Annotated in this window: 56 protein-coding genes (2 of these 56 running past the window's edge); 20 read left to right on the top strand and 36 right to left on the bottom strand. The window is 63.3% G+C overall.

Annotated features, from left to right (window positions below):
- Positions 1 to 378, top strand: partial view of a TadE/TadG family type IV pilus assembly protein gene (locus AC04SG_RS04865; protein WP_488550123.1) — the 3' portion only. Its footprint begins 246 nt before the window's first position; 378 of the gene's 624 nt are visible here — the last part of the coding sequence; the start codon falls outside the window, past its left edge; the stop codon is at positions 376 to 378.
- A 9-nt stretch (positions 379 to 387) separates the two neighbouring features.
- On the opposite strand, the gene AC04SG_RS04860 is transcribed toward AC04SG_RS04865, so the two are convergent.
- Complete coding sequence (locus AC04SG_RS04860; RefSeq protein WP_488550122.1) at positions 388 to 1,344, bottom strand: phosphate/phosphite/phosphonate ABC transporter substrate-binding protein; 957 nt, start codon at positions 1,342 to 1,344, stop codon at positions 388 to 390.
- Positions 1,345 to 1,521: 177 nt separating this feature from the next.
- Here AC04SG_RS04860 and AC04SG_RS04855 point away from each other — a divergent pair, with 177 nt between their 5' ends.
- From AC04SG_RS04855 to AC04SG_RS04805, 11 genes are all read left to right on the top strand, one after another.
- Positions 1,522 to 2,763, top strand: coding sequence for a phosphopentomutase (locus tag AC04SG_RS04855; protein ID WP_488550121.1), 1,242 nt, complete (start codon positions 1,522 to 1,524; stop codon positions 2,761 to 2,763).
- On the top strand, positions 2,756 to 3,646 hold the full coding sequence (gene mutM / locus AC04SG_RS04850) for a bifunctional DNA-formamidopyrimidine glycosylase/DNA-(apurinic or apyrimidinic site) lyase (RefSeq protein ID WP_488550120.1): 891 nt from the start codon (positions 2,756 to 2,758) through the stop codon (positions 3,644 to 3,646). Before AC04SG_RS04855 ends, mutM begins: the two co-directional genes overlap by 8 nt.
- A 148-nt stretch (positions 3,647 to 3,794) precedes the next feature.
- Positions 3,795 to 4,568: an enoyl-CoA hydratase gene (locus AC04SG_RS04845; RefSeq protein ID WP_192250016.1), complete on the top strand. Its 774-nt coding sequence runs from the start codon at positions 3,795 to 3,797 to the stop codon at positions 4,566 to 4,568.
- 239 nt (positions 4,569 to 4,807) lie between these two features.
- Positions 4,808 to 5,074 carry a 30S ribosomal protein S20 gene (rpsT, locus tag AC04SG_RS04840; RefSeq protein ID WP_023681995.1) on the top strand — a complete coding sequence of 89 codons (267 nt, stop codon included), beginning with the start codon at positions 4,808 to 4,810 and terminating at the stop codon, positions 5,072 to 5,074.
- Positions 5,075 to 5,923: 849 nt separating this feature from the next.
- The gene (gene dnaA, locus AC04SG_RS04835; protein WP_352555276.1) at positions 5,924 to 7,468 is read left to right on the top strand and encodes a chromosomal replication initiator protein DnaA; all 1,545 of its coding nucleotides are present in this window, start codon (positions 5,924 to 5,926) and stop codon (positions 7,466 to 7,468) included.
- Between the two features lie 357 nt (positions 7,469 to 7,825).
- Positions 7,826 to 8,944, top strand: a complete 1,119-nt coding sequence (gene dnaN, locus AC04SG_RS04830) for a DNA polymerase III subunit beta (RefSeq protein WP_023669575.1) — start codon at positions 7,826 to 7,828, stop codon at positions 8,942 to 8,944.
- Positions 8,945 to 9,003: 59 nt separating this feature from the next.
- Positions 9,004 to 10,149, top strand: coding sequence for a DNA replication/repair protein RecF (gene recF / locus AC04SG_RS04825; RefSeq protein ID WP_488550119.1), 1,146 nt, complete (start codon positions 9,004 to 9,006; stop codon positions 10,147 to 10,149).
- Positions 10,150 to 10,180: 31 nt separating this feature from the next.
- Complete coding sequence (locus AC04SG_RS04820) at positions 10,181 to 10,936, top strand: molybdopterin-synthase adenylyltransferase MoeB (RefSeq protein WP_203277819.1); 756 nt, start codon at positions 10,181 to 10,183, stop codon at positions 10,934 to 10,936.
- A gap of 4 nt (positions 10,937 to 10,940) precedes the next feature.
- On the top strand, positions 10,941 to 11,429 hold the full coding sequence (locus AC04SG_RS04815) for a GNAT family N-acetyltransferase (RefSeq protein ID WP_488550118.1): 489 nt from the start codon (positions 10,941 to 10,943) through the stop codon (positions 11,427 to 11,429).
- Positions 11,426 to 12,679 carry an aconitase X gene (locus tag AC04SG_RS04810; protein WP_488550117.1) on the top strand — a complete coding sequence of 418 codons (1,254 nt, stop codon included), beginning with the start codon at positions 11,426 to 11,428 and terminating at the stop codon, positions 12,677 to 12,679. The genes AC04SG_RS04815 and AC04SG_RS04810 overlap by 4 nt, the downstream gene beginning before the upstream one ends.
- Positions 12,676 to 13,089, top strand: a complete 414-nt coding sequence (locus tag AC04SG_RS04805) for an aconitase X swivel domain-containing protein (RefSeq protein ID WP_488550116.1) — start codon at positions 12,676 to 12,678, stop codon at positions 13,087 to 13,089. The genes AC04SG_RS04810 and AC04SG_RS04805 overlap by 4 nt, the downstream gene beginning before the upstream one ends.
- A gap of 12 nt (positions 13,090 to 13,101) precedes the next feature.
- On the opposite strand, the gene AC04SG_RS04800 is transcribed toward AC04SG_RS04805, so the two are convergent.
- Positions 13,102 to 14,103, bottom strand: a complete 1,002-nt coding sequence (locus AC04SG_RS04800; RefSeq protein WP_488550115.1) for a 2-hydroxyacid dehydrogenase — start codon at positions 14,101 to 14,103, stop codon at positions 13,102 to 13,104.
- A 156-nt stretch (positions 14,104 to 14,259) separates the two neighbouring features.
- Between AC04SG_RS04800 and AC04SG_RS04795 the strand changes: the two genes are divergently transcribed.
- Positions 14,260 to 14,817, top strand: a complete 558-nt coding sequence (locus tag AC04SG_RS04795) for an SH3 domain-containing protein (RefSeq protein ID WP_112560553.1) — start codon at positions 14,260 to 14,262, stop codon at positions 14,815 to 14,817.
- Positions 14,818 to 14,835: 18 nt separating this feature from the next.
- Here the strand turns inward: AC04SG_RS04795 and AC04SG_RS04790 are convergent, their stop codons facing one another.
- Together AC04SG_RS04790 and irrA are read right to left on the bottom strand one after the other, a co-directional pair.
- Positions 14,836 to 15,195, bottom strand: coding sequence for a DUF4260 domain-containing protein (locus tag AC04SG_RS04790; RefSeq protein WP_488550114.1), 360 nt, complete (start codon positions 15,193 to 15,195; stop codon positions 14,836 to 14,838).
- Between the two features lie 68 nt (positions 15,196 to 15,263).
- Positions 15,264 to 15,695, bottom strand: coding sequence for an iron response transcriptional regulator IrrA (irrA, locus tag AC04SG_RS04785; RefSeq protein ID WP_488550113.1), 432 nt, complete (start codon positions 15,693 to 15,695; stop codon positions 15,264 to 15,266).
- 346 nt (positions 15,696 to 16,041) lie between these two features.
- On the opposite strand from irrA, the gene fabA reads away from it, so the two are divergent.
- The 4 genes from fabA (at position 16,042) to AC04SG_RS04765 (ending at position 20,586) form a co-directional block, all read left to right on the top strand.
- Complete coding sequence (gene fabA, locus AC04SG_RS04780; RefSeq protein ID WP_023669566.1) at positions 16,042 to 16,557, top strand: 3-hydroxyacyl-[acyl-carrier-protein] dehydratase FabA; 516 nt, start codon at positions 16,042 to 16,044, stop codon at positions 16,555 to 16,557.
- Between the two features lie 124 nt (positions 16,558 to 16,681).
- On the top strand, positions 16,682 to 17,902 hold the full coding sequence (fabB, locus tag AC04SG_RS04775) for a beta-ketoacyl-ACP synthase I (RefSeq protein WP_112566376.1): 1,221 nt from the start codon (positions 16,682 to 16,684) through the stop codon (positions 17,900 to 17,902).
- A 31-nt stretch (positions 17,903 to 17,933) separates the two neighbouring features.
- Positions 17,934 to 18,746, top strand: coding sequence for an enoyl-ACP reductase FabI (gene fabI / locus AC04SG_RS04770; RefSeq protein WP_488550112.1), 813 nt, complete (start codon positions 17,934 to 17,936; stop codon positions 18,744 to 18,746).
- A 286-nt stretch (positions 18,747 to 19,032) separates the two neighbouring features.
- The gene (locus tag AC04SG_RS04765; RefSeq protein ID WP_488550111.1) at positions 19,033 to 20,586 is read left to right on the top strand and encodes a putative bifunctional diguanylate cyclase/phosphodiesterase; all 1,554 of its coding nucleotides are present in this window, start codon (positions 19,033 to 19,035) and stop codon (positions 20,584 to 20,586) included.
- Between the two features lie 31 nt (positions 20,587 to 20,617).
- Here the strand turns inward: AC04SG_RS04765 and AC04SG_RS04760 are convergent, their stop codons facing one another.
- The 13 genes from AC04SG_RS04760 to AC04SG_RS04700 form a co-directional block, all read right to left on the bottom strand.
- Entirely contained in the window at positions 20,618 to 21,631 is a 1,014-nt protein-coding gene (locus tag AC04SG_RS04760; protein WP_488550110.1) for a class I SAM-dependent methyltransferase, read from the bottom strand.
- Between the two features lie 90 nt (positions 21,632 to 21,721).
- Positions 21,722 to 23,869: a polyribonucleotide nucleotidyltransferase gene (gene pnp, locus AC04SG_RS04755; RefSeq protein WP_112566388.1), complete on the bottom strand. Its 2,148-nt coding sequence runs from the start codon at positions 23,867 to 23,869 to the stop codon at positions 21,722 to 21,724.
- Between the two features lie 279 nt (positions 23,870 to 24,148).
- Complete coding sequence (gene rpsO / locus AC04SG_RS04750; protein WP_407660271.1) at positions 24,149 to 24,433, bottom strand: 30S ribosomal protein S15; 285 nt, start codon at positions 24,431 to 24,433, stop codon at positions 24,149 to 24,151.
- Positions 24,378 to 24,587, bottom strand: a complete 210-nt coding sequence (locus AC04SG_RS04745) for a hypothetical protein (RefSeq protein ID WP_488550240.1) — start codon at positions 24,585 to 24,587, stop codon at positions 24,378 to 24,380. Before AC04SG_RS04745 ends, rpsO begins: the two co-directional genes overlap by 56 nt.
- A gap of 115 nt (positions 24,588 to 24,702) precedes the next feature.
- The gene (gene corA / locus AC04SG_RS04740; RefSeq protein WP_488550109.1) at positions 24,703 to 25,797 is read right to left on the bottom strand and encodes a magnesium/cobalt transporter CorA; all 1,095 of its coding nucleotides are present in this window, start codon (positions 25,795 to 25,797) and stop codon (positions 24,703 to 24,705) included.
- 44 nt (positions 25,798 to 25,841) lie between these two features.
- Positions 25,842 to 26,807: a tRNA pseudouridine(55) synthase TruB gene (gene truB / locus AC04SG_RS04735; protein WP_203277809.1), complete on the bottom strand. Its 966-nt coding sequence runs from the start codon at positions 26,805 to 26,807 to the stop codon at positions 25,842 to 25,844.
- Positions 26,807 to 27,226, bottom strand: coding sequence for a 30S ribosome-binding factor RbfA (rbfA, locus tag AC04SG_RS04730; RefSeq protein WP_112623870.1), 420 nt, complete (start codon positions 27,224 to 27,226; stop codon positions 26,807 to 26,809). Before rbfA ends, truB begins: the two co-directional genes overlap by 1 nt.
- A gap of 166 nt (positions 27,227 to 27,392) precedes the next feature.
- Positions 27,393 to 29,957 (bottom strand): translation initiation factor IF-2, encoded by a 2,565-nt coding sequence (infB, locus tag AC04SG_RS04725; RefSeq protein ID WP_488550108.1) that lies wholly within the window; start codon positions 29,955 to 29,957, stop codon positions 27,393 to 27,395.
- Positions 29,954 to 30,604, bottom strand: coding sequence for an RNA-binding protein (locus AC04SG_RS04720; protein WP_488550107.1), 651 nt, complete (start codon positions 30,602 to 30,604; stop codon positions 29,954 to 29,956). Before AC04SG_RS04720 ends, infB begins: the two co-directional genes overlap by 4 nt.
- 38 nt (positions 30,605 to 30,642) lie before the next feature.
- Positions 30,643 to 32,238, bottom strand: coding sequence for a transcription termination factor NusA (gene nusA / locus AC04SG_RS04715; protein WP_112566406.1), 1,596 nt, complete (start codon positions 32,236 to 32,238; stop codon positions 30,643 to 30,645).
- A gap of 51 nt (positions 32,239 to 32,289) precedes the next feature.
- The gene (gene rimP / locus AC04SG_RS04710) at positions 32,290 to 32,922 is read right to left on the bottom strand and encodes a ribosome maturation factor RimP (protein WP_112566409.1); all 633 of its coding nucleotides are present in this window, start codon (positions 32,920 to 32,922) and stop codon (positions 32,290 to 32,292) included.
- Between the two features lie 163 nt (positions 32,923 to 33,085).
- Complete coding sequence (locus tag AC04SG_RS04705; protein WP_488550106.1) at positions 33,086 to 33,373, bottom strand: type II toxin-antitoxin system RelE/ParE family toxin; 288 nt, start codon at positions 33,371 to 33,373, stop codon at positions 33,086 to 33,088.
- Positions 33,370 to 33,612 (bottom strand): CopG family ribbon-helix-helix protein, encoded by a 243-nt coding sequence (locus AC04SG_RS04700; protein WP_488550105.1) that lies wholly within the window; start codon positions 33,610 to 33,612, stop codon positions 33,370 to 33,372. Before AC04SG_RS04700 ends, AC04SG_RS04705 begins: the two co-directional genes overlap by 4 nt.
- A gap of 215 nt (positions 33,613 to 33,827) precedes the next feature.
- On the opposite strand from AC04SG_RS04700, the gene AC04SG_RS04695 reads away from it, so the two are divergent.
- Positions 33,828 to 33,992, top strand: coding sequence for a hypothetical protein (locus AC04SG_RS04695; protein WP_488550104.1), 165 nt, complete (start codon positions 33,828 to 33,830; stop codon positions 33,990 to 33,992).
- Between the two features lie 45 nt (positions 33,993 to 34,037).
- Here the strand turns inward: AC04SG_RS04695 and trmB are convergent, their stop codons facing one another.
- From trmB to AC04SG_RS04605, 18 genes are all read right to left on the bottom strand, one after another.
- Positions 34,038 to 34,739 (bottom strand): tRNA (guanine(46)-N(7))-methyltransferase TrmB, encoded by a 702-nt coding sequence (gene trmB, locus AC04SG_RS04690; protein ID WP_488550103.1) that lies wholly within the window; start codon positions 34,737 to 34,739, stop codon positions 34,038 to 34,040.
- A 20-nt stretch (positions 34,740 to 34,759) separates the two neighbouring features.
- Entirely contained in the window at positions 34,760 to 36,025 is a 1,266-nt protein-coding gene (metK, locus tag AC04SG_RS04685) for a methionine adenosyltransferase (RefSeq protein ID WP_112566418.1), read from the bottom strand.
- Positions 36,026 to 36,229: 204 nt separating this feature from the next.
- Entirely contained in the window at positions 36,230 to 36,649 is a 420-nt protein-coding gene (locus AC04SG_RS04680) for a helix-turn-helix domain-containing protein (protein ID WP_112566421.1), read from the bottom strand.
- Between the two features lie 137 nt (positions 36,650 to 36,786).
- Positions 36,787 to 38,379 (bottom strand): apolipoprotein N-acyltransferase, encoded by a 1,593-nt coding sequence (gene lnt / locus AC04SG_RS04675; RefSeq protein WP_488550102.1) that lies wholly within the window; start codon positions 38,377 to 38,379, stop codon positions 36,787 to 36,789.
- Positions 38,380 to 38,466: 87 nt separating this feature from the next.
- Entirely contained in the window at positions 38,467 to 38,937 is a 471-nt protein-coding gene (locus tag AC04SG_RS04670; RefSeq protein ID WP_488550101.1) for a VOC family protein, read from the bottom strand.
- A gap of 10 nt (positions 38,938 to 38,947) precedes the next feature.
- Positions 38,948 to 40,039 carry a hemolysin family protein gene (locus AC04SG_RS04665; RefSeq protein ID WP_488550100.1) on the bottom strand — a complete coding sequence of 364 codons (1,092 nt, stop codon included), beginning with the start codon at positions 40,037 to 40,039 and terminating at the stop codon, positions 38,948 to 38,950.
- Between the two features lie 28 nt (positions 40,040 to 40,067).
- Positions 40,068 to 40,574 carry an rRNA maturation RNase YbeY gene (gene ybeY / locus AC04SG_RS04660; RefSeq protein WP_488550099.1) on the bottom strand — a complete coding sequence of 169 codons (507 nt, stop codon included), beginning with the start codon at positions 40,572 to 40,574 and terminating at the stop codon, positions 40,068 to 40,070.
- 17 nt (positions 40,575 to 40,591) lie between these two features.
- Positions 40,592 to 41,584: a PhoH family protein gene (locus AC04SG_RS04655; RefSeq protein WP_376740374.1), complete on the bottom strand. Its 993-nt coding sequence runs from the start codon at positions 41,582 to 41,584 to the stop codon at positions 40,592 to 40,594.
- Between the two features lie 83 nt (positions 41,585 to 41,667).
- Positions 41,668 to 43,077, bottom strand: coding sequence for a tRNA (N6-isopentenyl adenosine(37)-C2)-methylthiotransferase MiaB (gene miaB / locus AC04SG_RS04650; RefSeq protein ID WP_488550098.1), 1,410 nt, complete (start codon positions 43,075 to 43,077; stop codon positions 41,668 to 41,670).
- Between the two features lie 75 nt (positions 43,078 to 43,152).
- On the bottom strand, positions 43,153 to 43,953 hold the full coding sequence (olsA, locus tag AC04SG_RS04645; RefSeq protein ID WP_488550097.1) for a lyso-ornithine lipid O-acyltransferase: 801 nt from the start codon (positions 43,951 to 43,953) through the stop codon (positions 43,153 to 43,155).
- Between the two features lie 27 nt (positions 43,954 to 43,980).
- The gene (rimI, locus tag AC04SG_RS04640) at positions 43,981 to 44,475 is read right to left on the bottom strand and encodes a ribosomal protein S18-alanine N-acetyltransferase (protein WP_192249924.1); all 495 of its coding nucleotides are present in this window, start codon (positions 44,473 to 44,475) and stop codon (positions 43,981 to 43,983) included.
- Positions 44,475 to 45,152, bottom strand: coding sequence for a tRNA (adenosine(37)-N6)-threonylcarbamoyltransferase complex dimerization subunit type 1 TsaB (gene tsaB / locus AC04SG_RS04635; protein WP_488550096.1), 678 nt, complete (start codon positions 45,150 to 45,152; stop codon positions 44,475 to 44,477). The genes rimI and tsaB overlap by 1 nt, the downstream gene beginning before the upstream one ends.
- Before the next feature lie 107 nt (positions 45,153 to 45,259).
- Entirely contained in the window at positions 45,260 to 46,366 is a 1,107-nt protein-coding gene (locus AC04SG_RS04630) for a DUF1513 domain-containing protein (protein ID WP_488550095.1), read from the bottom strand.
- Positions 46,367 to 46,368: 2 nt separating this feature from the next.
- The gene (locus tag AC04SG_RS04625; RefSeq protein WP_488550094.1) at positions 46,369 to 47,442 is read right to left on the bottom strand and encodes an imelysin family protein; all 1,074 of its coding nucleotides are present in this window, start codon (positions 47,440 to 47,442) and stop codon (positions 46,369 to 46,371) included.
- Positions 47,442 to 49,040 carry a di-heme oxidoreductase family protein gene (locus AC04SG_RS04620; protein WP_488550093.1) on the bottom strand — a complete coding sequence of 533 codons (1,599 nt, stop codon included), beginning with the start codon at positions 49,038 to 49,040 and terminating at the stop codon, positions 47,442 to 47,444. Before AC04SG_RS04620 ends, AC04SG_RS04625 begins: the two co-directional genes overlap by 1 nt.
- A 12-nt stretch (positions 49,041 to 49,052) precedes the next feature.
- On the bottom strand, positions 49,053 to 49,538 hold the full coding sequence (gene bfr, locus AC04SG_RS04615; RefSeq protein ID WP_142868533.1) for a bacterioferritin: 486 nt from the start codon (positions 49,536 to 49,538) through the stop codon (positions 49,053 to 49,055).
- Positions 49,504 to 49,812, bottom strand: a complete 309-nt coding sequence (locus AC04SG_RS04610; protein WP_112566456.1) for a (2Fe-2S)-binding protein — start codon at positions 49,810 to 49,812, stop codon at positions 49,504 to 49,506. Before AC04SG_RS04610 ends, bfr begins: the two co-directional genes overlap by 35 nt.
- A gap of 60 nt (positions 49,813 to 49,872) precedes the next feature.
- The gene (locus AC04SG_RS04605; RefSeq protein ID WP_488550092.1) at positions 49,873 to 51,165 is read right to left on the bottom strand and encodes an imelysin family protein; all 1,293 of its coding nucleotides are present in this window, start codon (positions 51,163 to 51,165) and stop codon (positions 49,873 to 49,875) included.
- Between the two features lie 486 nt (positions 51,166 to 51,651).
- On the opposite strand from AC04SG_RS04605, the gene AC04SG_RS04600 reads away from it, so the two are divergent.
- A complete protein-coding gene (locus tag AC04SG_RS04600; protein WP_488550091.1) occupies positions 51,652 to 52,905 on the top strand; it encodes an NAD(P)/FAD-dependent oxidoreductase in 1,254 nt (417 codons plus the stop codon).
- A 116-nt stretch (positions 52,906 to 53,021) separates the two neighbouring features.
- On the opposite strand, the gene AC04SG_RS04595 is transcribed toward AC04SG_RS04600, so the two are convergent.
- Positions 53,022 to 54,299 carry a 4-aminobutyrate--2-oxoglutarate transaminase gene (locus AC04SG_RS04595; RefSeq protein ID WP_488550090.1) on the bottom strand — a complete coding sequence of 426 codons (1,278 nt, stop codon included), beginning with the start codon at positions 54,297 to 54,299 and terminating at the stop codon, positions 53,022 to 53,024.
- A gap of 258 nt (positions 54,300 to 54,557) precedes the next feature.
- Between AC04SG_RS04595 and AC04SG_RS04590 the strand changes: the two genes are divergently transcribed.
- On the top strand, positions 54,558 to 55,168 hold the 5' portion of the coding sequence (locus tag AC04SG_RS04590) for an efflux RND transporter periplasmic adaptor subunit (RefSeq protein WP_488550089.1). Its footprint extends 520 nt past the window's final position; 611 of the gene's 1,131 nt are visible here — the first part of the coding sequence; the start codon lies at positions 54,558 to 54,560; its stop codon lies off the right edge, out of view.

Genomic DNA, 55,168 nt, shown 5'->3' with positions numbered 1-55,168 from the left:
GCGATCATGAAGATCGGCACCTCGACCCTGCAGCCCTACAACCGCTCAACGCCGAACATCATCGTCACGGCGATACAGATGACGGACGAGGCCTCGCCCACGGCAAGAGTAGTGTGGTCGCGCAAGGTGGTGAACGGCGCCTATTCCGCCGACGCTAAGAAGGACGAACCAACCACCGTGCCCACTACGCTTAACATCAGGAACACTTTCCTTATCCGTGTCGAAAGCCAGCTCGGCTACCAGCCCATCATCGCATGGGACGTCGACAATGCGAAACGGATTGGCTTGACCAGCTCCTTCTTCAGCATCATCAACATGGGCGAGACCTACTATCTCAGGCCGCGCCGGGTTCTGACGCTGCCCTGCAGCGACTGCTGAGCCCCGGATCTATTGGCCGCTGCTGTCCGACAGCAGGCGCACGATGGCTGTTGCCATCGCATAGTCGCCAGCGGCGGCTGATATGAAGCCGCCGGAATGTTTCGCTTCCACGAAATCGTAGACTTCCGGCGACTGCGATCGGAGATTGGTGAGGAAGACGGTCAGCCGGCGCTTGGCTTCGGGATCGAGATCGCTGCGGACGGCGTGGGGGCCGTATCGCAGCACATCGGAGGTCCAGATGATCTGGAGCGCGGCTTTTGGAACTCCCGCCGCCTCCAGCCGCGCCGCCGTGCCGTCCGGATCAGCCGGCTGATCGCCAGTGATCGCCGTCCGGTTTTCCGCCGTGGCCCGCTCCCAGCCGAACACGGCATCGGCCTGGCCATCGACCAGCATCGCTTCGGCAGCGGCGGCCGAGCCGGCATGGGTGAGGAATGGCCCATCTTGGCTGATCTTGATGCCATCGGCGGCCAGCCCGGCGAGCGGCAGAAGAGAACCGCCGACATTATCGGAAGGCGCCATGGCGATGCGGTGCGTTTGCATGGCTGCAAGATCGGGAAGCTTGCTGTCGCGCGTCAAAAGCACGGAGCGGATGCCGGTGGCGCCGTCGGCATCGACCGGCGCCACCAGAGGTTCGACGCAGCCGCAGCGCTCCAAGGCGGTGGCGTAGGCGGTCGCCGAATAGACCGCGTACTGAATCCGGGCAGTGGCCTGTGCCTCGATCAGCGCCGCATAGTCATGCGCGACGACAAATTCCACCTTCATGCCGAGCGCCTTGCCGTAGGCGTCTGTCAGCAGGGCCAGACCCGGAACCGTGTTGCCTGCGCCCGGCTCGGCAACGATGCCGATCCGAAACGTCCCGATCTGGTCGCGCCAGTCGGCGTGCGCGGCGTGCGGCAAGGCCAGCAACGCCACGCTGGTCGCCAATGCCCTCCAACCCGGCCCTATGGCGAGATCCGCCCGTGTCATCGTTTCATGCCTCGTACCGCCGTTCCTCGAAGCGCGCCGCATGTCGCAAGGATGCGTACACCCGCGCCTGCCCGCCGTTGCGACTATTGCGCCAAGCCGTTGCGGTCTGGTTTCCGATTTGCCAATGCCGCGACGGGACCTTATGTCTGGTCACCCAGACTGGCAATGACGGCACCGATGGCGCGCGCTTTCCTCTTCGTTCTCGATTCTTTCGGTATTGGCGGCGCGGCCGATGCCGAACGCTATGGCGACGCCGGGTCGAACACATTCGGACATATCGCCCAGGCCTGCGCGGAAGGCCGCGCCGATCGCGAAGGCCTGCGCAAGGGACCGCTTTTGGTGCCCAACATGGTTTCACTCGGTCTAGCCCGCGCCGCGCACACTGCGACCGGCTTCCGGTTCGACAGCACGGCCGACGCTGTTTCGGCCTCCGCCTTCCACGGCGCCGCGCAGGAGATCTCGAGCGGCAAGGATACGCCATCGGGCCACTGGGAAATCGCCGGCCTGCCTGTGCGCTTCGACTGGGGCTATTTCCCCGATACGGTGCCCGCCTTCCCTGCCGAACTGACCGAAGCGATGATCCGCGAAGGCAACGTGCCGGGCATTCTCGGCAATTGCCATGCGCCGGGCACGGAGATCATCGAACGCTTCGGCGAGGAGCATATCCGCACCGGCAAGCCGATCTGCTACACCTCGGTCGATTCCGTCCTGCAGATAGCAGCGCACGAGGTGCATTTCGGCCTGGAGCGTCTCTACGAGTTCTGCAAGACGGTGCGCCGGCTGGTCGACCCGCTGAAAATCGGACGGGTGATCGCACGGCCCTTCCTTGGCGATACATCCGCCACCTTCGAGCGCACCTACAACCGCCATGACTACGCCGTGCCGCCGCCCGAGCCGACGCTGCTCGACCGCTTGACCGGGCGCGGCAGCCGGGTGATCGCGGTCGGCAAGATCGGCGACATCTTCGCCCACCGCGGCATCTCGGAAGTGCGCAAGGCGCCCGGCAACATGGCAATGTTCGACAAGGCGCTGGGCGCGATCGACGATGCCGGCGACGGCGACCTGGTGTTCGCCAATTTCGTCGACTTCGACACCGAATTCGGCCACCGTCGCGACGTCGCCGGCTATGCGGCGGCGCTCGAAGCCTTCGATCGCCGGCTGCCCGAGGCGCTGGTGAAACTGAGGCCGGGCGATCTGCTGATCCTCACCGCCGACCACGGCAACGATCCGACATGGCGCGGCACCGACCACACGCGTGAACGCATTCCGGTCATCGGCACCGCACCGGGTCTCACGGGCGGCGACATTGGGCTCAGGACGACCTTCGCCGATATCGGTGAAACCGTGGCCGAACACCTCGCGCTGGGGCAAGGCCGACACGGTACCTCCTTCCATGCGACGATAGGCGGCCATGCCTGAGCTGCCCGAAGTCGAAACGGTCCGGCGTGGCCTGCAGCCGGTTCTGGAAGGTGCGCGCATCGTGCGCGTCGAGGCACGCCGGCCCGATCTCAGATTTCCGTTTCCGGCGAAATTTGCGCAGCGGCTGACCGGCAAGACCATCACCGCGCTTGGCCGCCGCGCCAAATATCTGACCATGCATCTGGACGGCGGCCCGGTTCTGATCTGCCATCTCGGCATGTCGGGCTCGTTCCGTATCGAAACCGCTGATGACAGCGAGACGCCAGGCAAGTTCCATCACGAGCGCTCGAAGGATGCCAAGCACGACCATGTCGTGTTCCACCTCGTGTCGCCAGCCGCCGTCCAATCTCGCGTGGTCTTCAACGACCCGCGCCGCTTCGGCTTCATGCTGTTTGCGGAAGGACTGGCCGACGCGCACCCGATGCTGGCGGGACTGGGCATCGAGCCGACCGGCAACGCGCTGGACGGCGCCCTGCTCGCCTCGCTGCTGAAGGGCCGCAGATCGCCGTTGAAGGCGGCGCTGCTCGACCAGAAGCTGATCGCAGGGCTCGGCAACATTTATGTGTCGGAGGCGCTGTGGCGCGCCGGCCTGTCGCCAATGCGCGAGGCAGGCACTATCGCCGGGGCCGGCAAGAAGGCCAAGGAACAGAGCGAACGACTGGCGGAAGCGATCCGTTCAGTGATTGCCGACGCGATCGCCGCCGGCGGGTCGTCGCTGCGCGACTATGTGCACACAGACGGGTCGCTGGGCTATTTCCAGCATTCCTTCGCGGTCTACGATCGCGAGGGCGAGCCCTGCCCGACGCCCGGCTGCCGCGGCCACATCGAGCGCGTCGTGCAAAGCGGCCGCTCGACCTTCTATTGCCGGACCTGTCAGCGGTGAGCTAGAGCGGCGGCGACCCGTTCCAGCTATTGTTTTGACGCAATTCCCAAGGGAAAGCGCTATGCGCTTTTCCCGGGAAAACCGCTCACACTTTTCCTGGAATTGCTCTAGACCGATCCCTTCAATGCCGGAACGAGGAGGCCAGCCCATGAGTTATGAAACCATCATCGTGGAGACGCGCGGCAAGGTCGGCCTGATCACGCTGAACCGGCCCAAGGCGCTCAACGCGCTGAACGCCCAGGTGCTGGCGGACATATTGGTGGCAGCAAAGGGGTTCGATGCCGATCCGGGCATCGGCGCCATGGTCATCACCGGTTCCGAGAAAGCCTTTGCGGCGGGCGCCGACATCAAGGAAATGCAGACCATCGCCTACGCCGACGCCTATGTCCGGGATCTTTTCGTCGGCTGGGAGGAATTCACACGCACGCGCAAGCCGATGATCGCGGCGGTCGCCGGCTATGCGCTGGGCGGCGGCTGTGAGCTGGCGATGATGTGCGATTTCATCATTGCCGCCGACACCGCAAAATTCGGCCAGCCCGAAATAACGCTCGGCGTCATTCCCGGCATGGGCGGATCGCAACGGCTGACCCGCTTCGTCGGCAAGTCGAAGGCGATGGACATGTGCCTGACCGGACGGATGATGGATGCCGCGGAGGCCGAGCGGAGCGGCCTGGCGTCGCGCGTCGTGCCGGCTGGGGAACTGGTCGACGAAGCGCTGAAGGCCGCAGCCAGGATCGCTGAATTTTCGCTGCCCTCGGTGATGATGGCCAAGGAGGCCGTCAACCGCGCCTACGAGACGACGCTGGCCGAGGGGTTACGCTTCGAACGCCGGCTGTTTCACTCGCTGTTTGCGCTCGACGACCAGAAGGAAGGCATGGCGGCCTTTGCAGAGAAACGCAAGCCGAATTTCACCAACCGCTAGCGTCAACGCGTTACAGCATGATGCCGCGACAAACGGTTTCCGTTCGTCCGAGAAAAACGGCTTCACACCTTTCGGCATCAGGCTCTGGCGGCGGAGGCCAAAAAGAAGCCAAAGCGGCGTTGACGTGCCGGGAAAGCTGAACTATAAGCCGCTCCAACCGAGGCGGCCGTTGGCTGCCCGTTTGTTTTTTGCGCCCTGCGGCATCCCGCATGCGCTCACCAGATCAGAAGAGAGGCACCATGGCCAATACCTCCTCGGCCAAAAAGGCAACGCGCAAGATCGCCCGCCGCGCAGCGATCAACAAGAACCGCCGCTCGCGCGTGCGTACCTATGTCCGCCAGGTCGAAGAGGCACTGGCTGCCGGCGACAAGGCAGCTGCGCTGGAAGCCTTCAAGACCGCAGAGCCGGAATTGATGCGCGCCGCGACCAAGGGCGTGATCCACAAGAATACGGCATCGCGCAAGGTGTCGCGTCTGGCACACCGCCTCAAAGTGCTGTCGGCCTGATCGACCGCTTCTGAACTGTCGTTCTTTCAAACCCGGCCGATCGCGCCGGGTTTTTTCGTTTGCCGGCAAGTACTTAAAAAAGAACGCCCGCAAAACGCGCCCGGCCCGCATTCCAGAGTTCGGAATGCTTTGCCGGCATATACACTCCCACTGATATTCCAATCCGCCGAAACGGCCCACGCCAATAAATTTGGCTGTCACAAATTACTGATATTTTTCAATGGCTTGCAGTCGGTGATCCACAGCTTGTTCACATCGCCTGTGGGCGACAGGCGGCAAGTTGGTGTCAAGCGAATTATTTCAGAAAATTTCAAACCGCACAGCCATTTTCATATTCGCGGCAAAAGGGTTTGAATCACAATGGCTTTGTCAAAATCTACGGTTCCAGGACGGGACCCGAACCCTTCATCCGTAACCAGATTCCTTAAAAATCCGTTAGACGTGGCCTTGCCCTATCCACAGCGATTTCGGTAATGTCGATCTATCGAAAGGGACGGGCCATTAGCCCATAACCCAGCCTGAATCGGCCAGCTCACAGTGGCAGAATTCATGACGCGGATCAATTCCGCGAACGGGTATGGTTTGTCTGTTCGATGCGGTAGGGGACTGGCGTAATTTGTACATGGCAGGTCGATGGCGCACCGGCGTTTTCGCTGGGTGGTGTCGCTTTGCCCGAACATGTCAGACGGACTGGCTTTAAGCAGCCGGGACCGATCCCTTGCTGACGAGGCAACGTCATTCGCCGGCGGCGGTGGTGGTGTTGTAGCGAAGATACGGTCGTCGGAAACATGGGTGCAGGAGGCGCATCCCCGGCGGAAAAAGGTACAGAAGAACAAGGGACGCACAATCATGCAGAGCGGCATCGAGCGGGAGCTTACGGGCGACCTGCCATTTCCTGGAACATTGGTCGGAACGCACGACATGGCGGCTTCCAGCGACGCGGAACAGAAGTTCGACCGGGTCAAGGCCCAGTTGAAGGCGCGTCTGGGAACCGAGGTCTATTCGAGCTGGTTCGGGCGGATGAAGGTGGCGGAGGCTTCCCGGGGCATTGTACGCATCTCTGTGCCCACGGCCTTCCTGCGCTCGTGGATCAATGGTCACTATCTCGATCTCATCGCCGATCTGTGGAAGCACGAAGACCCCGAGGTCCTGAAAATCGAGATCGTCGTGCGCACCGCGACCCGTCCGGCCCGCAATGGCGTCGAGCCCGAAGCCGTACCTGCGCGCAAGATGACCAAGCAGACGCAGACCGCACTGGCCGCCGGTACGGCGGGTCCAGGCCGGGTGGAGCGGGCGCCCGCCCCTCGCCCCGGCACGCCGATCGAGGCCGAGTTCCGGCACAATGTGCTGGGGTCGCCGCTCGACCCGCGCTACACGTTTGGCTCCTTTATTGAAGGCCCGTCGAACCGGGTGGCCTTCGCTGCCGCCAAAGCCGTGGCGGAATCGCAGTCGAGCGCGGTTCGCTTCAATCCGCTGTTCCTCCATGCCACCGTCGGCCTCGGCAAGACCCACCTTTTGCAGGCTATCGCGGCCGAGTCGCTGAAGCAGAATCCGAAGTCGCGCGTGGTCTACCTCACGGCCGAATATTTCATGTGGCGCTTCGCCACCGCGATCCGCGACAACAATGCGCTGACGCTGAAGGAACAGCTGCGCGACATCGACCTGTTGATCATCGACGACATGCAGTTCCTGCAGGGCAAGTCGATCCAGCATGAATTCTGCCATCTCATCAACATGCTGCTCGACAGCGCCAAGCAGGTGGTGGTTGCAGCCGACAGGCCGCCGTCGGAACTGGAATCGCTGGAGCCGCGCGTGCGTTCGCGCCTCAATGGCGGTGTCGCGCTCGAAATGTCGGCGCCGGACTTCGCCATGCGCATCGGCATGCTCAAGCTAAGGCTTGCCACGGCCAAGGTCGACGATGCCTCGCTCAATATTTCGGAGGAGATCCTCAACCATGTCGCCCGCACCGTGACCGGCAGCGGCCGTGAACTGGAAGGCGCGTTCAACCAGCTGCTGTTCCGTCAGTCATTCGAGCCGGCGATCACCATCGACCGCATCGACGAAATCCTCGGCCACATCTATCGCTCGGGCGAGCCGAAGCGGGTGCGCATCGAGGACATCCAGCGCATCGTGGCGCGCCACTACAATGTGTCGAAGACAGAGCTTCTGTCGAACCGGCGCACGCGCACCATCGTCAAGCCGCGGCAGGTCGCCATGTACCTGTCGAAGGTGATGACGCCGCGTTCGCTGCCGGAGATCGGCAGGCGTTTCGGCGGTCGCGATCACACCACGGTGCTGCATGCCGTGCGAAAGATCGAGGACCTTTCCGGCGTCGACAATACGCTGGCGCAGGAGCTGGAACTGTTGCGCAGGCTGATCAACGATCAGGCCTGACGGCGAGGCAAACAGAGCGCGCCGGGTTTAGAGTATCCGGTCGGCGCGCTTTAGATTTCTTGTTTTGATGCATGTCGTTGTCCCCAAAACCGCTGCGCACTTTTGGGCGACATAGTCCTTTTTGATGCATGTCGTTGTCCCAAAACCGCTGCGCACTTTTGGGCGACATGCATAGGTTGGCGGCCATTGCCCGCTTTATCCCCAGAAAGCCCGCGTAACCGGCGCGAACCGGTGGCGCGGGCTTGCGTTTAACGGCTTTTTCCTGTCAGTTTGCATAGATTCTGAGCCTGTTCAGACCTTTCGCGGGGCGCCGCCCACTGGTGACCCGTTCATTCATTCAAGCGAGCCTGTTTCGTCATGCGTGTTATCCTGGAACGGTCAAATCTCCTGAAGTCGCTCAACCACGTTCACCGCGTGGTCGAACGGCGCAACACCATACCGATCCTGTCGAACGTGCTGCTCAGCGCCGAGGGCGCCAGCCTTGAAATGAAAGCCACCGACCTCGACCTCGAAGTAACCGAAGCGACACCCGCCAAGGTCGAGCGCGGCGGGGCGACGACGGTTCCGGCGCATCTGCTCTACGACATCGTGCGCAAATTGGCCGACGGCGCCGAGGTGATGCTGAAGACCGACGAGGACGGCAATGCCATGACGGTGACGTCGGGCCGCTCAAGCTTTCGCCTGCAATGCCTGCCGCAGTCCGATTTCCCCGAGCTTTCGGCCGGGTCGTTCTCGCACATCTTCCGGCTCGATTCCGTCGCCTTGAGAGGCCTGATCGAGAAGACGCAGTTCGCCATTTCCACTGAAGAGACGCGCTATTATCTCAACGGAATCTACCTGCACACGCATGAGACCGGCGGCAAGCTGAAGCTGCGCTCCGTTGCAACCGACGGCCACCGCCTGGCGCGCGCAGAGATCGACGCCCCGGCGGGCTCCGAAGGCATGCCGGGCATCATCATTCCGCGAAAGACGGTCAGTGAGTTGCAGAAGCTGGTCGATGATCCGGATGTCGCTGTCACCACCGAATTGTCCGACACCAAGATCCGCTTCACCATCGGCAGCGTGGTTTTGACCTCGAAGCTGATCGACGGCACCTTCCCGGACTATCAGCGGGTCATTCCGACCGGCAACGACAAGAAGCTGATCATTGATCGCCAGAGTTTTGCCGCCGCCGTCGACCGCGTCTCGACCATTTCCTCCGAACGCGGCCGCGCGGTGAAGCTTTCGATCACCGAGGGCCAGGTGACGCTTGCGGTGAACAATCCGGATTCTGGCAGCGCCACCGAGGAACTGGCCGCCGACTATTCGTCCGACCCGATCGAGATCGGCTTCAACGCCAAATATCTGCTCGACGTAGCCGCCCAGCTGACCGGCACGGAAGCGAAATTCATGCTGGCCGATGCCGGTTCGCCGACGCTGATCCACGACATGGCCGACGAAACCGCGCTCTACGTGCTGATGCCGATGCGGGTGTAGCCGCGCCGCGGCAAACCTTCGGTGTGACGGCTGCGGCGACTTCTACAGGCGGATAGCGGTTGCCCCAGCAAAACCATATAAGTAAGCTTACACTTACGAACTTCCGCAACTATGCGGCGTTGTCGATCGGCTTTTCTCCGGGCGCCGTGGTGTTTTCCGGTGACAATGGCGCCGGCAAGACCAATCTCCTGGAAGCCATCTCCCTGTTGACGCCCGGCCGCGGCCTGCGCCGGGCGCCCTATGCCGACGTGGCCCGTGAAGGCGGTGATGGCGGTTTTGCGCTGCATGCGAGGCTCGACGGGCCGGATGGGCAGGTCGAGATCGGCACCGGCATCACCGGTGGTGAAGCCGCCGGCGAAGGCGGCCGCAAGGTGCGCATCAATGGCGCGCCGGCGCGTTCGGCCGATGCCATGCTCGAGTGGCTGCGCGTCGTCTGGCTGACGCCGGCCATGGACGGCCTGTTCCCGGGACCTGCCGCCGACCGCCGCCGCTTTCTCGACCGGCTGGTGCTGGCAATCGATCCCGGCCACGGCCAGCGTGCCCTCCACTATGAGAAGGCGATGCGCGGGCGTAATCGATTGCTTACGGAAGGCGAGCGCGACAGCGCCTGGTTCGATGCCATCGAGATGCAGATGGCCGAGACCGGCGTGGCAATTGCAGCGGCGCGCGCCGAACTGGTGCGCCTGCTCGCCGCCATGATCGACAGGCTGCCGTCCAGCGGGCCGTTTCCGCAAGCCGATATCAGCCTGTTCGGCGACCTGGAAAGCGATGTGGCCACTTCGCCAGCGGTCGACGTCGAGGAACGCTATCGCGCCGCCCTCGCCGAAGGCCGCGAGCGCGACCGCGCTGCCGGACGCACGCTGGACGGTCCGCACCGTTCGGATCTTCTCGTGCGCCACCGCCCCAAGGCGATGCCGGCCGAACTCTGCTCGACCGGCGAGCAGAAGGCGCTGCTGGTCGGCATCGTGCTGTCGCATGCGAGGCTGACCGGCGAGATGTCGGGGATGACGCCGATCCTGCTGCTCGACGAGATCGCCGCCCATCTCGACGCCGGCCGGCGCGCCGCACTGTTCTCGATCCTGGAAGAATTGAACTGCCAGGCCTTCATGACCGGAACCGACGCCTCGCTGTTTTCCAGCCTTAGAGGACGCGCGCAATTCCTCACGGTCGACCACGGCACGGTTGGGCCAACCGAAGCCCCCTGACAAGATTTTCCTTCCACTATATGGTCCGGCAATGACCCCTGCCGCCCTCACCGACGAAGAGCTTGAACGTTACGCCCGCCACATCGTGCTGCCTGAGATCGGCGGCGCCGGCCAGCAGAGGCTGAAGCGCGCCCGGGTGCTGGTCATCGGCGCCGGCGGGCTCGGCGCGCCGGTGCTGGAGTATCTTGCTGCCGCCGGCGTCGGCACGCTCGGCATTGTCGACGACGACATCGTCTCGCTGTCCAATTTGCAGCGGCAGGTGATCCATGCCACCGACACGGTCGGCACCGCAAAGACCGGGAGCGCCAAGGCGGCGATCGCCCGTATCAATCCCCATGTCGCTGTCGAACAGCACGAATTCAGGCTGACGGCCGAGAACGCCGCGGCCCTCATTGCGCGCTACGACATCGTCGTCGACGGCTCCGACAATTTCGAGACGCGCTATGTCGTGGCCGATGCCTGCGCGGCGGAAAAGCGGCCGCTGGTGCACGCCGCCGTCGGCCGCTTCGACGGCTCGGTGACGGTGCTGATGCCGTTCGACACCGGCGCCGACGGCAGACCTAACCCTAGTTATCGCGACCTCTTTCCCGAAGCGCCGCCGGAAGGGCTGGTGCCGTCCTGCGCGGTGGCTGGCGTTGTCGGCGCGCTGACCGGCGTCATCGGCACGCTGCAGGCGATGGAAGCGATCAAGCTGATCACGGGCATCGGCGAGCCGCTGGTCGGCCGGCTGCTGCTTTACGATGCGCTGTCGGCGCGCTTCGATACCATCCGCTACAAGAGAAGCTGATCGTATGGATCGGTCCATCGGCGTTTTGGTCACGCAGCTTGCCCCCGGCTTCGATCGCTGGGACGAACTGCTCAGCCTGATCTTGCGGGCGTTTGCGCCGATGGATGGCGTCATCGACCCGCCTTCCTCGGCCCATCTGCTGAGCACTGAAAGCCTTAAGGACAAGGCCGAGCGGGAAACGGTGTTCCTGGCGTTGCAGGATGACCTGATCGCCGGCTGTATCTTCGCCCTGGAGAGGACCACTGATGTCTATGTCGGCAAGCTTGCCGTCGAGCCTGAGCTTCAGGGGCAAGGTATCGGCAGGCGGCTGATGCAGGCTGTCGAGGATTTTGCCCGCGGCCGCAACAAGCCAGCCATCGAACTCCAGACACGGATCGAACTCACGGCAAATCACGCCACCTTTGCCCGTCTCGGCTTTCGCGAAACCGCGCGCACCGTGCATCAGGGCTATGACCGGCCGACTTCGATCACCATGCGCAAGGAGCTCAAGTGAGCCTCGCCCTCAGCGCGCAGGAGCAGGCAATCGCCTCCGGCCATGACGGGGCGGCTATGGCCATGCGCATCGTTGCCGAAAGCGCCCGGTTACTTGGCGCGTCGCGACTGATCCCGATCGCCTCGGCACATATAGACGGCGCGCTCTATCACGGCGATTCCGGCACGCTGTTTGCCGAAAGGCTGGTCGAGGGCGGCGCGCGCGTTGCCGTGCGCTCGACGCTCAATGTCGGCGCACTCGATTTGATGGGCTGCTCGAGCGTGCGCCTCGAAGAGCCGGCGCGAGGCATGGCGCGGCGGATGATGGAGGCCTACCGCAAGCTGGGCTGCGAGCAGAGCTGGACCTGCGCACCCTATCAGGCCGGCCACAGGCCAGCCCAGGGCACTGACGTAGCCTGGGGTGAATCCAACGCCGTGGTATTCTGCAATTCGGTGCTCGGCGCGCGCACCAACCGTTATGGCGACTTTTTGGACATTGCTTGCGCCATATCGGGCCGGGCGCCGGATTACGGCCTGCATCGCGTCGAGAACCGGCAGGCGCGGCTGGTGTTCGATGTTTCAGGCCTCTCCGCCTCGTTCCTCGGTTCGGAGATCGCCTGGCCGGTACTGGGCAGCCTCTATGGCCGCGAGGTCGGAAATGCGGTCGGCGTTGTCAGCGGCGTATCCCACCATCCCGGCGAGGATGCGCTGAAAGCTTTTGGCGCGGCGGCGGCATCGTCTGGCGCCGTCGGCCTGTTCCATATTGCCGGCGTCACGCCTGAGGCACCCGACGCCGAGACCATCCTGGCCGGCGGCAAGCCAGAAACGGTGATCCGCGTCACGCCGGACATGGCCACGAAGGCCCGCGCCGGCCTGTCCACCGCAATCACGCAAACCGCCATCGATGCGGTAGCGATCGGCAGTCCGCATTTGTCTTCGGCCGAATTCGATGCGCTGGAGCGGTTGATCCGTGGGCGGCGGCTTAGCGTGCCGATTTATGCCTGCACCGGCCGCCATGTGCTCACGACGCTCGAACGGAACGGCCAGCGCAAGACGCTCGAGGCGAGCGGCGTGGTCATCGTCGCCGACACTTGTGTTGTGGTGACGCCGATCCTGCCGGAGCTTGCCGGCGGCGTGCTGATGACCAATTCGGGAAAGTTCGCGCAATACGCGCCGGGCAATACCGGCTACGCCGTGCTTTACGGATCGCTGGCCGACTGCGTGGAAAGCGCCGTCATCGGTAAGCCGCACTTTACGGATATTGCCGCATGAGCGCCTTGGCCGAAATCCTGGTGCCGGGTCGAGCCGGCGAAGGCGAGGCACTGGTGCTGACGGCGCCGATCAGCTTCTGGGGCGGCGTCGATCCGCAGAGCGGCCGCATCGCCGATGTCCGCCACCCGCAGCATGGCGAGACCATTGCCGGCCGCGTGCTGTTCCTGCCCGGTACGATCGGTTCGTCCTCCGCCTCCGCCGTGCTGATGGAACTCGTCCACAACGGCCACGCGCCGGCCGCACTCGTGCTGCACGAGCCGGACGCGATCCTGCTGCTCGGGTTGATCGTGGCCAGGGAAATGGGCTGGCGGACGCCGCTGGCACTCAGGCTGGAGCGCGGTGCGTTCGCGGCCTACCGTGGAAAGCGGGTGAGCGTCGCTGACGACGGCGCTCTTACAACCGCCATCTGAACGCCGTCAACTTCAGGTCCTGAGCGGCAGCACGCGGTCCGGCGGACGGTGGCCGTCGAAGAAGGCGCGTATGTTGATGATCACCCTCTCGCCCATGTCGATGCGGCCTTCGAGCGTCGCCGAGCCCATATGCGGCAACAGCACCACCTTGTTCTTGGCGGCGAGCCTCAGCAGCTTCGAGTTCAGTGCCGGCTCGTGCTCGTAGACGTCGAGGCCGGCGCCGGCGATCTTGCCGTCCTGGATCAGCTTGACCAGAAACTCCTCGTCGATGATGTCGCCGCGCGCGGTGTTTACGATGTAAGCGGTGGGTTGCAGCAGCGCCAGCCGCCGCGCTGACAGCAAATGAAAGGTGGCTGGCGTCGATGGGCAATTGACCGAGATAATGTCCATGCGGGCAAGCATCTGGTCGAGGCTTTCCCAATAGGTCGCCTCCAGTCCTTCCTCGACCGCCGGCAGCACGCGGTGGCGGTTGTGGTAGTGGATCGACAGGCCGAAGGCCTTGGCGCGCCTGGCGACCGCGGTGCCGATGCGGCCCATGCCGACAATGCCGAGGCGCTTGCCCCAGATGCGCCGGCCGAGCATCCAGGTCGGCGACCAGCCGGCCCATTTCTTGTCGCTGGTCAGGACATTGGCGCCTTCCGCGAGCCGCCGCGGCACCGCCAGCATCAGCGCCATGGTCATATCGGCGGTGTCTTCGGTCAGCACGTTCGGCGTGTTGGTGACGGTGATGCCTTTCTTGGCTGCCGCCTCCACGTCGATCTTGTCGACACCATTGCCGAAATTGGCGATCAGCTTGAGATTGTCGCCGGCCTGGGCAATCAGCGCGGCGTCGATCTGGTCGGTTATGGTCGGCACCAGCACGTCCGCTTCCTTGACCGCCGCAACCAGCTCCGGCTGCGTCATCGGCCTGTCCTCGACATTCAGCCTGGCGTCGAAGAGTTCGCGCATGCGGGTCTCGACCGGATCAGGGAGCTTGCGCGTGATGACGACGAGAGGCCGTTTTTTGCCTGCCATTGTTTCCTCGAACCCGATCTCGTTGAGACCTCTTTAACCAAGACAGGCGAAACTGAATACCGGTCGCGGTGCCTGCCACTCCTGTAACAAGCGGTGCCGCCGAAGACAAAGAAAAAGGGGCGCATGGCCAAAGGGCAGGCGCCGAAAGGAACGAAAGTGTCTGGTTTCGCGTCGCTTCGCCTGGTCCTCAGCGCAGCGCTTCTCGGCGCTCTCCTGCATTCCCCGCAAGCCGCGGCGCAAGGTGCTGCCGCACCTGCGCAGACGGTGACGCTTGGGCCGAGCGGCCTGCCGCTGCCTCGCTTCGTCAGCCTGAAATCAGCCCGCGTCAACTCGCGCGTCGGCCCGGGCGCCAACTATTCCGTCGACTGGATGTACACAAAGGCCGGACTGCCGATGGAAATCATCCAGGAATTCGATACGTGGCGACGCGTGCGCGATGCCGACGGTTCGGAGGGCTGGATCAACCAGTCGCTGCTGTCGGGCCGCCGCACGGCGATCGTCGCCCCCTGGCAGCGCAGCAAGGGCGGCCGAATCAATCTGCTCGACGATGCGGACAAGGACGCCAGCGTCGTCGCCATCATCGAGCCGGGCGTGACAGGCACGATCAAAACCTGTGATGGCCAGTGGTGCGAAATGACCTTCGACGGCCACACCGGCTGGATCGCCCAGTCGCAGGTCTGGGGCGCCTATCCCGGCGAGCACGTCAAGAACTGAGATTGCTGGAAATGCCGGCTAGCGGCCGATGCGGCCGAGATGGGTGTCCTGGAAGCCGCTCGACAGCTTGAGGCCATAGCCGAGAGCACGGTCGACCGCGATGTGGATAATCCAGATCAGCCCGGTTGCCGTCGCCATCGAATTGGCCAGGACGTATCCGGCGAGCGCCAGGAAAAGCGGGACAATCAGGATATGCAAAGCATTGTAAGCGACGGCGCCAACGCGCGGCCCGGCGAGATAGCCCAGCATCGACAGGTCAGGCGCCAGGATGAGCAGGGCAAACAGCCACCAGGAAGTACCCGACAGCGCGTAAAGGACGATGCCCACCACTGCGATGGCGGCCCATTCGAGCCGGATCACCAGATCGACCGGTTTCATTGATGTGCTATTCTATTCTGTTCCACGCAATTCCGGACGGAAAACCGTTTCACTTTTCCTGGAATTGCTCAGATGCCGCGCTTCGGGCGCAGCCGCACCACGATGTCGACATTGGCGATCTCCATGCCCGCGGGTGGCTCCGGCAGGTTGGAGACGGTCACCGGACCGCTTTCGATGTCGAAGATCCTGTTTTCGCCTTCGATGTAGAAATGATGGTGATCGGAGGTGTTGGTGTCGAAATAGGTCTTCGACCCCTCGACCGCGAGGATGCGCAGCAGGCCGGCCTGGGTGAACTGGTGAAGGGCGTTGTAGACGGTGGCAAGCGAGACCGGCACGCCGGCGGCGACCGCCTCCTCATGCAGTTCCTCGGCCGAAAGGTGGCGGTCGCCTTTGGCAAAAAGCAGATCGGCCAGCGCAATGCGCTGGCGCGTCGGCCTTAGGCCGGCTTCGCGAACCCGCTTGTCCACAGCGACATTTTCCTTCCGGCAGCCCAGATCCATCTATTCGTCCAAGCCCACAGTTCCGCCTCAAGACACCCCCAGAGTGGCGAAAAAACGTCATCGGCCGAAACTGGACACCTCTCGACATATATTCTGTTGGCCGAATGCGATCAATAGAGCGACGTGCGTCCAGTTGGACGCACTAAGTGCGCTCTATCACTTTTTTGGCGTCGCATCGTGCTTTCAGGAAATCGAAATCGATTTCCGGGCCGATGCGAGAGCGCGCATTGACCCGGGCAGACGGGCGGGTTAAGCGCAAACGCCGGTTTCCGGCTCGAAATGGATTGTGTTAGGAAACCAACGACAAGGGCGCCCACCGCCCGGGACTATTATGGGGACGAGATTGATGGCGGGTTCGAAATCCAGCTACGGTTACGAGGAATTGCTGGCCTGTGCCCGCGGCGAGCTGTTCGGGCCCGGCAACGCCCAGTTGCCCTACCCGCCGATGCTGATGTTCGACCGCATCACCGAGATCAGCGAGACCGGTGGCGCCCACGACAAGGGCTTCATCCGCGCCGAATTCGACATCAAGCCGGACCTGTGGTTCTTCGCCTGCCATTTCATCGGCAATCCGATCATGCCGGGGTGCCTCGGCCTCGACGCCATGTGGCAATTGACAGGGTTCTACCTCGGCTGGCTCGGCGAACCGGGCAAGGGCATGGCGCTGTCGACCGGCGAAGTGAAATTCAAGGGCATGGTGACGCCATCGGTCAAGAAGGTCGAATACGGCATTGATTTCAAGCGCGTCATGCGCGGGCGCCTGGTGCTCGGCATCGCCGATGGCTGGCTTAAGGCCGACGGCGAACCCATATACGCGGCGACAGACCTCAAGGTGGGGCTGTCCAAGCAATCGGCCGCCTGACCGGCGCCACTGCAGCAGGGCGTTTCCCGGAACGCGCAACGACGCTGCAGCATTTTGATTTTGCGTATGATCGCCGGCCAAAACCGGCTACGGTTTCGGGATCATCCGCTGGAAGGAGTTGCGAATGAGAAGGGTCGTCGTCACAGGCCTCGGCATCGTATCGTCGATCGGCAACAATGCCAACGAGGTGCAATCCTCGCTCTACGATGCCAAATCCGGCATCAGCTTCTCCGATTCCTTCGCCGAACACGGCTTCCGCTGCCAGGTCTGGGGCGCGCCGACGCTCGACCCGTCGGCCATGATCGACCGTCGTGCCATGCGCTTCCTGAGCCAGGGTGCAGCCTGGAACCATGTCGCCATGGACCAGGCCATCGCCGACGCCGGCCTTGGCGAAAGCGACATCACCAATGAGCGCACCGGCATCGTCATGGGATCGGGCGGTCCGTCCACCCGTACCATCGTTGAGGCGGCCGAGATCACGCTCAAGAACAACAGCCCCAAGCGCATCGGTCCTTTCGCGGTGCCGAAGGCGATGTCGTCAACCGCATCGGCGACGCTCGCCACCTGGTTCAAGATCCACGGTGTCAATTATTCGATCTCGTCGGCGTGCTCGACCTCCGCGCATTGCATCGGCAATGCCTACGAGCTGATCCAATGGGGCAAGCAGGATGTGATGTTTGCCGGCGGCCATGAAGACCTCGACTGGACGATGTCGGACCTGTTCGACGCCATGGGCGCGATGTCGTCGAAGTATAACGACAAGGCGCCAACGGCGTCCCGCGCGTACGACGCCAATCGCGACGGTTTCGTCATCGCCGGCGGCGCGGGCGTCCTCATCCTGGAGGAACTCGAACACGCCAAGGCGCGAGGCGCCAAGATCTATGCCGAGATCGTCGGCTACGGCGCGACGTCGGATGGCTATGACATGGTGGCGCCGTCCGGCGAAGGCGCGGTGCGCTGCATGCGCCAGGCGCTGGCGACGGTGTCTACGCCGGTCGACTACATCAACACCCACGGCACCTCGACGCCGGTCGGCGATTCCCGGGAAATGGCCGCCATCCGCGAGGTGTTCGGCGACAAGATGCCGTTCATCACCTCGACCAAGTCGCTGACCGGCCATTCGCTGGGCGCCGCTGGTGTGCAGGAATCAATCTACTCGATCCTGATGATGCAAGGCGGCTTCATCGGCGAAAGCGCCCATATCGAAAACCTCGATCCGGAATTCGAGGGCATGCCGATTGTGCGCAAGCGTATCGACGACGCCAGGATCGACACGGTTTTGTCCAATTCGTTCGGTTTCGGTGGCACCAACGCAACGCTCGTTTTCCAGCGCTATTCCGCATAAGGCCAGCGCTTTTATATAAGGATTGCCGGCCATGGACGGACTGATGAAGGGCAAGCGCGGGCTTGTCATGGGCGTCGCCAACGATCATTCGATCGCCTGGGGCATCGCCAGGAAATTGTCCGAACACGGGGCGGAGCTCGCCTTCACGTATCAGGGCGATGCCTTCGGACGCCGCGTCAAGCCGCTCGCCGAGAAGCTCGGGGCGTCGCTGGTCGTGCCCTGCGACGTCGAGGATAGCGCATCAGTCGCGGCCACCTTCGAGACGCTCGGCAAGGAATGGGGCGGGCTCGACTTTGTCGTCCACGCCATCGGCTTTTCCGACAAGAACGAACTCAAGGGGCTATACGCCGACACCAGCCGCGACAATTTCGTCCGCACCATGGTCATCTCCTGCTATTCGTTCACCGAGATCGCCAGGCACGCCGCCCGGCTGATGAGCGATGGCGGCGCGATGATCACGCTGACCTATGCCGGCTCCGTCCGCGTGATGCCGAACTACAACGTCATGGGCGTCGCCAAGGCCGGGCTCGAGGCCAGTGTGCGTTATCTCGCCAATGATTACGGCCCGCGCGGCATCAGGGTGAACGGCATATCGGCGGGGCCGGTGCGTACGCTGGCCGGCGCAGGTATTTCGGACGCGCGGCACATGTATTCCTACCAGCAGCGCAACTCGCCGCTGCGCCGCACGGTGACCATCGACGAGGTCGGCGGCTCGGCGCTCTATCTTTTGTCCGACCTCTCGTCAGGCGTCACCGGTGAGATCCATTATGTCGATTCCGGCTATCACATCGTGTCCATGCCAACGCTGGATGAGTTGAAGCAGACCGACAGCGGGCGCGATTAGAGCCTGTTCCATCCCCATTAAATCAGGATGGCTATATCTCTTTTGGTTAAGCATGATCTCTGGACTAACGGTTCCCGTTTATCCGAGAAAAGCTGAGATCACTTTTCGCGATCATGCTCCAGTTCTTCCAGTAAAATTCGATGCATTGGCGGAAACTCATTTTAAGGAGATACCCGCTATAAGTCCTATGGCTAGGGCACTGCGCGTGCTTTAGGATTTATGAATTCGCGTGTGATCTTCCGGAAAGTCGAGTTGATTTTTGGGATCGTGCAACAGGGACTGAGCAATGCCTGCTGTCAGCAACCCGAAGCGAACACCTGTGTTCCGGCTGCTCACCGTCGCCGCCTCGGGCCTTTGCAGTTTCGTTCTCGGGCTCTGGGGTCTCAAGTTCGGTTTCGGTGACGGCTTTGCCGGCATGCAGGCAGGAACCATGGTCGGCATCGCGTCGGCTTTGTGCGCGCTGGCAGCCGCTGGTGCTGCACTCTCGTTCTTTGCCGGCGTCGATGAATCGGTGGACTACGTCTTCAACGAAACCCAGTTCGACAAGCTGACCGGGCTTTTGGCGCGGCCGGCCATGGTCGGCAAGGTTGCCGATGCGGCGTCGGCGACGATCAAGACCGGCGAGCCGGTGTTCCTCATCGACATCGACATCGACCGCTTCAAGCAGATCAACGATGCGATCGGCTACAGCCATGGCGACGAACTGATCCGCGCGTTCACCAAGCGGCTGAGGGCCTGCATGCCCGAGGGCACGGTGATGGGGCGTATCGGTGCCGGCGAGTTCGCAATTCTCGTCTCGGAACGCGAGATGCAGGGATCGATGGAAGCAACCGTCGAAACCCTGATCGAGGAGATGCTGAAGCCCTACCAGCTTGATTCCCACCTGCAATCGGTCGGCCTGTCGGTGGGCATCGTGGCGATGCCGAAGGACGGCGTCGATCCCGTCCTCGTCCTGCGCCGCTCCAACCTGGCGCTGCAGAATGCGCGCGCCGGCGGGGTGGGCAACTGGGCGGTCTTCCATTCCGACATGGGCCAGGTAGCCGATTACCGCCACTGGGTCGAATCCGAGCTGCACATCGCCTTCGACCGCGGCGATTTCGACCTCCATTACCAGCCGCAGCTTGATCTTCCGAGCGGCCGCATCGTCGGCTACGAGGCGCTGATCCGCTGGAAACATCCGGAACGGGGCATGATCCCGCCGATGGAGTTCATTCCGATCGCGGAGGAGACCGGCATGATCCACCCGATCGGCAATTGGGTGCTGCACAAGGCCTGCAGCGATGCCCGCCATTTGCCCGAGGACTGCTTTGTTGCCGTCAACATCTCGCCGGTCCAGTTCATGACCAAGGATTTCGTCGGTATCGTGCGCGACACGATGGCCAGCACCGGCATCAAGCCGTCACGGCTGGAGCTCGAACTGACCGAGACGGCGATGATGCAGGACCGCGACCGCGCCGCCATCATCCTGCAGCAGCTTGCCGACATGGGCATTTCGGTGGCCGTCGACGATTTCGGCACCGGCTATTCCAATCTGAGCTATCTGATCGACTTCGCCTTCGGCAAGCTGAAGATCGACCGCTCCTTCATCAGCCGCATGGACACCGATTCCAATTCGGGTGCCGTGGTCTCGACCATCGTCGGCCTGTCACGGGCGCTCGGCGTCGGCATTATCGCCGAAGGCGTCGAGACCGAGAATCAGGCGACGCTTTTGCGAGCGGCCGGCTGCGAGATGGTGCAGGGCTACCTGTTCGGCAGGCCGGCGCCGCTCAAGATCAAGCCCGGCGAGATCAGAGCGACCATTCCCGTCCACGAGCCGGCGCGCATCGTCAGCATGCATTGAGGCGGCGCTACGCGCTTTTCCGGAAGTTGTCCTATCGACGCGCGGCAAAGACCTTGAACATGCCGTCGCGGGCGAGTTCGGAATGGCTGGAGAATACGGCCTTCAGAACCGGTTCGTAAGGCAGCTGGCGGTTTGCCACCATGAACAGCCGCCCGCCCGGCTTCAGCGCCTTGCCCGCCGCCTGGATCATGCCGGCGCCGATTTCCGGTTCGGCCGCCCGGCTGCGATGGAAGGGCGGGTTCATGAGGATCACGTCATAGCGCCGCTCGACCGGCTCGCTCAGCAGATCGATCCAGAAGAAGCCCGGCTCGAAGCCTATGTTGCCGATATTGTTTTTGGCCGCCTCAAGCGCGTCGAAATCCGCCTCGTAGAGGTCGAGCCCGGTTATGCCGGGTGAACTTGCCGCAATCTCGGCAGCGACATAGCCCCAGCCGGCGCAGAAATCGGCGATGTTGCCACGCAGGTCTTTGGGCAGGTTGTCGACCAGAAGTTTTGAACCGGCGTCGATGCGATCGAAGGAAAACATGCCGGGCGCGGTGCGGAAGCGGCCATCGATCAGCGCGACAGGGTTGGCGATCCGGAGTTTTTCCGCGGCGACCAGATCGACAGGACGGCGAAGCCAGAAGGCAATGCCGTGATGTTTCGGCAGATGGCCTTCGAGCGGCACAAGCTCGTCGATGCGCTTGCGCAGGCTGTCGATGCCGTCCTCCTTGCCGGCGGCGACAACGATCAGGCCGCCCGGTGCAACTCGTTCGATCGCCTCGGCTATGCGCATCTCGTTCTGGCCGCGATGGCGGCCAACGAGGACGAGCGCTGCATCGAATGCATCGCCCTCCGGACGCGGCGTCACCGTGTGGCCAGCACGCTCCAGCGCGCGGAAATGCGGCCGGAAGCCCTGCACGAGGTGAAGCGCCGCCTCAAAACCTCCCGGCAGGCGGAAGCCGGGCTCGGCGCCGAGGAATAGCACACGTTCGCACTTTTGCGGCAGAGGCAGCGCCTCGGCCTCGAAGGGATGGAACAGTGTCTTCAGCGGCTCAGCGGCCATTCTTCGATCTCATGCCTGAAACAAACGGGGTCTTAAACGAAAACGGGCGCGACCTCTGCCGCGCCCGTTTCAATTTCACTATCAGACCGCTCAGGCGGCGTTTTCTTCGCCTTCGGCCTTCTTGTCGCGGACGATTTCCTTGCCGGTGGCCTGGTCGACGACCTTCATCGACAGGCGGACCTTGCCGCGCTCGTCGAAGCCCATCAGCTTGACCCAGACCTTGTCGCCTTCCTTGACGACGTCCGAGGTCTTGGCGACCCGGTCGTTGGCAAGCTGCGAAATGTGGACGAGGCCGTCACGCGGACCGAAGAAGTTGACGAAAGCGCCGAAGTCGGCGGTCTTGACGACCGTGCCTTCGTAGATCTCGCCGACTTCCGGCTCGGCGACGATGGTGTGGATCCACTTCTTGGCCGCCTCGATCTCCTTGGCGTTCGACGAAGCGATCTTGACCGTGCCGTCATCCTCGATGTTGATCTTGGCGCCAGTCTTCTCGACGATCTCGCGGATGACCTTGCCGCCGGAGCCGATGACGTCGCGGATCTTGTCGGTCGGGATGTGCATGACCTCGATGCGCGGTGCGAACTCACCGAGTTCCGGGCGGGCGCCGGTCAGAGCATGCGCCATCTCGCCGAGGATATGCTGGCGGCCATCCTTGGCCTGGTCCAGCGCGATCTTCATGATCTCCTCGGTGATGCCCTCGATCTTGATGTCCATCTGCAGCGAGGTGATGCCGTTGGCGGTACCGGCGACCTTGAAGTCCATGTCGCCGAGGTGATCTTCGTCACCCAGGATGTCGGACAGAACCGCGAAGCGCTCGCCTTCCTTGATCAGGCCCATGGCGATACCGGCGACTGGCTTGGCCAACGGCACGCCGGCATCCATCAGCGCCAGCGAGGTGCCGCAGACGGTGGCCATCGACGACGAGCCGTTGGACTCGGTGATCTCCGAGACGACGCGCAGCGTATAGGGGAACTGGTCAGCGGAGGGCAGCATCGGACGGATGGCGCGCCAGGCGAGCTTGCCGTGGCCGATTTCGCGGCGGCCCGGCGAACCCATGCGGCCGGTCTCACCGACAGAGTAGGGAGGGAAGTTGTAGTGAAGGAGGAACTTCTCCTTGTACATGCCGGTCAGCGAATCGACATACTGCTCGTCCTCGCCGGTGCCGAGCGTGGCAACGACCAGCGCCTGGGTCTCGCCGCGGGTAAACAGCGCCGAACCGTGGGTGCGCGGCAAAACGCCGACTTCGGAGACGATCTTGCGGACCGTCTTGAGGTCACGGCCGTCGATGCGCGAGCCGGTGTCGAGGATGTTCCAGCGCACGACCTTGGCCTGAAGTTCCTTGAACACCGAGCCGATCTGCTCGGAGGTGTACTTGGCGTCTTCGCCTTCGGCCGGGGCAAACGCTGCCTTGACCTTGGCCTTGACGGCGTCGACGGCGGCGTAGCGCTTTTGCTTGTCGACATTCTTGTAGGCATTGCTGAGTTCGTCGCCGACGATCTTCAGCATCTCGGCTTCAAGCGCGGAATAATCCGGCGCGGTGAAATCGCGCGGCTCCTTGGCGGCAACTTCGGCCAGCTTGATGATGGCGTCGATCACCGGCTGGAAGCCCTTGTGGCCGAACATGACGGCGCCGAGCATCAGCTCTTCGCCAAGTTCTTTGGCTTCGGACTCGACCATCAGAACGGCGTCGGCGGTGCCGGCGACAACGAGGTCAAGCTTGGATTCCTGCATCTCGTCGACATGCGGGTTGAGCACATATTCGCCGTTGATGTAACCGACGCGGGCGCCGCCGACCGGGCCCATGAAGGGGACGCCCGAGAGCGTCAGAGCGGCCGAGGTGGCAACGATCGACAGGATGTCCGGATCGTTTTCGAGGTCATGCTGGACGACGGTGACGACGATCTGGGTGTCGTTCTTGTAGCCGTCGGCGAAGAGCGGGCGGATCGGGCGGTCGATGAGACGGGAAACCAGCGTTTCCTTTTCGCTCGGACGGCCTTCGCGCTTGAAGTAGCCGCCCGGGATCTTGCCGGCGGCGTAGGTCTTTTCCTGGTAGTTGACGGTCAGCGGGAAGAAATCGAGACCCGGCTTCGGCTCCTTCATCGAAACGACGGTGGCGAGAACCTTGGTTTCGCCGTAGGTCGCGAGCACCGCGCCGTCAGCCTGACGCGCGATCTTGCCGGTTTCCAGGATGAGCGGACGACCGCCCCATTCGATTTCCACTTTGTGGTGATTGAACATGTCTTGTCCTTAATAAGCGGAAAGGGCCGCGCCGTTTCACGGTGCGCGGATGCCCTTCCCTGGCTTCCTTTCTCGGGCAGCCACGGGCAAGACAACGGGAAGCTCGGGTAAATTTCGGCGCTGGATAAGCGCACGAGCGTCCTGCAATCCTGCCCCATGACCGTCCATGGGCGGTTTCGAGTGGCCCTCTGCACGCTCGAAACCGGGTCTGGCCAATCGAAGCGACTGGCAGAATGCGCGACCGGCGGGCTCTCCTTCGAAAGCCCGCCGGTCAATTCGTCAACGGCGCAGACCGAGCTTCTCGATCAGCGTCTGATAGCGCGCGTCGTCCTTGCGCTTGAGATAATCAAGCAGGCTGCGGCGCTGGGAGACGAGAGCGAGCAGACCACGGCGGGAATGGTTATCCTTCTTGTGGTCCTTGAAGTGGTCGGTCAGGTTCTTGATGCGCTCGGAAAGGATGGCCACCTGGACTTCCGGAGACCCGGTATCGCCCTTGGCGGTTGCGAATTCACCCATCAATTCCTTTTTGCGCTCGGCAGTAATCGACATCGTGTTTTTCCTTATCTGTTTGAGGAAACGGGTCGCCCTCAGCCGGGATGTCGTCCAGCAGGGGCCGGTGCAAGCAACGCGACATGGCGCGATGCTGCGGCGCATATAGGGCAATTCCCCGGAAAACACCAGCCCAATTCATAAAGCCGGCTTGTCGCAGGCTTTTCATGGGGAATCCAAGATTTCCCTGATGCCGGAGGCCTCAAGCGCGTGGGGTACGCGCTTGAGATCTTTGTTCTGCATGTCGTTGACCCAGAACCGCTGACACTTCTGGGCGACATGCATTAGAGCCACTTCTTGCGTTTGAAGAAGACGATCAGGCCGACAGCAACGGCCAGCATGAACAGCAGCGAAGCCGGGTAGCCATAATAGGCTTTCAGTTCCGGCATATTCCATGGCGAGCTTTCAGGGTCGAAATTCATCCCCCAGATACCAACCAGGAAGGTTAACGGCATGAAGATCACCGAGACGATGGTCAGATAAGAGATGACATCGTTGGTGCGCGCCTGGCTCAGCGACAGATGCATTTCGATAAGGCCGGTCAGCATGTCGCGCTGGTTCTCGACCAGTTCGATCAGCCGCAGTGCGTGGTCGAGCGTGTCGTTGAAAAAGATCTTCGTCTCGGGCTTCACATAGGGCACGTCGTTGCGGATCAGCGTCGCCAGTGCGTCGCGCATCGGCCACAGCACGCCCTTGAGCACATTGGCGTCGCGCCGCAATTCGTGCAGTTGCCGCATCTGATGCTTGTGCGGGGTGTTGAGCATCTCGTCCTCGATGCCGTCGACCTCCTCGCTCGCGGCCTCAATCGGCGGGAAATAGCTGTCGACGATGGAGTCGATGAGCGCATAGGCCAGATAGTCGGCGCCGCGCATCCGCAAGCGGTTGGGCAGCGAGGCGGCAATGCGCTTGCGCACGGGATCGAACGGATCGCCTTCGCGCTCCTGGAAGGTGACGACGAAATTCCTGCCGAAGAACACCGCGATCTGCTCGTAGCGATGCACTTTGACATCGTCGATCATGCGCATGACGACGAAGGCGTGATCCTCGAAGAAATCGACCTTCGGCCGCTGGCCGGTGTTGACGACGTCTTCCAGAGCCAGCGGATGCAGGTTGAAAATCCGGCCGATCTCCTCGATCAGCTGGATGTTGGCCAGCCCGGTGCAATCCAGCCAGACGACCGGCCAGTTGTCGCAATGGGTGTTGAGATCATCGATGCTGGCCTTGTCGATGGTCTTGAATTTTTCCGGTGAGATCAGCGTCAGCCGGAGCTCGGAGCGGCGCGCCGCCGGATCGGCGATCAGCGTGCCCGGCGAGGCGCCGACCGGCGGTCGCCGCGTTTTCACCGGCGCCCGCTTCTTCACAGCCTCAGCCTTAGCCATCTGCCCCTCGGATGTAATCTCGAAGTGAAACTAGACGAGAGTGGTCAGCCGGCAAAGACCCGCTTCGGCTTGAACATGCCTTGCTCGATGGCGCCTATGGCGACCAGCTTGCCGCGCGCGGTGGCGCAGGCTTCCTCGGCTTCCACGGGCGCGTCGCGACCGCGGATGATGACGGGATTGCCAAGCCGGATCTTGGTCGCCGCTTCGTCGCTGATGGCGATCTGCGGCAGGCAGTCGAGCGCGGCCGCCGTATCGACAAGCAGCGCATCGATGGCGCCGAAGTCGATCGGCGCATCGACAACATCGGCGTCGCCATCAGCTTCGCGCTGTTCGCCGAAACGGGCGGCCTCCAGTTCAGCGACGGTGACGAAATCCTCCTGGGTGAACGGCTCTACCTCAACCCGGCGTAGTTCGGCGATATGACCGAAACAGCCAAGGTCGCGGCCCATGTCGCGGGCCAGCGAGCGCACATAGGTGCCCTTGCCACATTCGACCTCGAAAAGGGTGCGGTCGGCAGCGTGCTCCACAATATCGAGGCGGCCGATTTCAATCTCCCGCGCGGGTATGTCGACCGTCTCGCCCTCGCGGGCGAGGTCGTAGGCGCGTTCGCCCGCTATCTTGATGGCCGAGAATTGCGGCGGCGTCTGCATGATGACGCCGGTGTATTTCGGCAGCAGCGCCCTGACGTCGGCCTCGGCCGGACGCCGGTCGGAGTTTTGCGTTACCGGACCCTCGAGGTCGTCAGTCGAGCGCTCCTCGCCCCAGGCGACGGTGAAACGATAGATCTTGGCGCCGTCCTGGACGTAAGGCACGGTCTTGGTGGCCTCGCCGAGCGCGATCGGCAGCATGCCGGAGGCCAGCGGGTCGAGCGTGCCGGCATGGCCGGCCTTTTCGGCCTGGAACAGCCATTTGATCTTGGAGACGGCTTCGGTGGAGCCCATGCCGACCGGCTTGTCCAGCACCACCCAGCCCGAAATCGGCCGGCCCTTCTTCTTGCCGCGGCGCCCCACTATTTCTCGTCCTTGTCGTTGTCTTCGCCATCGGCACCCAAGTCTCGCGCGACTTCGGGCGACTTCAAGAGATCGTTGATCCTGGCGAAATTGTCGAACGACGTGTCGAGCTTGAAGCGGAACTCAGGCATGAATTTCATTTGCCGGAGCGCGCCGGAGACGCGGCCACGGACGAATTTCGCGTGCTTGTTGAGCGCGTCGATCACCGCACCGGTATCCTTGGCGCCGAGCGGCGAGACAAAAGCAGTGGCAACCCTCAAGTCGGGCGACATGCGCACTTCCGAGACCGACACCACGGTATTCTCGATCAGCGGATCGATGATCTCGCCGCGCTGCAAGGTTTCGGAGAGTGCATGGCGCACCTGTTCGGCGACGCGCAACATGCGCTGGGATGGGCTGGAGACGGTTGGACGGGGCATTTTTCTCAATCCTGAAAGCGTGAGGCGGGGGATAGGACCGTGCCGCACGTCTCATACTTGTTCTATGCATGTCGCCCAAAACCGCTACGCACTTTTGGGCAACAGGCATTAAAGTTAGGGCGGCGGTCTTTCGACCACCGCCCGGTCGTATCGACAGTATACGAACTCAGAGCGTCCGGGTCACCATCTCGACGCGGAAGCACTCGATGATGTCGCCGACGCGCATGTCCTCGTAGTTCTGGAAGGCCATGCCGCACTCCTGGCCGCCCGGGACTTCCGCAACTTCGTCCTTGAAGCGCTTGAGCGTCTTCAGCGTGCCTTCGTGGATGACGACGTTGTCACGGATCAGGCGTACGCCCGCACCGCGCTCGACCTTGCCTTCGGTGACACGGCAGCCGGCAATCTTGCCGACCTTGGTGATGTCGAAGATCTCGAGGATCTCGGCATTGCCGATGAAGGTCTCGCGACGTTCCGGCGAAAGCAGGCCCGAAAGCGCCGCCTTCACGTCATCGACGAGGTTGTAGATGATCGAGTAGTAGCGGATCTCGATACCGGCAGCGACAGCGGCAGCACGTGCCTGCGCATTGGCGCGGACATTGAAGCCGATGATGGCGGCGCCCGAAGTCTCCGCCAGTGACACGTCGCTCTCGGTAATGGCGCCGGCACCGGCATGAACGATGCGCGCACGCACCTCGTCGGTGCCGAGCTTGTCCAGAGCAGCGCTGATCGCCTCGATCGAACCCTGGACGTCGCCCTTGATGACCAGCGGGAATTCCTTCAGCCCGCTCGTCTGCAACTGCGACATCATCTGTTCGAGCGAGCCGCGCTGGCCGGCATGCTTGGCCACCGCCTTCTCACGGGCCAGACGCTGACGATACTCGGTGATCTCGCGGGCGCGGGCCTCGTTGTTGACGACGGCGAAGCGGTCACCGGCCTGCGGCGTGCCTTGCAGGCCAAGCACCTCGACCGGCATAGCCGGCGGCGCTTCCTTGACCTGTTCGCCACGGTCGTTGACCAGCGCGCGCACCCGGCCCCATTCGTTGCCGGCGACGAGAATGTCGCCCGGCATCAAGGTGCCGGTCTGCACCAGCACGGTGGCGACGGGGCCGCGGCCCTTGTCGAGCTGGGCTTCGATGACGACGCCCTCGGCGGTGCGGTCCGGATTGGCCTTGAGGTCGAGAATTTCGGCCTGCAGAAGGATCGCCTCAAGCAGCTTGTCGAGATTGGTGCCCTTGGTCGCCGAGACTTCGACGTCCAGCACTTCACCGCCCATCGATTCGACGAACACCTCATGGCGCAGCAGTTCCGAACGTACCTTCTGCGGATCGGCGCCGTGCTTGTCGATCTTGTTGATCGCCACGATGATCGGAACGCCTGCCGCCTTGGCATGGCTGATCGATTCGATCGTCTGCGGCATGACGCTGTCGTCGGCCGCCACCACCAGGATGGCGATGTCGGTGGCCTGGGCGCCGCGGGCGCGCATCGCCGTGAAGGCGGCGTGGCCGGGCGTGTCGATGAAGGTGATCTTCTGACCGTTCTTCTCGACCTGGTAGGCGCCGATATGCTGGGTGATGCCGCCGGCTTCGCCGGAGACGACATTGGCATTGCGGATGGCGTCGAGCAGCGAGGTCTTGCCGTGGTCGACGTGACCCATGATGGTCACGACCGGCGGCCGCGACACCAGGTCTTCGGCATTGTCGGCGATGTTGAACAGGCCTTCCTCGATGTCGGACTCAGCGACGCGGCGGACCGTGTGGCCGAATTCGGTGGCGACCAGTTCAGCCGTGTCGGCGTCGATAATGTCGCCCGGCTTCAGGATCTGGCCCTGCTTCATGAAGTACTTGACCACATCGACGGCGCGCTCGGACATGCGCTGCGCCAGTTCCTGGATGGTGATGGTTTCGGGCAGGATCACTTCGCGCATAACCTTCTCGCGCGGCTCATTGTGCATCGCGCGCTTGAATTTTTCCTGGCGGCGACGCATCGACGACAGCGAGCGGGCGCGCGCGTCCTCGTCGGAAAGCGCCGTGTTGAGGGTCAGCTTGCCGCGACGACGGTCTTCCTCGGCCTTGGTCGGCTTGGCCGGACGCGCCACTTCGGGCGTGACCGGACGGCGAACCGGTGCCCCGACGCCGGTGCGTTTCGGCTTGACCTCTTCCTCGTCATCGACCGTCGCCAGTTCGGCGGCCAGGGGCGCGCGACGGCGCGCCTCTTCCTCGGCACGGCGGCGGGACTCGGCCTCAGTCTGCAGACGAGCTTCTTCCTCGGCCTGACGGCGCGCGGATTCCTCGCGCTCGCGCTTGCGGCGTTCCTCGTCCTCAGCACGGCGCTTGGCGTCTTCGGCGGCGCGCTGGCGATCCTCGACTTCGCGAACCTTGGAGCCTTCGAGCGCCCTGCGCCGGGCTTCCATTTCGCCACGCGACAATTCGTTCAGCACCATGCCGCTGCGTTCGACCGGCGGCGGCGGGGGCGGCGCCTTGGGCGCTTCCTGCACCACGGGGGCTGCCGCAACCGTGGGCTTGGGCGTCAAAACGGGTGCAGCCACCGGCTCCGGCTTGTCGCCGGGCATGGAGAATTTGCGCTTCTTGATCTCGACCTGGACCTGCTTGGTGCGACCATGCGAGAAATTCTGGCGCACGACGCTCTGCTCGGTACCGGGGCGCTTCAGCGTCAAGGTCTTCTTCGGTGTAACACTCAACGTCTTGTCGTCGCCCGATTTCGTATCGCTCATTCCATATCCTCTGCAGCATCATCTTCGTCAGCAACGGCCGCAAGCATTGCCAGATCGTCGGGGGTTCCGCCCCGATATCGGTCGAGCGCAACCATGCGCTTCTCAACCGCCTTGCCCGCGTCTCCCGCGAGAACGGCAGCATGTATCACATTTGTGCCCCCCAATGCCAAGCTCAACTCGGCCTCGGAGAAAAGTTTGTAGGCAAGGACTGCAGGCCCGCCGAGGTGGACAGTTGCCCGCCGCGCCTGGCTGATCTTGCGCACGCCGTCGTCGGATGCTTCGGTCGCGTGGAGCACGAAAAGCGCCAGTCCACTGCGCACCGCGCTCTCGACCTTGGTGGCGCCGAGAGCGATCGCGCCGGCCTTGCGAGCAAGGCCGAGCATGCCCAGAGCGGATCGTGCAAGCAGTCCGTCGACCATGCCACCGAGATCGGGCGGCACGGTCACTTGCGCCTTGAAGGCGCGGGCAAACAGGTTCTTCGCCGCCGCCTTGTCGACATGTAGGCGGTCGGCGCTCACCCAACAACCACGGCCGGGCAGGTTTCTCTTGATGTCCGGAACGACGGCCGAATCCGGGCCGACGACGAAACGGATCAGCTCATCCGGCTCGGCTTGCCTGCGGGTAACGATGCAGGTGCGATCGTTCATCTCGTCCTGGGGCGGGTTGTGTGCGATGCGGTTTCACCTCACGCACCAACAGCTTCGTCAGCCGGGACCTGTTCGGCTGCAAGCTCGTCTTCGGTGATCCAGCCGGCCTTGAGGCGGGCTGCCAGAACCATCTGCTCGGCATCGGCGCGCGACACGCCGTGATTGGCGAGAACGCCCGGATAGACCTTGGTCTCGCCGTCCTTGCGTTCCTTCCAGCCGGTGAGGTCGTCGGCGGCATAGCCGGCGAAATCCTCGATCGTCTTCACGCCATCCTCGCCGAGCGTCACCATCATGGCGGTGGTGACGCCGGGGATTTCGCGCAGCTCGTCGGTGACGCCCAGCGCCTTGCGCTTCTCGTCATGCTCGGCTTCGATTTTCTCCAGATATTCGCGGGCGCGGGTCTGGATCTCCGAAGCGGTGTCTTCGTCGAAGCCGTCGATCGAGGCGATCTCGCCCGAATCGACATAGGCAACTTCCTCGACGCTGGTGAAGCCTTCGGAGGCCAGCACCTGGCCGACCATCTCGTCGACATCGAGCGCTTCCATGAACAGTGACGAACGTTCTACGAATTCCTTCTGGCGGCGTTCGGATTCCTCGGCCTCGGTCAGGATGTCGATATCCCAGCCGGTGAGCTGGGAAGCAAGACGCACGTTCTGGCCGCGGCGGCCAATGGCCAGCGACAGCTGGTCGTCCGGCACCACCACCTCGATGCGCTCGGCATCTTCGTCGAGCACGACCTTGGCGACTTCCGCCGGCTGCAGCGCGTTGACGATGAAGGACGCGGCCGAAGGCGACCACGGAATGATGTCGATCTTCTCGCCCTGCAATTCGCCGACGACGGCCTGAACGCGGCTACCGCGCATACCGACGCAGGCGCCGACCGGATCGATCGAGCTATCGCGCGAAATGACGGCGATCTTGGCGCGCGAGCCCGGATCGCGGGCGACCGACTTGATCTCGATGATGCCGTCGTAGATTTCCGGCACTTCCATGGTGAAGAGCTTGGCCATGAACTGCGGATGGGTACGCGACAGGAAGATCTGCGGGCCGCGCTGTTCGCGGCGCACGTCGTAGACATAGGCGCGGACGCGGTCGCCATACTTGTAGTTTTCGCGCGGGATCAGCTCGTCGCGGCGGATAATCGCCTCGCCACGGCCGAGATCGACGATGACGTTGCCATATTCGACGCGCTTGACGGTGCCGTTGACGATCTCGCCGATGCGGTCCTTGTATTCGTCATACTGGCGGTCACGTTCGGCCTCGCGCACCTTCTGCACGATGACCTGCTTGGCCGACTGGGCGGCGATGCGGCCGAAATCCATCGGCGGCAGCTGTTCGGCGATGAAGTCGCCGAGCTGGGCGTCCGGATTGCGCTCGCGCGCCGAGGAGATGGCGATCTGGGTGGCGTAGTCGTCGACCTTCTCGACCACTTCCATCAGCCGCTGCAGCTTCATCTCGCCGGTGGTGGCGTTGATGTCGGCGCGGATGTTGGTTTCCTGGCCGTAGCGCGAGCGCGCAGCCTTCTGGATCGCATCGGCCATTGCGGCGATGACGATCGACTTGTCGATCGACTTTTCACGCGCGACCGCATCGGCGATCTGCAGCAGTTCAAGTCTGTTGGCGCTTACAACCATGTCTTTATCTCCCGAACTGGGTGCCGGAGCTTTGGCCCGGCAGCTCAATCGTTATTCCTGTTCGTGTTCTTCCGTGGCGTCTTCGGAAACATCGTCTTCCGGCTCGCCCCGGCGTTTCTTGGCTTCCTTGCGTTCCCTGTTATCCTTCGACAGGGCGTCGCGGATGAGGTCGTCGGTGAGGATCAGCCGCACATCGGCGATCGCGTCATAGGGCACGCGCACCGTCGGCTCTTCGCCATAAGCGGCCTTGTCGCGCTCGATCAGCACATCGTCTTCAGCGGCTTCCGCGATCTTGCCTTTGAAACGCTTGCGGTCGGCGACCAGCACCGAGGTTTCCATCTTCACCAGATGGCCGGTCCAGGTGACGAAATCCGACTTGCGCACCAGCGGCCGGTCGATGCCGGGCGACGACACTTCGAGATGATAGGCCTTTTCGATCGGATCGTCGACGTCGAGCGCCGGCGACACCGCGCGGCTGACCTCTTCGCAATCCTCGACGGTCATGGTGCCGTCCTCGCGTTCGGCCATGATCTGCAGCGTCAGCCCGTTCTGGCCCGACAGATGCACCCGCACGAGGCGAAAGCCAATGCCGCGCAACACCGGCTGAACGATCAGCGCGATGCGCGCATCGATGCCGCTTTCGCGGATGATGCGGTCGTCGGCTTCGCTTGCCGTAGCAGTCATGCGGTTCCTGTCGCTCTTTGATGGCTGACCGGCAGGTAATAAAAAAGAGCGGGACCGGGTGGACCCACTCTTCGTCATACCGACCAAGAATTTAAGGCTGATATAAACGATCCCGGCCGGTGTTTCAAGCCTCGATACCAGTGCTGACGGTGACGGCCGCTGCTTATAGCTGCCGCGGCCATTTCTGGGAGGCATGCATGACCGTGATGATCTCGATCTCGCGGCCGACCACCCGATACGGAATGAGGTACGGGATATCGGTCAATACAAGCTCCCGCGTGCCTCTTATTCGCCCGACGCGTCCCATCGCCGGCTGCTCGGCAAGATTGTCCGCCGCAGAAACGATGCGGGCAACGACCCGTGCGGCGGCGTAGGGGTTGTCCTTTTCAATAAAGGCACCGATCTGGTCGAGTCGCCGCAGCGCGCGGATCGTCCAGCGGACCCGGCTCATCGGCTAGGCGGCTTGACGTATTTCGCCACGACGTCGGCCAGCTCTTTTTCGCTCGCAAATTCACCGCGGTCGGCCTCGCCCAACCCAGCCTCGATCTCTGAAAGTTGCCATTCTTCCCTGGCAACGTAGTCTTCGATCGCCTGAGCCGCTACGTAGGAGCGGGTGCGGTCAACTTTACCCGCCAGTTGGTCAAGCTTGGCTGCCGTCTCATCAGAGAGTCGCACCGTAAAAGCAGCCATCGGCGTCTCCATTCTGATTCATTTGAAACCATTCTGGTTCACATTGAATGTGGTGGAACCAATTCGGTTCGTCAATTGCTATAGCGACGGTTGCATTGCGCGGGGCGCATGCCGCCTATGCGGTAACGGCCCTGTGATTTCAGACGCCGCGTCCCTATCTGTGTTGCACTGCACAAGCAGAGATGGCGCGCGGTGGCGCGCGAAAGGTCAAGACAATGAACAACCGTACTGTGTTTTCCACCATAGGCGACGCCTTCGCCCTGTTCGGCAGCGCCGTTGCTGCCTCGCGGGCCGTCGAGGCCGGCCGCAAGCCGCGCGCGAACGATTTGCGCCGGCTCGGCATGGACCCGACCGCTTTCGACAAGATCGGCCGTTTCTAGATCTGAAGCGGACCACGATGCCGGGACCGTTGGTCCCACATCGGACTATTTCCTGACGAAGGTGAGATAGGCCGGCCGCCGGCCCTCGCGAATGGCTTTTGCCTCGTAGCGTGTGCCAGGCCAGCCTTCATAGGGCCGATGCCAGTCGGCCGCGTCCTCAGCCTGCCACAGGAGCGCGCCATGCGCCCGGCAGTGCAACAAGGTCCAATTAACATAGGTGTCGATGTCGGACGCGAAGCGGAATTTTCCGCCGGGCCTCAGAACACGCGCGAACCGATCGAGATTGAGCGGGCTGACAAAGCGCCGCTTCCAGTGCTTTTTCTTCGGCCAGGGATCGGGGTAGAGCAGGTCGATACCGCCGAGCGAAGCCTGAGGCAACCAATCGAGCAGCCGCGTGGCGTCGTCATTGTGAACGCGAAGATTGGCGAGCGGCTTTTCCCGCACCGCCATCATCAGCTTGGCCATGCCGTTGACGAACGGCTCGACACCGATGAAGCCGGCCGCTGGGGCCTCCGTGGCCCGATGCAGCAGATGCTCGCCGCCGCCGAAGCCGATTTCCAGCCGAACCGTCGAAACATCCGCGGCAAACAGCATGCGCAAGTCTGCCGGTGCATGGGCGGAGAGGTCGAGGCCATAGGCGCCAAGACCGCTTTCCAGCGCGGCCGCCTGCTGCGGGCGAATGGTCTTGCCATGCCGCCGGCCGAAGAACCCTTCGGTCGCCCGGCTCCGCCTTTCCTTTGGATCCATGGCTGGGTCGCGCGCCGCCCTCAGGCGGCGACCGCGTCCTTGAGCGCCTTGGCCAGATCGGTCTTCTCCCAGGAGAAGGACCCGTCGCGGCCGGCCTTGCGGCCGAAATGGCCGTAGGACGACGTCTTGGCGTAAATCGGCTTGTTGAGGTCGAGATGCCTGCGGATGCCGGACGGCGACAGATCCATCACCGTGCGCAGCGCCTCCTCCAGCTTAGCCTCGTCGACCTTGCCGGTGCCGTGCAGGTCGACATAGACCGACAGCGGCTGGGCAACGCCAATGGCGTAAGAAAGCTGGATGGTGCAGCGATCGGCGAGCTTGGCTGCCACGACATTCTTGGCGAGGTAACGCGCCGCATAGGCAGCGGAACGGTCGACCTTGGTGGTGTCCTTGCCGGAGAAAGCGCCGCCGCCATGCGGGGCCGCGCCGCCATAAGTGTCGACGATGATCTTGCGGCCCGTCAGGCCAGCGTCGCCATCCGGGCCGCCGATGACGAACTTGCCGGTCGGATTGATGTACCACATGCAATCGTCGGCGATCTTGAGGTCGCCGAGCGCCTCGCGGATATAAGGTTCGACGACCTTGCGGACCTTCTTGGAATCCCAGCTCGCATCGAGATGCTGTGTCGACAGCACGATCTGCGTCGCTTCCGCCGCCTTGCCGTCGATGTAGCGCACGGTGACCTGGCTCTTGGCGTCGGGACCGAGCTTGCCGGCCTCGCCGTTGTTTTCGTGGCGGGCGGCCGCGAGCAATTCGAGGATCTTGTGGCTGTAATAGATCGGCGCCGGCATCAGGTCCGGCGTTTCGCGGCAGGCATAGCCGAACATGATGCCCTGGTCGCCGGCACCTTCCTCGCCCTGGCGGTCGGCGGCGTTGTCGACGCCCTGGCCGATGTCAGGCGACTGGCCGTGCAGCAGAACCTCGATCTTTGCCGTTTTCCAGTGGAAGCCGGCCTGCTCGTAGCCGATTTCGCGGATCGCCTTGCGGGCGACCGACTTGAACTTGGCCGGATTGACGACCGGGTGGCCGGCGGAATCCATCAGGATGTTGCCTTGCTTGTCCTTCTTCAGCAGCGTCTCGGGAACCCGGACCTCGCCGGCGATGACAACACGGTTGGTGGTGGCCAGAGTCTCGCAGGCGACGCGGACTTTCCACGGGTCCATGCCGGTCTTCTTGGCCTCGCGATAGACCAGATCGACGATCTCGTCGGAGATGCGGTCGCAAACCTTGTCGGGATGACCCTCGGCAACGGATTCCGAGGTGAAGAAGTAGTTCTGCCGCGTCACGGGTGTCCCCTCTTGAAAAAACGATCGGCAGGGCTGCCGATTTTGGCGCGCCACGTGTTAACGGTGCCGGGCGCCGCTCGTCAAGCGGTGCCGCGGTTCTGGCATGAATGTCGCAGCAATATATCTTGTACCACCGGCGGCTTGGCGCCGCCGGCAGTCGAGCCCTTGAGCTACTCCGGCCAATGGGTCAATCGACGCACCGGATCACTCGGCATCTTCGGCAGAAAGGGATTTCACCAGATCAATGATCCGGCGGCGCACCTTCACATCCGCTATCTTTACGAAGGCGCGGTTGAGCTGAAGTCCTTCCGGACTGCCGCAGAATTCGACGGCGAAAGCCATCGAAGCGTCCTCGGCAAATCCTCTGTTACCCACCGGCTCCTGCCCTGGCGCATCCTCGAAAAAGAAGGCGACAGGCACGCTGAGTATCGAGGCTATTGCCTGCAGACGGCTGGCGCCGACGCGATTCGTTCCCTTTTCATATTTTTGGATCTGCTGAAACGTAATACCGAGATTTTCACCCAGCTTTTCCTGGCTCATTCCAAGCATATTGCGCCGAAGCCGGACGCGACTTCCGACATGGATGTCGATCGGATTCGGTTTTTTCTTGTTTTCTTCTGTCATTTTTTCCTCGCCGAATTTTTCCGGCTTTTTCTATTTTTCTCGCCCAAACGAAGCCGGAGCCAACTGCCCCAACAGAAACACCAACCGACTTCGAGAAAATTAGGCGGGAACAGTATGAGTTTCTAATGTGTCGACTGTCAATTCACCCGTAGCCGTTGCCTTACGTTCAAGCCGACGGCGATCACGGCAAACAGGAACATGATCAGCATTCCGTTAATGCGCCGTTGACCGACGGAGATGAAGGCCTGCCCGGAGATGGGCACCCGCACGTCGATGGCGCCGCGCGCATCGACCGCCAGGGCGTCGACGATGCGTCCACGCGTATCGACAACGGCCGAAATGCCGTTGTTGGCTGCGCGCAACAGGGGCAATCCATTTTCCACCGCACGAATCTGCGCCTGCCTGAAATGCTGGTACGGTCCGGGCGTGTCGCCGAACCAGGCGTCGTTGGTGACATTCACAATAAGCTGGGATGACGTTGCGTCAACCGCCACCAGATCGGGAAAGATCACCTCGTAGCAAATAAACGGCAAGGCGCTTATGCCGCCGGGCAAGACGATTGGGTGGCGCTCATTGCCGGCGGCGAAGTTCATCGGCCCGGCGACAAGCTGTTCGATGCCGAAGCGGCTGAGCAAACCGGAAAACGGCAGATACTCGCCGAAGGGTACCAGATGGACTTTGTCGACGGCGTCGGCAATCTCGCCCTTGTCGTCGATCGCCACCACGGAATTGTAATAGCGGCTGCCGGCATCGGCCCCCGATCCGCCCTCCTCGCGCACGACGCCGGCAATCAGCATCTGCCCGGGCTGCAGCATGTCGCCGAGCGCGGTCAGCGCATCGGGGCGCTCGGTGAACAGAAACGGCACGGAGGTCTCCGGCCACAGGATCAGCTGCGGTTTGTTATGACCTGGATCCGGCGCTGCGGCCGACAGACCCATCATGGTGGCGAAGATGCGGTCGCGCACCGAAGCGTCCCACTTCTCGCTGAGATCGACATCCGGCTGCACAATGCGGACATCGAGATTGTGCGTTGCCGACTTGTCGGGGGCCGCCAGCCTGAAATAGCCGAAGCCGACATGGGCGGCGACGAGAACGGCAAGCAATACCAGTCCGAGGCGCAGATGCCGGCGCGCGGCGAGCAGAGCCGGCATGGCAAAGACAAAGACGGCCAGCGCGTTCATGCCGATCATGCCGGTCACCGACACGCTCTGCATCAACAGCGGCACGGGCATTGCCGCATAGCCCACGGCATTCCAGGGAAAGCCGGTGAACAGGAAGCCTCGCAGCCATTCCGTCAGGCCAAAAGCAAAGGCAAGAGCGGCGATGCGGCCGATGTCGTTGGTCCATAACAGCCGGGCGACGACCGCGGCGAATCCGTAGAAAAACGCCAGCGCCAAAGGAATGCCGACGACCGCGAAGGGCAAGGCCCAGGCGAAGCTGTCGGCCTCGACCAGAAGCGCCTCGCCTATCCACCACAGGCCGGCAAGGAAATAGCCGAAGCCGAACCACCAGCCGATGGCAAAGGCCGGCCGCAGGCGCCTGAGCCAGCTGTCGGAAGCCTCGCCGGTGGCGCCGTCGAGCAGCCAGACCAGCAGCGGAAACGAGACGAAACAGACGGCGAAGAAATCGTAAGGCGCCTGGGCGAGCACTGCCAGCGCGCCGGCGAGAAACGCCACCAGCGCGCGCCGCCAGCCCCAAAGCAGAATTATCCGGCCGGCAAGGCGCTGCATGCAGACTTCCCAAGTCGTGCGAATCAAGAGCCAAGATTTATCAGATTTATTGAAATGCGACTCGCTGCGAACCGGCCAATCACTGCGTTATCGGTGCCAGCCGTCGATGCTGAAGCCGCTCAGCTGCTCGGCCTCTTCGCGCGAAACGGCACGCAAGGTCTGGGTGAAGGTCCAGACATGGCCTTCGGGATCGCGCGCCCGGTATTGCCGCTCGCCGTAGAAATGGTCGGCAGGCGCCTCGACTATCTCGGCTCCGGCCGCCCTCGCCCGTTCGCAATGCGCGTCGAGACCGTCTTTCAGCCGCACACAAACCGATTGTGTGTTCCTGCAGCCGACCGAAGCCGGACTGGCGACGTGATCGGCCCATTCGGAATCGACGATGATGTAGCCGTCGCCGAAACGCATTTCGGCATGGACCAGCTTTCCGTCGGCGTCGCTGACCACCATGCTCGGTTCGAAACCGAAAGCGGCTTCAAGCCAGATCAGTGCAGCCCTTGGATCCCTATAGAAAACCCCGGAACCGAACGTGGTGTGCTTGAACGGGTCTTCGACCGTCATGCGGCGCGAATCAGGCCTGCTCGGTGCGAGCGGTGGCGCGGCGGCGGCGCTCGCCTTTCTGGATCTGGACGATGCGCACGCGCTTGACGCGGCGCGGATCGGCGTCGAGCACGTGGAACTCGAAGCCGGGTATCGCCTGGACCACTTCGCCACGCGCGGGCACGCGGCCCAGCGTGTTGAAGATCATGCCGCCAATGGTGTCGACATATTCGCCATGTTCGCCGGCGGTAAAGTCCTCGCCGATCATCTTGGCGACCTCGTCGATCTCAGCCTTGCCGTCGACGACGAAGACGCCCTCGCCGGTCTGGGTGATCAGCGGCTCATCTTCGTCATGCTCGTCCTCGATGTCGCCGACCACCATTTCGACGATGTCTTCCAGCGAGGCCAGGCCATCCGTGCCGCCATATTCGTCGATGACCAGCGCCATCTGGGTGCGCGTTGTCTGCATGCGACCCATCAAGTCGGAGGCAAGCATGGAGGGCGGCACGAACAGTACCGGGCGGATCAGATTGAGGTCGCCGATGGTGCGGCCAAGATCGACCTGGGCGAGGTCGAGAAGCGTCGTTGCCGGCGTCTTCCTCGATGTCCTGCCCTTCTTGACGCGGGCGACCTTGGTGATGTGCGCCAGCACGTCACGGATGTGAACCATGCCGCGCGGGTCGTCGAGCGTCTCGGAATAGACCGGCATGCGCGAATGGCCGGATTGCTCGAACAGGCCGAGCAGATCGCCCAAAGTCGTGGTGATCTCGACCGCCTCGATGTCGGCGCGCGGCACCATGACGTCCTCGACGCGCACTTCGCGCAGGCGCAGTATGTTGTTGAGCATGGCGCGTTCGCCGGGCGAAAAAGACTCGGCATCGCTTGTCGTTTCGGCAAGCGCGCCGGCGATTTCCTCGCGCAGGCTGGTGCCGTTGCGCTGCCGGAACAGGCCCAAAACGCGCTCGAACAGAGACGGACCGGCAGGCGATGGCTCGCTGGCAATACTACCAGAAGCGGGGCTGCCGGTGATGGTACTCGGACTCGATCCCTCTTCCGTCGTATCGGAAGGCTTGGTCGCACTGCCAGCCTCGGGGCGGGCGGCAGTTTCTGGTTTGTCGTTCATCGTCGTCCGGTCAATTGGTCTTTTGTCATTACGTGTAGGGATCGGGAATGGCAAGCCTTGCAAGCGCCGCGCGCTCGATAGCTTCCATCTCCTCGGCCTCTGCATCGGTCTCGTGATCGTAGCCCAGCAAATGCAGCAGGCCGTGGATGACGAGATGGGTGATATGGTTCTCGACGGGCTTCTCTTCCAGGGCTGCTTCGCGCGCCACCGTCTCGGACGCGAGCACGATATCGCCCAGCATCGGCGGCAGCTTGCCGCCCTTGGGGAACGGAAAAGCCGGGAAAGACAAGACGTTGGTGGCTTTGTCCTTGCCGCGCCAGCCAGCGTTGAGGGTGCGGATATGGGCATCGTCGGAAAAGACGATGCTGAGTTCGGAGTGGCCGGCAGCAGCGGTTTCGGCAAAGGCAGCCGACACGGCGCGGTCGACCAGGAGGGTCAGCGCCGCCTCGCCGGGCCAATCGCCGGCCTCGACCGACAGATCGATCTCGACGGGGATCGAACTGTCCCCGCCGCCGGTTTTTATGTTTTCAGGCATGAGCCCGCATCGTCACATCAGCTCTCGGCGCCGAGGCCGCGCGACAGCTTGGCGTCGCGGTCATAGGCCCTGACAATTTCCGCCACCAGCGGATGGCGCACGACGTCGACATCGTTGAAGCGCACGGTTACCGCGCCGGCCACGCCGTCAAGGACGCGCAAGGCTTCGACCAGGCCCGATTTGGTGCTTGGAGGCAGATCGATCTGCGTCGGATCGCCGGTGACGATCATGCGCGAATTCTCGCCGAGGCGGGTCAGAAACATCTTCATCTGCATCGGCGTGGTGTTCTGCGCCTCGTCGAGGATGACGGCGGCGTGTGCCAGCGTGCGGCCGCGCATGAAGGCGAGCGGCGCGATTTCGATCACCTCGGCGGCAATGGCGCGTTCGACCTTGTCGGCCGGCATCATGTCGTACAGCGCATCATAAAGCGGCCGCAGATATGGATCGACCTTTTCCTTCATGTCGCCGGGCAGGAAGCCCAGCCGCTCGCCGGCCTCGACCGCCGGTCGCGACAGGATGATGCGCTCGACCATGCCGCGTTCGAGCAGCATCGCCGCATGCGCCACCGCCAGGTAGGTCTTGCCGGTGCCGGCGGGGCCGATGCCGAACACCAGTTCCGAGCGCTCCAGCGCCCGCATATAGGCGTCCTGGTTGAGCGAACGGGCATAGATGGTCTTCTTGCGGGTGGATATCTGGGCGGCCGAGACCTTGCCCTTGCGCTCCAGCGTCGGCAACGTCAACTGGTCGTCGGCGGCAACCGCCATGCGCACGGCGCCGTCCACGTCGGACTGGCCGATATCGGTGCCTTTCTGGAGAATGCCATAGAGATTGTCGAGCGCGCGGCGCGCCTGCTCGGCCGCCGAGGCCGAACCCTTGATGGTCAACTGGTTGCCGCGCGAGCGGATGTCGACGCCGAGCTTCTGCTCGAGCCGGGCCAGGTTCTCGTCAAACTGGCCGTACAGGGCGCTGGCAAGCTTGTTGTTGTCGAAAGTCAGAACGATGTGCGCCATGTCAGAGGCCCCGGATGTCTGGTTCTGGGGCAGAGTCTTCACTTCAGCAGCGCTCAACCGTCTCTCCTCATCTGCCGAGGCCATCAGGCCAATTCGGCGAACAGGCTATTGTAGCCCGTCTTCGTGATTCGCACCCGGATAATGTCACCGATTTCGCCGGCCTTTTCATCAACAATAACCGGCTGCAGCCAAGGCGAACGGCCGACCTTCTGGCCAGCCTGACGGCCGGGCTTCTCGATCAGCGTATCGATGGTGCTGCCGACGAGGCTCAGGCCGAAATCCTGCTGCTGTTTGAGCAGCAGCGCCTGCAGTCGCTGCAAGCGCTCGTCCTTGACCGTTTCGAGCACGTGATCAGGCATATCGGCGCCCGGCGTGCCGGGGCGCGGCGAATATTTGAACGAAAAGGCCGAGGCGTAGTTGACCTGGCGCACCAGTTCCATTGTCGCCTCGAAATCGGCGTCGGTCTCGCCGGGGAAGCCGACGATGAAGTCGCCGGACAGCGCGATGTCGCCGCGGGCGGCGCGAATGCGCTCGAGCAGCGCCAGATAGTCGCTTGCCGTATGCCTGCGGTTCATCGCCTTGAGGATGCGGTTGGACCCCGACTGCACCGGCAGATGCAGATAGGGCATCAGCGCCGGCAGATCGCGATGGGCGGCAATCAGTTCGTCGTCCATGTCGCGCGGATGGCTGGTGGTGTAGCGCAGCCGCGCCAGGCCGGGAATCTCAGCCAGCCGGAACAGCAGGCGGCCAAGGCCCCATTCCGTGCCATCTTCGCCCTTCCCATGCCAGGCGTTGACGTTCTGGCCAAGCAGCGTCACCTCGCGTACGCCGGCTTCGGCCAGCCGCTCGGCTTCGGCGACGATCTGCGCCACCGGCCGCGACACTTCCGAGCCCCTGGTGTAGGGCACGACGCAAAAGGTGCAGAACTTGTCGCAGCCTTCCTGAACGGTGAGGAAGGCGGTGACGCCGCGCTTGATGACTTCGGCACGCTTCGGCTGCGGCAGGTGCTCGAACTTGTCCTCGATGGCGTATTCGGTCTCGACGATCTTCCCGCCGCCGCGCACCCGCGCCAGCACGTCGGGCAGCCGGTGATAGGTCTGCGGGCCGATGACCAGGTCGACGGCGGGCGAGCGGCGGATGATCTCAGCGCCTTCGGCCTGCGCGACGCAGCCGGCGACGCCGATCAGCATTTCGCGCCCTGCTGCGGCGCGTTCGGCCTTCATGTCGCGAATGCGGCCGAGTTCGGAATAGACCTTTTCCGCCGCCTTCTCCCTGATATGGCAGGTGTTGAGCAGCACCAGGTCGGCCTCGGCGATGGTGTCGGTCGCGGTATAGCCGTCGGCGGCCAGCGCATCGGTCATGCGCTGTGAATCATAGACATTCATCTGGCAGCCATAGGTCTTGACGAAGACCTTTTTGGCCGGGGCGGACGCCACAGCAGCGCTTTGCGCGGCACTAGCGGCGTCGTTCCGCTCTATCGTGTTCAAATCCATCCGGCGGCTTCTAACGCCTTTCCGTGACAAAAAACAGACGATTCTCGAGATGCGCCGATAGGCGCACTGCCTGTGCTAGCGGCTCGGGAGGGGGTCGGCGAGTGCCGCCTGCATCATCGCGCGCACCTGGCTTTCCATCAGCCTAGACGTTTCCTTGCGGTTCGAGCCCTTGGAAAAGACGATTGGCTCGCCGAAATGCACTTCGACGTCGAGCGCGCCCTCAGCCATCAGCACCTTGAGATGCGGCATCAGGTCCTGATCGCCGATCCAGGCGGCGATCGACCTGTGACGGCGGCCGAGCGGCACGCCGTGCACCCGTGTATAAGCGATCGCCACCGGCTGGATGAAGACCCGTTCGGCGGCGCCTTCCGAAATCGCCATCGAGGCGGCGCCAAACAGTGTGCTCTTGAACGGCAGGATGGTGTTGCCGTCGCCGGTCGAACCCTCGGCAAACAGCACCATGGCGTCGCCCTTGGCCATGCGGCTGGCGATCTCGCTGGCCTGGTCGCCCGCCGTGCGCTTGCGCTCACGCTCGATGAAGACGGTGCGCTGCAGTTTCGACAGCCAGCCGATCAGCGGCCACCCCTCCATATCCGCCCTGGCGATGAACGTCACATCGGCAAAAGAGCCGAGCACCATGATGTCGGTCCAGGAGATGTGGTTCGAGGCGACCAGCAGCGGGCGCTGGCTGGACAAATTGCCTTTGACATGGATGCGGAGACCGAGCGTGCGGACGATGAGCCTGTGCCAGACCTTCAGAATGACGGTTTCGCGCCAGATGCCGGTCTTCATCGACAGCAGTTGCAGCGGCACAAGGACCAGCGAGCCGACGACAACGAGGCTCAGCGCCAGGAAAATCCTGATTTTTCCGATCATGCGCCTGACCTTATCCCGCGTTCTGCGCTAGCGGAGATCGCGGCGCATGACAAGCGCGCCGGTCGGGCCATGCTCGGTCGAGCGGTAATAGTTGGCGCGGTGGCCGACCTGGCGGAACCCAAGCCGCCGGTAGAGGGCGATCGCAGCGACATTGGTCTCGTCGACTTCGAGGAAGAGCGCCTCGGCACGCTGCGCATGCAGTTCGCGCAGCACCGCGTCCATCAACTGCCAGCCGAGCCCCTGGCGGCGATGCGAGCGCGCCACCGCCACGGTTAGGATCTCGCCTTCGCCGGCAGCAAGCCTGGCCAGCACGAAGCCGACCGGCGGCTTGGCGCCCTGGCCGATCTCACGCGCGGCATAGCCGAACACGGTGTCCTGCTCGAGCAGCGCGGCGAACTCGCCATCGGTCCACGGCCGGACGAAATCCTCGCGATGCAGCACCGAGACCGCCGGGCTGTCGGCGATGGTCAGCGGTTCGAGCGCATAGTCCCTGCGGCGCGGCTGGAGGAAGGGAATGCGCATTATTTGTCCTGCCGCGATAAAATGAACCCCGCCTGCGGCTTGGCGTCGGCGCCGCGCAGATAGAGCGGTTTCGGTTTTTCGCCCTCACCTTTTGCCGCTGCCAGCCGGGCGTAGATCGCAATGTCGGCAGTGGCCGATGTCGGGCCGATATCGAAGATGCGTCCGACCGCCGCGGCGATCTGCTCAGCCGCCGTGCCGGCAAGCACCGGACGATTGTTCGCCGCCATTCCCGCGGCTTGCGCAAGTGTGGTCACCGCCGGACCATAGCGCAAAATCGCATCCGCATCGTAAAACGCGGCATGGATCTCCTCACGGCCGGCGTCGAGCGCGGCCAGGACCGGGCGGCCGGGGAATGCCGCGCTTGCTTCTGCCGCCAACGCTTCCAGCGTCGTCACGCCGATCGCCGGGATCTTCAGCGCCAGCGCCAGACCGCGCGCCGCCGAGACGCCGACGCGCAGGCCGGTAAAGGAGCCCGGGCCTATCGAGACCGCAACGGCGCCAAGGCCGGCATAGTCTGTACCGCCGGCCTTCAGCGCTTCGTCGATGACGGCCATCAGGTGTTCGGCATGGCCCTTGCCGAGGTCGCGTACCGAGCGGCCGAGCTCCTTGCCGGCCGCCGCGTCATAGACGCAGGCGGCGCAAAGATTGGCGGCACAGTCGATGGCAAGCAGTTTCATGGGCAACCGGTTCGAAAAACAGTCTCCCTCTGCCCGCCATGGCGCGCCGCCGCAAGAGCCAGCGTGTAAATTGTTAAGCGGCTTCGCTTCGGCGTAGGCCGGACGGCTTACGCCGCCGGCAAGATGCGCAGCATGTGGTTGTCCCAGACATAATCGGGCTCGGAGCGCGTCGTGCCGCTGCCTTCGATGATTTCGCCAGCACCTGTCGTCGCCATGAAGCCCGGTCCGTCGGGTGCCAGGCCGCAGACCTCGACCAGCACCTTGGTGGCGACGATCTTGCCGCTGGCGGCATCGATCACGGCCAGCGAATTGCCTTCCGGTGACGACACCGCGACCGTTCCGGCAACCGGATTGGCCGCGACCGAGCCGATATAGTTCTTGAAGCCGGACAGCACGTCCGGCGGCATGTCGATCAGCCGCAGGTCCTTGCCACGGGCAGCGCGGCCGACCAGCAACGGACGCTCGGTGCCTGGACCACGATACTGGCAGCCGAACCAGATGGTGCCGGACGCATCGGCATCCATGTGGCGGATCGACAGTTGGTGCAGGGAAGCCGGCAGCTCGTGTTTTTCGATGAGGTCGCCGGTGATGCGGTCGACCAGCACATAAGACGGCTTCATCGTCGCGATGTTGAGTTCGGCGCGGCCATAGTCCGGATGGGTCTCGATGCCGCCATTGGCGATGGCGACCGTCCTGCCGTCGCCAAGCAGCAGAAGCTCGTGCGGCCCCATGCCATAGGTCGGGAACTCGCCGATGCGGCTGAATTTGGCGCGTGCGTCGTAGATTCCGACGACGCCGGCGGCATTGTCGAAATCATTTTCGGTGGCGTAGAGCAGCGCCCCATCGGCAGAGAACACGCCATGGCCGAAGAAATGGCGGCCGGTGATGCTGGCAATGGTCTGCGGTGCTTCGCGGCCGGTATGGTCGAAGACCACGGCGAAGGTGCCGGGTTGCCTGGCGAAAACCACCGAGCGCTTCGATACCGGATCGAAGGTGACGTCGTGGCCACGGTCGGGCAGGTCGATCGCATGCAGTAGTTTGCCGGCTTCCGACAGCACAGCCGCGCCAAAACTGCCGTCGCGCTTGACGAAGGCGGTGGCAAAGACCGCATCCGTGCTGAGCGTTTCCGCCCAGGCCCGAGGCGCCATAGCCGCTATGAAGCCTGCGCCGGCGGCCTTCAGAAAATCGCGGCGATCAATCAGTGGCGTCCTCATGATCAGTCTCCGTCGAGCGAGGAGAAGCCGGCGGTCAGGCCGAATTCGGCCGTCAACCTGGTGCCGATCAAGCCTGACAGGCTGGAAGTGATCAGCGCGAAATGCTCGAGCTTCTCGCGCTCAACCGGATCGGCCAGCGCCTTGTCGATCGGGCCCTGGACTGACCTGGCGGTGGCGATGCCGTTGACCAGCTGGATATGGATCGATTCCGCCATCCAGCGTGCATCCTCCGGCAGCGCGTCGCCGAGTTTGGAGGCCTCAAACAGCGTGTCGATGCCTGAGAGATTGCCGGCTAATGACAGGCCGGTGTTCTGCGAGCGCCAGAAGATCGCCTGCCTTGGCTTGTCGGCATCCGGCTTGGCGCCGAGAAAACCCTTGAGGCGCACGTCTCGGACCATCTCCAGCTCGTTGATGAAGACGCCGACCAGTTCGGTCACCGCTTCGGTGCCGTCGCGATAGAGCGCGTTGTCGGGTCCCGGATTTGCCCACAGGGCCGCAAAGCCGTCCGGCTTTTTCCAGGCCGCGTCGACGTCGGCGGCCATCGTCTCGATATTCTTGGCAATCGCCGCGCCGTAGGCGCAGCGGTACGGTTCGTCCTTGCCGGCGAGCGCGTCAGCGCCATCGCCATAGAGCACGAACTCCAGCGCCCCTAACCCCTGCATGGCGACGCTCTTGCCCGCCAGCTGCGTCGGGTCGCTGGCGGTCGGGTCCCTGGCGGCCAGAGCGGCCTGCACCTGCTTCAGGCCGATGCTCTTGCGGTCCGGCCAGTAGAGCATGCGCTCCAGCCGGTTGTTCTCCTTGATCGGCCCGAAGCCGATGATTTCGGCCGACGACCAGGCTGCGACCGTAGCCGAGAATTCGGCATGCGCGGCGTCGAGATTGCCCTGCGAAGGCGCCTGGCAAAGCGCGTCCATGGCCTTGGCTAGGCCGTCCGCATGATCATGCAGACTGGCATAGGCGGGACGGACAAAGCCGTCGATCGCGCGCTGGATGACGTCGGAGGCTTTCACCGAGGCCGATGCCGGGGAGGACATGGCCAGCGCTAGCGCGAGGGCAGGCAAAAAGCGCTTCAGCATCAGAGTGACTCCAGGAATTTGATGAGAGCATCGCGGTCGGCCGCATCGGTGGCGGCAAAGCGGTCGCGCGCCTTCCGCCCCTCGCCGCCGTGCCAGAGGATAGCTTCGGTAAGCGTACGCGCACGCCCGTCATGCAGGAAGAAGCTGTTGCCGTTGACCGTCTGGGTGAGCCCGATGCCCCAGAGCGGCGGTGTGCGCCATTCGCTGCCCATCGCCTCGCCAACGACCTGGCCATCGGCGAGACCGGGACCCATGTCGTGTAGCAGGAAGTCGGAATAAGGCCAGACCAGCTGGAACGCTTGAGCTTTGTTGGGCGTGCCGCGCATGGTGACGAATTTCGGTGTGTGGCAGGAGATGCAGCCCATGTCGTAGAACAGTTTCTTGCCGGCGAGCACGGCGGGATCGCCGACATCGCGCCGCGCCGGCACGGCAAGGTTCTGCGAATAGAAAGTGACGAGGTCCATCACCGGCGACGGCGCCTCGACAGTACCGAGCCGCTTCTGGACGCCGTTCGGCATGGCGAGGCAGGCCTTTTCGGCCGTGGTGCAATCGCCCCAATGGTTGGGCTCTTCCGGCGTCGAAATGCCGATATCGCCGTCAAAGGCATCCGCCGCCTGCTGGCGGATCGAGGCGGTTTGCGCCTTCCAGCCGAAGCGGCCGAGTGTCAGTTCGCCGCTGCTGACGTCGCGTACGATGTTGGGTTTGCCGGAAATGCCGTCGCCATCGCGGTCGTCCGGATCGGCGTGGGCAAGAATATCGGCCGGTGCGATCTGTTCGATCAGGCCAAGGCCGATCATCGGCGGCGTCAGCCGCGGCGACACTGTGGTGTGCGGGTCGAGCGGGCCGTAGCCAAGACCATCGATGGCATAACTCGGTTTGCGCAGCGAAACGACGGTGCCGTCGCCAAGCGCAACCTTTTCATCGCCATAGTCGACACGCATGCGGCCTTCGCCCTTGAGGCCGGGAACCGCCAGTTCCTGCAATTGCGTGCCGTAGACAGGGTCGGGGAAATTCAACACTTTGTGCCCGGCGATCTCGGCCTTTTCCTCCGCTGTGCTGGCATCGCGCGCCAGCCGCAGGAACATCGAGGTGGTGCGGCTGTCGGCCGACGGCGGACGGCCGCGGCCGTCCTTCAAATGGCAATTCTGGCAGGCACGCTCGTTGAACAGCGGCCCGAGACCATCCGAGGCCTGGGTCGAGGACGGCGACGACACCCAGTTCTTGCGAAAAAGCGCATTGCCGAGCTTGAAATTGCCCTCTTCCTCGAAGGTGATGTTTTCAGAGGGTTGCGAGAAGGCGTCGCGGTCGACCTGGCGCGAGGTGCCGGCGCCGCCTTGCATCGTTTCGAAGGCTTCCGGTTTGGAGAAATCGGCGGTCGGCCTGGTGACGGCAATGACGCGGGCCTGATCCTTCGGCGTCAGGTCGGTGCGGCTGGTGGCGTGGCCGGCCGGGTCCACAGCACCAGCCAGCGCGGGGGCCGAAACAATCGCAAGGATGGCAATCGAAAGCCCGCGAAACGCCTGGTATCGCGGGTTTTTGAGGAGCGGCAGGCCGTTAGCCCGCCGCAAGCGGCGCGGAAAATCTAGGAGGCGCCGCATTCCCGCATGGTCCTATTCCGCCTCATCCGCCGATGCGGCGTTGAGCTGGCCGTACTTTTCCTCGCCGATCGAGGCCAGCAGGTCGAGCTGCGTCTCGAGGAAGTCGATATGACCTTCCTCGTCGGCCAGCAATTCCTCGAACAGCTTCATCGTCACGTAGTCGCCTGCTTCTTCACAGATCTCGCGCGAACGCTTGTAGGCGGTGCGCGCGTCATATTCGCCGGCAAGATCGGATTCGAGCACTTCCTTGACATTCTGGCCGATGCGCAAAGGCGCCACGGACTGCAGATTGGGGTGGCCTTCGAGGAAGATGATACGGGCCACCAGCCGATCGGCATGGTGCATTTCCTCGATCGATTCGGCGCGTTCCTTCTTTGCCAGCTTGGCGTATCCCCAGTCCTCCAGCAGACGGAAATGTACCCAGTACTGATTGACGGCGCCGAGCTCCAGGAAAAGAGCTTCGTTAAGCCGCTCTATGATCTGCTTTTCGCCTTTCATGGGTTCTGCTCCCGTATTGGACGCGCAGGCCTCTGACGCGATCCAGATGTGAAACGATGTCGCCGCTCGCCTCCGAGCGGGCGTGGTAATTTTCGGTGACCCGAATGATCGTTTCGACCACATTTGGGAAGCAGCCGCAACAGCGACCGCGCTTTTGCATCGTGTGATAGACTTTCGCCGGCACGATGAGCTGCCAGGGATCCTGGTCCAGCAGATCGACGATCGTCTGCTCAATCTCCTTTTCGGTGATGATATTGCAATGGCAGATCAGCATGGATTGGCTCTGGCTGACGGCGCCTCCTCCGCGCCGCTTGGCTGGTGGTTGGTTGGGGTGTTACTTGAACACCTTCTCCGGTGCATCAAGGCTGTCGGAGCCCTCAAAAGCAATGTCGTTGAGCTTCAAGGCACCAACGGCGCGTTCGATCGACTTGGTCTGGTCGACCAGCGCGTCGATTGCCGCCTGCACCGTGGCGTTGCCTTCGGGGTTGCCCTCGGCGATCTGCTGGTCGTAGGCCTCACCGGCCACAGCCCGCGCCTTGATCGCCTCCATCTTGGCGACCGAGACGTCGAGCTTGTCGGACAACTCCTTGTCGATCGCCGGATCGGCCGCCTTGACCATATCGTGCACCGACGGGCCCGAAACGACGGTGCCATCGAGGCGGGTGTAGCTGGCGAGATAGGCGGCGCGGATGCCGATCGCGTCATAGAGATGCGAGTTGTAGGTGTTGTCGGAGAAGCAGTCGTGCTCCTCTTCCGGATCGTGCAGCAGCAGGCCGAGTTTCATGCGCTCGCCGGCCAGTTCGCCGTAGGACAGCGAGCCCATGCCGGTGAAGATCACCGAGACGGCGGTGTTCGGCTGGCCGTCGACGAGGTTCTTGCGGGCGGCGCCGTCTTCCTTCCAGTTGCCGACCATTTCCTGCAGGTCGGAGACCAGCAAATCGCTGGCGGACTTCAGATACTCAGCGCGGCGGTCGCAATTGCCGCCGGTGCAGTTCTTGAGGTCATAGTCGGTGTAGGGCCGCTCGCCGGCGCCCGGGCCAGTGCCGTGCAGATCCTGGCCCCAGAGCAGGAACTCGATGGCGTGATAGCCGGTCGCGACATTGGCTTCGATGCCGCCGGCTTCCTGCAGCGTGCCGGAGAGGAATTCCGGCGACAGCTTCGAGGCGTCGACCTTCTTGCCGTTGATCTCGATTTCCTTGTTGGCGATGATATTGGCGGTGTAGAGCGCGTTGGCATCGGACTCGGTGCCATAGCTCTTGGCGACATAGTCGATCAGGCCTTCGTCCAGCGGCCACGAATTCACCTTGCCTTCCCAGTCGTCGACGATCTTGTTGCCGAAGCGGTACACCTCGGTCTGCTGGTAAGGCACGCGCGACGCCTTCCAGGCATCGCGGGCGGCGTTCAGCGTGTCCGCCGATGGATTGGCGAGCAGCGCGTCGACAGCCTTGTCGAGCGCCTGGGCGGTGGTCAGCGAATCCTCATACTTGGCCAACGCGATGTCGGAATAGGTCTTGATGACCGCCTTGGCATCGATCTCCGCCGCCTTGGCCGGCAGTATGAAAACCGCCGCCGTCAACATTGCCGTGGCACCGATCGCAGCCAGCCTGCCGCCAAATCGTGCTGTCATCATCATTCTCCAGTTCAAAGGGAATTCGGTAAAAGGCGCGCGTGCCAAGCGATGCCTGGACATAGGCATGCCATAGGACACAACAGATGCCGCGCCGTTGCGCGGCTCACGGTAGAAAGACACCAACTGCCTCCAATCGAACGGGTTCAAGGCCCAAACATCAAAGGGATGCGCTGACGCGCGAGCCTCCATAAAACGGTGGCGGCGCCGGAAGTCAACTGGTCAACCCCAGAAAATTCAATTGAAACAACAGTTTAGAATTATTCTAAACTAGGACTATCAACTTTAAATCGTATCGTGCGAGGAGCGTCGCGAGACGGGGCGATTGACAGACCACCGTTCCGGGTGCGACCCGGACCGGGCCTCTTGCGGCGGTGGCAGACAATCGCCATCTGGCGGAACGGCTCAAAATCAAAGCATGGTGTCGTCCGAAAGCCGTTTCGCACAGCACCATGCTCTAGATTTGAAACAGGAATTCGGGTTGCGATGAAGAATGGTGTCGTCATTGTCGGTGCGGGTCACGCGGGCGTGCAAGCGGCCGCCAGCCTGCGCGAGGAAGGCTATGACGGACCGGTTGTGCTGATAGGCGACGAGAACGAGTTGCCCTACCACAAGCCACCTTTGTCGAAGACCTTCATCAAGGATGCCGAGGCCAAACCGCAGCCCTTGCGCGGCGAGGCTTTTTATACCGGCAGCGCCATCGACTTCAGGCCAGGCATCCGAATCGACAGTATCGATACGGCCGGCCGCAGGCTGGACATAGCTGGCGGCGGCGTGCTTGCCTTCGACCGCCTGATCCTGGCCACCGGTTCGCGGCCGCGGCTTCTGCCGCTGCCGGGCGCCGACCTCTCGGGCGTGCTGTCGCTGCGCTCGATCGCCGATGCGCGGCTGATCCGCGACCTCAGTGCGCAGAGCGACGATGTCGTCATTCTCGGCGGCGGCTTCATCGGGTTGGAAATTGCGGCGACGCTGCGAGTGGCCGGCCGCAACGTCACCGTGGTCGAGGCCATGGACCGGCTGCTCGGCCGCGCGGTGGCACCGGTGGTGGCGAGCCATGTCCGCCAGCGGCTGGAAACAATCGGCGTGCGCATCCTCACCGGCACCACGATTGCCAGGTTGGAGGGCGAAAACGGCCATGTCTCAACCGCCGTCACTTCCACCGGCGAAAGGCTGCCGGCGCGCATGGTCATTGTCGGCATCGGCGCAGTGCCGAATGTCGAGCTGGCGCAGGCCGCCGGGCTGACCATCGCCAACGGCATCCGCGTCGACCAGCAGATGCGCAGCTCGGTGCCTGATATCCTCGCCATCGGCGACGCCGCCTCCTACCGCCACTGGTTGACCGGCGGCGACGTGCGGCTGGAATCGGTGCAGAACGCCACCGACCAGGCGCGGCTTGCGGCGCGCACGATCACCGGCCACGCGGACGCCTATGCGGCGGTGCCTTGGTTCTGGTCGGACATCGGCGACATGAAATTGCAGATGGTCGGGCTGACGTCGGGCGGCGACAGCCATGTCGTGCTGGGCGACCTCGGCGACAACAAGTTCTCGATCTATCATTATGCCGGAAGCCGGCTGCTCGGCATCGAATCGGTCAATCGCCCGGGTGACCACATGCTCGGCCGCAAGATGCTCGGCGCCGGGTTTTCGCCGACGCCGCAGACGGTGGCGGAAGGTCCTGACGGGTTGAAGGCGGCGCTGGCGGCGTTTCAGCAGGATGAGCCAGCTAGGGCTGCTGGCTGACGCCTCTTTACCTCCCCCTTGTGGGGAGGTCGGACCGCAGGTCCGGGTGGGGGGCTTGACGCCGCCCCCACCCCGCTGCTTCGCAGCGACCCTCCCCACGAGGGGGAGGGTAAGCGCTAGGCGGCGCAGACTTCTCGGATCGAGCTTTCCAGGATGTCGAGCGCCTCGTTCATGACGTTGTCCTGGATGGTGATCGGCGCGAGGAAACGAATGACGTTGCCGTAGACGCCGCAGGTCAGCAGGATCAGCCCCTTGTCGAGCGCCTTCAGGCGGATTGCGTTGGCGATCTCGGCCGACGGCAGGCCTTTCTTGACGTCGTTGAACTCGACCGCGTTCATGAACCCTAGACCACGAATGTCGACAATCTCGGGCACATCGTCACGGATGGCCGACAGGCGCTGCTTCAGCCGGGCGCCGAGCGCATTGGCGCGGTCGCAGAGCTTTTCGTCTTCGATGACATCGAGCACGGCATGCGCGGCCGCAACACCGATCGGGCTGCCGCCATAGGTGCCGCCTAGCCCGCCGGGGCCGGGCGCATCCATGATTTCGGCGCGGCCGGTGACCGCCGCCAGCGGGAAGCCGCCGGCCAGGCTCTTGGCCATGGTGGTGATGTCGGCCGCAACCTCGTGATGGTCCATGGCGAACATCTTGCCGGTGCGGGCAAAGCCGGTCTGCACCTCGTCGGCGATCAACAGCATGCCGTGCTGGTCGCAAAGCTTGCGCAGCGCGGTCAGGAACTCGCGCGGCGCGTCGTAAAAGCCGCCCTCGCCCTGGACCGGCTCGATGATGATGGCGGCGACGCGGGCCGGATCGACATCGGCCTTGAACAGTCTGTCGAGTGCCGCCAGCGAATCCGCGACCGACACGCCGTGCAGCGGCACCGGGAACGGCGCATGGTAGACGTCGCCCGGCATGGCGCCGAAACCAACCTTGTAGGGCACGACCTTGCCGGTCAGCGCCATGCCCATGAAGGTGCGGCCGTGGAAGCCGCCGGCAAAGGCGATGACGGCCTGGCGGCCGGTGGCATTGCGGGCGATCTTGATGGCGTTCTCGACCGCCTCGGCGCCGGTGGTGACGAAGATGGTTTTCTTCTCGAACTTGCCGGGCAGCATGGCGTTCAGCCGTTCGGCCAGCCTGACATAGCTCTCATAGGGCACCACCTGGTGGCAAGTGTGGGTGAAGCGGTCGAGCTGGGCCTTGACCGCCTCGATCACCTTGGGGTGGCGGTGGCCGGTGTTGACAACGGCGATGCCTGAGGAGAAATCGATGTAGCGGCGGCCCTCGACGTCCCAGATCTCAGAATTTTCCGCGCGGTCGGCATAGATCTGCGTCGTCATGCCGACGCCGCGCGAAATCGACTGGTTCTTGCGTTCGGAAATGGCTGCGTTCTTCATTTCGTCCCTCATCGGGCCGACGCCCGTTCTCGTTTGATGAATACCAAGGCCTCTTCTGACCTTATTTCACGTTTTCCTCAAGTCGGCACCGTCGCCCGGCGATTGGGCCTGCCGTCGGGCGCGGCACTTCGACAGGCCGGTCTTAACAGGCAGCCGATACACGTACGAGACAGGTTTCCTTTTCGTTGGGATCGATTATCCTCCTGATGTCTGTGACAGCTCACCCGTCATGAGCGTCCCGGATCGGTGAGGGACCCCATGAGCAGGAACGCGACATCGTCCGCCCCGCAGCCCCAGGCCCGAAGCCTTTTTTCGTTTTCTCCCATCATCATCGTCTGCGCGATGGCGCCGCTCATTCTAGCCGGCTGCCAGAAGCAGGAGGCGGCGGCCAAAAAGCTGCCGATCATGGTGCGCACCGAGACGGTGGCGATGGCCGATTATGCGCCGAGGACGTCGCTGACCGGCGTGATTGCGGCGCGCACGCTGAACAATCTGTCGTTCCGTGTCGGTGGCCGTGTCGCCGAACGCCTCGTCGATGTCGGCCAGCATGTTGACAAGGACGCCGTGCTTGCCCGCATCGATCCGCAGGAACAGGAATCCGATTTGCGCTCGGCGCAGGCCGATCTCGACGCAGCGCAAGCGCAACTGACCCAGGCCGCCGCCGCCTTCGAACGGCAGAAGACCCTGCTTGCCCAGGGTTTTACCACCAGGCGCGACTATGATGCCGCCGACCAGGCGCAGAAGGTGGCGCAAGGCAGCGTCGATCAGGCACAGAGCGCGCTTGCCAATGCCAAGGAGAACCTGTCCTTCACCGAGCTCAAGGCGGGCGCTGCCGGCGTCATCACCGCCCGCCAGGTCGAAGCCGGACA

Source organism: Mesorhizobium sp. CNPSo 4684 (genome assembly GCF_057784315.1).
The sequence above is the reverse complement of the archived record's forward strand: the minus strand, read 5'-3'. Positions and strand labels throughout refer to the sequence as shown.

What these genes read in the sequence shown, in the direction of transcription:
- rimI (WP_192249924.1), bottom strand. Translation starts at nt 44,475, where the DNA reads ATGCGCATTCCCTTCCTCCAGCCGCGCCGCAGGGACTATGCGCTCGAA.
- AC04SG_RS04815 (WP_488550118.1), top strand. Translation starts at nt 10,941, where the DNA reads ATGGATCGGTCCATCGGCGTTTTGGTCACGCAGCTTGCCCCCGGCTTC.
- AC04SG_RS04665 (WP_488550100.1), bottom strand. Translation starts at nt 40,039, where the DNA reads ATGAACGACAAACCAGAAACTGCCGCCCGCCCCGAGGCTGGCAGTGCG.
- AC04SG_RS04820 (WP_203277819.1), top strand. Translation starts at nt 10,181, where the DNA reads ATGACCCCTGCCGCCCTCACCGACGAAGAGCTTGAACGTTACGCCCGC.
- trmB (WP_488550103.1), bottom strand. Translation starts at nt 34,739, where the DNA reads ATGGATCCAAAGGAAAGGCGGAGCCGGGCGACCGAAGGGTTCTTCGGC.
- lnt (WP_488550102.1), bottom strand. Translation starts at nt 38,379, where the DNA reads ATGCAGCGCCTTGCCGGCCGGATAATTCTGCTTTGGGGCTGGCGGCGC.
- olsA (WP_488550097.1), bottom strand. Translation starts at nt 43,953, where the DNA reads ATGATCGGAAAAATCAGGATTTTCCTGGCGCTGAGCCTCGTTGTCGTC.
- dnaA (WP_352555276.1), top strand. Translation starts at nt 5,924, where the DNA reads ATGCAGAGCGGCATCGAGCGGGAGCTTACGGGCGACCTGCCATTTCCT.
- AC04SG_RS04620 (WP_488550093.1), bottom strand. Translation starts at nt 49,040, where the DNA reads ATGCGGCGCCTCCTAGATTTTCCGCGCCGCTTGCGGCGGGCTAACGGC.
- AC04SG_RS04670 (WP_488550101.1), bottom strand. Translation starts at nt 38,937, where the DNA reads ATGACGGTCGAAGACCCGTTCAAGCACACCACGTTCGGTTCCGGGGTT.
- AC04SG_RS04695 (WP_488550104.1), top strand. Translation starts at nt 33,828, where the DNA reads ATGAACAACCGTACTGTGTTTTCCACCATAGGCGACGCCTTCGCCCTG.
- dnaN (WP_023669575.1), top strand. Translation starts at nt 7,826, where the DNA reads ATGCGTGTTATCCTGGAACGGTCAAATCTCCTGAAGTCGCTCAACCAC.
- AC04SG_RS04860 (WP_488550122.1), bottom strand. Translation starts at nt 1,344, where the DNA reads ATGACACGGGCGGATCTCGCCATAGGGCCGGGTTGGAGGGCATTGGCG.
- corA (WP_488550109.1), bottom strand. Translation starts at nt 25,797, where the DNA reads ATGGCTAAGGCTGAGGCTGTGAAGAAGCGGGCGCCGGTGAAAACGCGG.
- rimP (WP_112566409.1), bottom strand. Translation starts at nt 32,922, where the DNA reads ATGACTGCTACGGCAAGCGAAGCCGACGACCGCATCATCCGCGAAAGC.
- AC04SG_RS04800 (WP_488550115.1), bottom strand. Translation starts at nt 14,103, where the DNA reads ATGGCAGGCAAAAAACGGCCTCTCGTCGTCATCACGCGCAAGCTCCCT.
- nusA (WP_112566406.1), bottom strand. Translation starts at nt 32,238, where the DNA reads ATGGTTGTAAGCGCCAACAGACTTGAACTGCTGCAGATCGCCGATGCG.
- AC04SG_RS04655 (WP_376740374.1), bottom strand. Translation starts at nt 41,584, where the DNA reads ATGGCGCACATCGTTCTGACTTTCGACAACAACAAGCTTGCCAGCGCC.
- AC04SG_RS04745 (WP_488550240.1), bottom strand. Translation starts at nt 24,587, where the DNA reads ATGAAAAGCCTGCGACAAGCCGGCTTTATGAATTGGGCTGGTGTTTTC.
- fabI (WP_488550112.1), top strand. Translation starts at nt 17,934, where the DNA reads ATGGACGGACTGATGAAGGGCAAGCGCGGGCTTGTCATGGGCGTCGCC.
- AC04SG_RS04595 (WP_488550090.1), bottom strand. Translation starts at nt 54,299, where the DNA reads ATGAAGAACGCAGCCATTTCCGAACGCAAGAACCAGTCGATTTCGCGC.
- mutM (WP_488550120.1), top strand. Translation starts at nt 2,756, where the DNA reads ATGCCTGAGCTGCCCGAAGTCGAAACGGTCCGGCGTGGCCTGCAGCCG.
- AC04SG_RS04605 (WP_488550092.1), bottom strand. Translation starts at nt 51,165, where the DNA reads ATGACAGCACGATTTGGCGGCAGGCTGGCTGCGATCGGTGCCACGGCA.
- AC04SG_RS04720 (WP_488550107.1), bottom strand. Translation starts at nt 30,604, where the DNA reads ATGAACGATCGCACCTGCATCGTTACCCGCAGGCAAGCCGAGCCGGAT.
- rbfA (WP_112623870.1), bottom strand. Translation starts at nt 27,226, where the DNA reads ATGCCCCGTCCAACCGTCTCCAGCCCATCCCAGCGCATGTTGCGCGTC.
- AC04SG_RS04625 (WP_488550094.1), bottom strand. Translation starts at nt 47,442, where the DNA reads ATGCTGAAGCGCTTTTTGCCTGCCCTCGCGCTAGCGCTGGCCATGTCC.
- pnp (WP_112566388.1), bottom strand. Translation starts at nt 23,869, where the DNA reads ATGTTCAATCACCACAAAGTGGAAATCGAATGGGGCGGTCGTCCGCTC.
- AC04SG_RS04760 (WP_488550110.1), bottom strand. Translation starts at nt 21,631, where the DNA reads ATGGCCGCTGAGCCGCTGAAGACACTGTTCCATCCCTTCGAGGCCGAG.
- rpsT (WP_023681995.1), top strand. Translation starts at nt 4,808, where the DNA reads ATGGCCAATACCTCCTCGGCCAAAAAGGCAACGCGCAAGATCGCCCGC.
- fabA (WP_023669566.1), top strand. Translation starts at nt 16,042, where the DNA reads ATGGCGGGTTCGAAATCCAGCTACGGTTACGAGGAATTGCTGGCCTGT.
- AC04SG_RS04805 (WP_488550116.1), top strand. Translation starts at nt 12,676, where the DNA reads ATGAGCGCCTTGGCCGAAATCCTGGTGCCGGGTCGAGCCGGCGAAGGC.
- ybeY (WP_488550099.1), bottom strand. Translation starts at nt 40,574, where the DNA reads ATGCCTGAAAACATAAAAACCGGCGGCGGGGACAGTTCGATCCCCGTC.
- irrA (WP_488550113.1), bottom strand. Translation starts at nt 15,695, where the DNA reads ATGGATCTGGGCTGCCGGAAGGAAAATGTCGCTGTGGACAAGCGGGTT.
- AC04SG_RS04705 (WP_488550106.1), bottom strand. Translation starts at nt 33,373, where the DNA reads ATGAGCCGGGTCCGCTGGACGATCCGCGCGCTGCGGCGACTCGACCAG.
- AC04SG_RS04680 (WP_112566421.1), bottom strand. Translation starts at nt 36,649, where the DNA reads ATGACAGAAGAAAACAAGAAAAAACCGAATCCGATCGACATCCATGTC.
- AC04SG_RS04700 (WP_488550105.1), bottom strand. Translation starts at nt 33,612, where the DNA reads ATGGCTGCTTTTACGGTGCGACTCTCTGATGAGACGGCAGCCAAGCTT.
- bfr (WP_142868533.1), bottom strand. Translation starts at nt 49,538, where the DNA reads ATGAAAGGCGAAAAGCAGATCATAGAGCGGCTTAACGAAGCTCTTTTC.
- infB (WP_488550108.1), bottom strand. Translation starts at nt 29,957, where the DNA reads ATGAGCGATACGAAATCGGGCGACGACAAGACGTTGAGTGTTACACCG.
- AC04SG_RS04790 (WP_488550114.1), bottom strand. Translation starts at nt 15,195, where the DNA reads ATGAAACCGGTCGATCTGGTGATCCGGCTCGAATGGGCCGCCATCGCA.
- miaB (WP_488550098.1), bottom strand. Translation starts at nt 43,077, where the DNA reads ATGGATTTGAACACGATAGAGCGGAACGACGCCGCTAGTGCCGCGCAA.
- AC04SG_RS04630 (WP_488550095.1), bottom strand. Translation starts at nt 46,366, where the DNA reads ATGAGGACGCCACTGATTGATCGCCGCGATTTTCTGAAGGCCGCCGGC.
- tsaB (WP_488550096.1), bottom strand. Translation starts at nt 45,152, where the DNA reads ATGAAACTGCTTGCCATCGACTGTGCCGCCAATCTTTGCGCCGCCTGC.
- fabB (WP_112566376.1), top strand. Translation starts at nt 16,682, where the DNA reads ATGAGAAGGGTCGTCGTCACAGGCCTCGGCATCGTATCGTCGATCGGC.
- AC04SG_RS04610 (WP_112566456.1), bottom strand. Translation starts at nt 49,812, where the DNA reads ATGCTGATCTGCCATTGCAATATCATCACCGAAAAGGAGATTGAGCAG.
- AC04SG_RS04855 (WP_488550121.1), top strand. Translation starts at nt 1,522, where the DNA reads ATGGCGCGCGCTTTCCTCTTCGTTCTCGATTCTTTCGGTATTGGCGGC.
- AC04SG_RS04845 (WP_192250016.1), top strand. Translation starts at nt 3,795, where the DNA reads ATGAGTTATGAAACCATCATCGTGGAGACGCGCGGCAAGGTCGGCCTG.
- AC04SG_RS04600 (WP_488550091.1), top strand. Translation starts at nt 51,652, where the DNA reads ATGAAGAATGGTGTCGTCATTGTCGGTGCGGGTCACGCGGGCGTGCAA.
- AC04SG_RS04765 (WP_488550111.1), top strand. Translation starts at nt 19,033, where the DNA reads ATGCCTGCTGTCAGCAACCCGAAGCGAACACCTGTGTTCCGGCTGCTC.